General features: G+C 71.3%; 37 protein-coding genes and 1 pseudogene. 30 read left to right on the forward strand and 8 right to left on the reverse strand.

The annotated features are described in order from the left end of the window. Positions 1-176 precede the first annotated feature (176 nt). The 3 genes from HC031_RS30220 to HC031_RS30230 all read left to right on the forward strand — a co-directional run bounded on the left by HC031_RS30220 (position 177) and on the right by HC031_RS30230 (position 3,606). A complete protein-coding gene (locus HC031_RS30220) occupies positions 177-2,297 on the forward strand; it encodes an SseB family protein (RefSeq protein ID WP_167928864.1) in 2,121 nt (706 codons plus the stop codon). Beyond that, complete coding sequence (locus HC031_RS30225) at positions 2,294-2,659, forward strand: hypothetical protein (RefSeq protein WP_167928865.1); 366 nt, start codon at positions 2,294-2,296, stop codon at positions 2,657-2,659. Before HC031_RS30220 ends, HC031_RS30225 begins: the two co-directional genes overlap by 4 nt. An 80-nt stretch (positions 2,660-2,739) precedes the next feature. After that, positions 2,740-3,606, forward strand: a complete 867-nt coding sequence (locus HC031_RS30230) for an alpha/beta fold hydrolase (protein WP_167928866.1) — start codon at positions 2,740-2,742, stop codon at positions 3,604-3,606. A 19-nt stretch (positions 3,607-3,625) separates the two neighbouring features. On the opposite strand, the gene HC031_RS30235 is transcribed toward HC031_RS30230, so the two are convergent. Both HC031_RS30235 and acs read right to left on the reverse strand, forming a co-directional pair. Then, positions 3,626-4,546: an alpha/beta fold hydrolase gene (locus tag HC031_RS30235; RefSeq protein ID WP_167928867.1), complete on the reverse strand. Its 921-nt coding sequence runs from the start codon at positions 4,544-4,546 to the stop codon at positions 3,626-3,628. Between the two features lie 154 nt (positions 4,547-4,700). After that, positions 4,701-6,668 carry an acetate--CoA ligase gene (acs, locus tag HC031_RS30240; protein ID WP_167928868.1) on the reverse strand — a complete coding sequence of 656 codons (1,968 nt, stop codon included), beginning with the start codon at positions 6,666-6,668 and terminating at the stop codon, positions 4,701-4,703. A 299-nt stretch (positions 6,669-6,967) separates the two neighbouring features. Here acs and HC031_RS30245 point away from each other — a divergent pair, with 299 nt between their 5' ends. Then, on the forward strand, positions 6,968-7,720 hold the full coding sequence (locus HC031_RS30245) for a Fic family protein (RefSeq protein WP_167928869.1): 753 nt from the start codon (positions 6,968-6,970) through the stop codon (positions 7,718-7,720). Here HC031_RS30245 and HC031_RS30250 read toward each other — a convergent pair. The 3 genes from HC031_RS30250 to HC031_RS30260 all read right to left on the reverse strand — a co-directional run bounded on the left by HC031_RS30250 (position 7,689) and on the right by HC031_RS30260 (position 10,507). After that, positions 7,689-8,258 (reverse strand): hypothetical protein, encoded by a 570-nt coding sequence (locus HC031_RS30250; protein ID WP_167928870.1) that lies wholly within the window; start codon positions 8,256-8,258, stop codon positions 7,689-7,691. The genes HC031_RS30245 and HC031_RS30250 overlap by 32 nt on opposite strands. Before the next feature lie 402 nt (positions 8,259-8,660). Continuing rightward, positions 8,661-9,461, reverse strand: coding sequence for an HAD-IB family hydrolase (locus HC031_RS30255; RefSeq protein WP_167928871.1), 801 nt, complete (start codon positions 9,459-9,461; stop codon positions 8,661-8,663). Positions 9,462-9,934: 473 nt separating this feature from the next. Then, entirely contained in the window at positions 9,935-10,507 is a 573-nt protein-coding gene (locus HC031_RS30260) for a hypothetical protein (protein ID WP_167928872.1), read from the reverse strand. A gap of 425 nt (positions 10,508-10,932) precedes the next feature. On the opposite strand from HC031_RS30260, the gene HC031_RS30265 reads away from it, so the two are divergent. From HC031_RS30265 to HC031_RS30300, 8 genes and pseudogenes are all read left to right on the forward strand, one after another. After that, positions 10,933-11,451: a DinB family protein gene (locus HC031_RS30265; protein WP_167928873.1), complete on the forward strand. Its 519-nt coding sequence runs from the start codon at positions 10,933-10,935 to the stop codon at positions 11,449-11,451. 275 nt (positions 11,452-11,726) lie between these two features. Next, a complete protein-coding gene (ssd, locus tag HC031_RS30270; protein WP_167928893.1) occupies positions 11,727-12,773 on the forward strand; it encodes a septum site-determining protein Ssd in 1,047 nt (348 codons plus the stop codon). After that, a pseudogene (locus HC031_RS30275) lies at positions 12,698-13,831 on the forward strand (TadA family conjugal transfer-associated ATPase); the annotation flags it as partial. The gene ssd and the pseudogene HC031_RS30275, both read left to right, overlap by 76 nt. Further along, the gene (locus HC031_RS32725) at positions 13,828-14,547 is read left to right on the forward strand and encodes a type II secretion system F family protein (RefSeq protein ID WP_338090908.1); all 720 of its coding nucleotides are present in this window, start codon (positions 13,828-13,830) and stop codon (positions 14,545-14,547) included. The pseudogene HC031_RS30275 and the gene HC031_RS32725, both read left to right, overlap by 4 nt. A 194-nt stretch (positions 14,548-14,741) precedes the next feature. Then, the gene (locus HC031_RS30285; RefSeq protein ID WP_338090909.1) at positions 14,742-15,302 is read left to right on the forward strand and encodes a type II secretion system F family protein; all 561 of its coding nucleotides are present in this window, start codon (positions 14,742-14,744) and stop codon (positions 15,300-15,302) included. A gap of 21 nt (positions 15,303-15,323) precedes the next feature. After that, positions 15,324-15,506, forward strand: a complete 183-nt coding sequence (locus HC031_RS30290) for a DUF4244 domain-containing protein (protein ID WP_205863446.1) — start codon at positions 15,324-15,326, stop codon at positions 15,504-15,506. 203 nt (positions 15,507-15,709) lie between these two features. Beyond that, complete coding sequence (locus HC031_RS30295; protein ID WP_420813706.1) at positions 15,710-16,162, forward strand: TadE family type IV pilus minor pilin; 453 nt, start codon at positions 15,710-15,712, stop codon at positions 16,160-16,162. Continuing rightward, on the forward strand, positions 16,159-16,554 hold the full coding sequence (locus tag HC031_RS30300) for an Rv3654c family TadE-like protein (RefSeq protein WP_167928876.1): 396 nt from the start codon (positions 16,159-16,161) through the stop codon (positions 16,552-16,554). Before HC031_RS30295 ends, HC031_RS30300 begins: the two co-directional genes overlap by 4 nt. On the opposite strand, the gene HC031_RS30305 is transcribed toward HC031_RS30300, so the two are convergent. Continuing rightward, positions 16,555-18,900: a DEAD/DEAH box helicase gene (locus tag HC031_RS30305; RefSeq protein WP_420813707.1), complete on the reverse strand. Its 2,346-nt coding sequence runs from the start codon at positions 18,898-18,900 to the stop codon at positions 16,555-16,557. Between the two features lie 172 nt (positions 18,901-19,072). On the opposite strand from HC031_RS30305, the gene HC031_RS30310 reads away from it, so the two are divergent. The 6 genes from HC031_RS30310 (at position 19,073) to topA (ending at position 26,938) form a co-directional block, all read left to right on the forward strand. Then, a complete protein-coding gene (locus HC031_RS30310) occupies positions 19,073-19,435 on the forward strand; it encodes an STAS domain-containing protein (RefSeq protein WP_167928878.1) in 363 nt (120 codons plus the stop codon). A 2-nt stretch (positions 19,436-19,437) separates the two neighbouring features. Continuing rightward, the gene (locus HC031_RS30315; protein ID WP_167928879.1) at positions 19,438-19,914 is read left to right on the forward strand and encodes an ATP-binding protein; all 477 of its coding nucleotides are present in this window, start codon (positions 19,438-19,440) and stop codon (positions 19,912-19,914) included. A 487-nt stretch (positions 19,915-20,401) separates the two neighbouring features. Then, the gene (locus HC031_RS30320; RefSeq protein WP_167928880.1) at positions 20,402-22,741 is read left to right on the forward strand and encodes a sodium-translocating pyrophosphatase; all 2,340 of its coding nucleotides are present in this window, start codon (positions 20,402-20,404) and stop codon (positions 22,739-22,741) included. A 110-nt stretch (positions 22,742-22,851) separates the two neighbouring features. Continuing rightward, a complete protein-coding gene (locus HC031_RS30325) occupies positions 22,852-23,427 on the forward strand; it encodes a hypothetical protein (protein ID WP_420813710.1) in 576 nt (191 codons plus the stop codon). Further along, positions 23,418-24,005, forward strand: coding sequence for a hypothetical protein (locus HC031_RS30330; RefSeq protein WP_167928881.1), 588 nt, complete (start codon positions 23,418-23,420; stop codon positions 24,003-24,005). The genes HC031_RS30325 and HC031_RS30330 overlap by 10 nt, the downstream gene beginning before the upstream one ends. A 176-nt stretch (positions 24,006-24,181) precedes the next feature. After that, positions 24,182-26,938 (forward strand): type I DNA topoisomerase, encoded by a 2,757-nt coding sequence (gene topA, locus HC031_RS30335; protein WP_167928882.1) that lies wholly within the window; start codon positions 24,182-24,184, stop codon positions 26,936-26,938. 149 nt (positions 26,939-27,087) lie between these two features. Here topA and HC031_RS30340 read toward each other — a convergent pair whose 3' ends face one another. Next, positions 27,088-28,407 (reverse strand): D-arabinono-1,4-lactone oxidase, encoded by a 1,320-nt coding sequence (locus HC031_RS30340; protein WP_167928883.1) that lies wholly within the window; start codon positions 28,405-28,407, stop codon positions 27,088-27,090. Between the two features lie 227 nt (positions 28,408-28,634). Between HC031_RS30340 and HC031_RS30345 the strand changes: the two genes are divergently transcribed. The 9 genes from HC031_RS30345 (at position 28,635) to HC031_RS30385 (ending at position 36,590) form a co-directional block, all read left to right on the forward strand. Then, positions 28,635-29,183: a TetR/AcrR family transcriptional regulator gene (locus HC031_RS30345; protein WP_167928897.1), complete on the forward strand. Its 549-nt coding sequence runs from the start codon at positions 28,635-28,637 to the stop codon at positions 29,181-29,183. A gap of 91 nt (positions 29,184-29,274) precedes the next feature. Then, positions 29,275-30,168 (forward strand): Rossmann-like and DUF2520 domain-containing protein, encoded by an 894-nt coding sequence (locus HC031_RS30350; protein ID WP_167928884.1) that lies wholly within the window; start codon positions 29,275-29,277, stop codon positions 30,166-30,168. Continuing rightward, entirely contained in the window at positions 30,165-31,025 is an 861-nt protein-coding gene (panC, locus tag HC031_RS30355; RefSeq protein WP_420813708.1) for a pantoate--beta-alanine ligase, read from the forward strand. The genes HC031_RS30350 and panC overlap by 4 nt, the downstream gene beginning before the upstream one ends. Next, complete coding sequence (gene panD / locus HC031_RS30360; RefSeq protein ID WP_167928885.1) at positions 31,025-31,453, forward strand: aspartate 1-decarboxylase; 429 nt, start codon at positions 31,025-31,027, stop codon at positions 31,451-31,453. The genes panC and panD overlap by 1 nt, the downstream gene beginning before the upstream one ends. A 48-nt stretch (positions 31,454-31,501) precedes the next feature. Next, positions 31,502-32,407 carry a septum formation family protein gene (locus tag HC031_RS30365; RefSeq protein WP_167928886.1) on the forward strand — a complete coding sequence of 302 codons (906 nt, stop codon included), beginning with the start codon at positions 31,502-31,504 and terminating at the stop codon, positions 32,405-32,407. A gap of 37 nt (positions 32,408-32,444) precedes the next feature. Next, the gene (locus HC031_RS30370) at positions 32,445-33,308 is read left to right on the forward strand and encodes a septum formation family protein (RefSeq protein ID WP_167928887.1); all 864 of its coding nucleotides are present in this window, start codon (positions 32,445-32,447) and stop codon (positions 33,306-33,308) included. Between the two features lie 11 nt (positions 33,309-33,319). Further along, positions 33,320-34,972: an L-aspartate oxidase gene (locus HC031_RS30375; protein ID WP_167928899.1), complete on the forward strand. Its 1,653-nt coding sequence runs from the start codon at positions 33,320-33,322 to the stop codon at positions 34,970-34,972. Beyond that, positions 34,969-35,820 (forward strand): carboxylating nicotinate-nucleotide diphosphorylase, encoded by an 852-nt coding sequence (gene nadC / locus HC031_RS30380; RefSeq protein WP_167928888.1) that lies wholly within the window; start codon positions 34,969-34,971, stop codon positions 35,818-35,820. Before HC031_RS30375 ends, nadC begins: the two co-directional genes overlap by 4 nt. Positions 35,821-35,825: 5 nt before the next feature. Further along, positions 35,826-36,590, forward strand: coding sequence for a type III pantothenate kinase (locus tag HC031_RS30385; RefSeq protein ID WP_167928889.1), 765 nt, complete (start codon positions 35,826-35,828; stop codon positions 36,588-36,590). On the opposite strand, the gene HC031_RS30390 is transcribed toward HC031_RS30385, so the two are convergent. After that, positions 36,585-37,331, reverse strand: coding sequence for a methyltransferase domain-containing protein (locus HC031_RS30390; protein ID WP_167928890.1), 747 nt, complete (start codon positions 37,329-37,331; stop codon positions 36,585-36,587). The genes HC031_RS30385 and HC031_RS30390 overlap by 6 nt on opposite strands. Positions 37,332-37,401: 70 nt before the next feature. Between HC031_RS30390 and lysS the strand changes: the two genes are divergently transcribed. The 3 genes from lysS to HC031_RS30405 all read left to right on the forward strand — a co-directional run. Continuing rightward, positions 37,402-38,907: a lysine--tRNA ligase gene (lysS, locus tag HC031_RS30395; protein ID WP_167928891.1), complete on the forward strand. Its 1,506-nt coding sequence runs from the start codon at positions 37,402-37,404 to the stop codon at positions 38,905-38,907. 86 nt (positions 38,908-38,993) lie between these two features. Then, entirely contained in the window at positions 38,994-39,344 is a 351-nt protein-coding gene (locus HC031_RS30400; protein WP_167928892.1) for an Lsr2 dimerization domain-containing protein, read from the forward strand. Positions 39,345-39,870: 526 nt separating this feature from the next. Continuing rightward, positions 39,871-40,379, forward strand: a 509-nt coding sequence (locus HC031_RS30405) for a Clp protease N-terminal domain-containing protein (RefSeq protein WP_277349851.1), incomplete at its 3' end; no start/stop codon positions are given.

Raw genomic sequence — 40,379 nt, forward strand, 5'->3', positions numbered from 1 at the left:
GTCGCAGCCGCTCAGATGTGCCAGCGGTGGCGTCGACCCGATATAACGGTCCTCAATCCGGTTGCACAGCGATGCCGGTGTGCCGATCGGTTGTGCACGGAGTCGGCCCTCGGGTCGAAGTCCTTGTAGGTTAGGTCTCTCCAGCGTGACCGTCCGAGACCGAGAAGGGGGTGGCCGTGAGCGACTGGGAGCCGGCCACCGAGGCCGAGGCCGCGATGCGGGACACGCTCCGTGCCGGAGACCAGGAGAGCTACTTCCGCTTCCTGGCCCGCACCGAGTTGATCCTGCCGGTGGACGCCGATGCGTTCGCCGGCCGTGCGCCGATGGCGTGGGGCACCTGGATCACCGATTCCCGTACCCACGTCCTCGCCTTCACCTCGCCCGCGGCCCTCCGCATCTGCCTGGCAGAGCACGCCGGCACATACCGCACGCTGGCGTTCCAAGAGCTGGCTGACTCGTGGCCCGATCAGGAGTGGTGGCTCGCCGTCAATCCGGGCCTGCCGATCGAGGGCTATCTCCCGCCGTGGTTCGTGCTCCAGATCAGTCGCGGCGACGTCAGCCTGCCCGGTCGTACGTTGGGCGCCCGGGCCCGTATCGAACACGCGAACGCGCTGCGGTCACGCGCCGTGGACGCGACCGCGCTGCCCGGCCCGCCGACCCGTAACGGCGGGCTGCCGTCGGCAGAGGGCACCCTGCCGAACGGCGGTCGCGCGCTGTCGCGCCGAGCGGAACTGCTGAGCCGGCACGGCTTCGGCCCGCCCGGCCGTCAACCCGCGCCTCAGCCTGGCGGCCCGGTGACGGACAACGGCGGCCCGGCCCGGAGCGCTCCGGGCAATGACGCGAGGGAGTATTTCGACCCGTACCGAGACCTCGTCGGCCGGCACACGACCGACGAGGACCACGATCCGCTCGGGCTGGAGGGCGGAGCCGACGGCGGGTACGAGCCGCTGTACGAGCGCGCACACGAGCCGGCGACCGACCTCGTGGCGCCGGCGACGATCCCCGTAGCGCCGGAACCGCCCTCGACGGCGCATCCTGAGCCCGCTGCGCAGGCGCTCCTGCCGGAGGCCCCGGCGCCGTACGGGACCGCTGTGGATGTCCTGGGCGCGCCGCCGGGGGCCCTGCTGCCGGACGCCCTGACGCCACTGGACCCGCCGCTGCCGGACGCTCTGACGCCACTGGACCCGCCGCCGTCGCAGCAGCCGCCGGTGGCCCAGCCCGAACCGCCGCACCTCGAAGCGCCGCAGCCGGAGCCGGCGCACCTCGAAGCGTCGCAGCCGGAGCCGGCGCACGTCGAGGCGCCGCAGCCGGAGCCGGCGCACGTCGAACCGCCGCCGGACACCGCGCAGGCCGGCTTCACGCCGGCCAACGAGGTCGAATCGGCCCTGCTCGACGCCGCGAGCGAGGGCAGCACCGACAGCTTCCTGTCGACCCTGCTGCTGGCCAAGGTGCTGATGCCGGGCCCGGCCGGCGATCCCCTTGCCGCCACCGACCGGTGGTACACCGAGGAGGTGGACGGCCAGCGGTACGCCGTGGTCTTCACCTCCGACGAGCGGCTGCGCGAGCACCTCGGCGACGACTCACCGGCCAGTTGGGTCAGGTTCACGCAGTTGATCAGCTCCTGGCCCGGGGAGGGGTTGTGGTTCGCCGTCAACCCCGGCAGCCCCATCCAGGCGACCCTGCCCGGCGTCCAGATTCTCACCCTCGCCACCTGGGCTGCGGGGGAAGGCCTCACCGACGAGCGGCCGGAGCCTGAAGTGCCCGCGGCCGAGCCCGAGCCGCTCCACCACAGCATCACGCCACCCCCGGCGCCCGGCCCGGTCCTGATGCAGAAGACCATCTCCGCCCAGCAGGTGCCCTACTACCTCGACCGAGGCTACGACCGGGTCTCCGGCTTCGTGCACCGCGCGAGCGAGGTCGCGCATCTTCGCACGCCCCCGGAGCTTTACAACGCGCTGGGCCTGGGCTACTCGGAGTCGCGGTTCAGCCCCGACGACGCCGAGGTGTTCGTGCTGCGCTGGGCGGCATACCGCGGAAACCTCTACCGCATCCCCTACGGCGGGCAGAACGAGGCCGCGATGCAGGCGATGCAGGGGTGGGTCATCGAGCGCCCGCCGTTTCGCGGCAACGGCTTCGCCCCGAGTGAGAGCCGGGACGTGATCGCCGAGTTCAAGGTGGACAGCGTCCGGCTGCCGCACGGCGCGGAGCTGTGGCGCCTGGATAGCCAGGGCACCGAGACCCTCGTCGCCAGGTTCGACGCGGACGGGCCGCGCTGGCAGCGGGTGGACGAACAATGATCCGCGACGGCTACGCCGCCCGGTGGCAGGGGCGCGAGTACGAGGCGAGCCCGGACGGCGAGCAGGTGCGCCTCTACCGACCGGACCCGGAAGACGGCTTCGACGAGGTACGACCCGGGCGGTTCCGCCGCTGTGTGCCGGGCGACGAGGTCGACGAGCTCGTATACATCCGGACGATGTGCACGTGGCGCGGTGAGCCGTTCATCGTGCTGGCCGAGCACGACTCCTGGCTGCGGGTCGAGTACACGGGCGGGCTGGCTCCGGTCGCCCGGCAGCTGGGGCTCGAGGAGTTCGACTTCGGCGTCTACCAGGGCTGGGTGGCGCGCGACGAGGTGACCGAGCTGCGCGAGTACCGGGTCTAGTGCGCTGAGCCGGCGATGAGTTTCGCCGTCGTGACAGGTCTGCACCAGTGGAGATCGAGAATCCGCTGGAAGGGGCATCGATGACGGAGCCGAAGACCCACACCCTGGCCGTGCCGGGCGCTGTCCTGCACTACGACGTCCGGGGCAACGACACCAGCACCCTGCCGGTCCTGCTGCTCATCGGGTCGCCGATGGGCGCCGCCGGATTCGGCACCCTTGCCGGGCATTTCGACGACCGTACGGTCGTGACCTACGACCCGCGCGGTGCGGAGCGCAGCAAACGTACCGACAACGCCACGGAGTCCACGCCCGACGAGCACGCGGACGACCTGCACCGACTGATCTCCGCCCTGGACGCCGGACCGGTCGACATCTTCGCCAGCAGCGGTGGTGCGGTCAACGCCCTGGCCCTGGTCGCCCGGCACCCGGAACAGGTCCGGACCCTCGTGGCGCACGAGCCGCCGGTCGTACAGGAGCTACCCGACCGCGAGGCGGCGCTGGCCGCAGCCGCCGACATCCACCGGACGTACCAGCGCAGCGGCTTCGGCCCGGCGATGGCGAAGTTCATCGCGCTCGTCAGCCACGAAGGTCCGATCCCGGCCGGGTTCGCCGACCAGCCCGGGCCGGACCCCGCCGCGTTCGGGTTGCCGACCGAAGACGACGGCTCCCGCGACGACCCGCTGGTCGGGCAGAACATGATTTCGTGCACCCACTACGGGCACGACTTCGACGCGCTCCGCGAGGCGTCGACCCGCGTCGTCATCGGGGTGGGGGTCGAATCCGCCCACGTGATGACCGGACGCGCGGCCGTGGCCGTGGCCGAACGGCTCGGGACGACGCCCGCCACCTTCCCGGGCGGCCACGGCGGATTCCTCGGTGGGGAGTACGGCGAGACGGGCGAACCGGACGCCTTCGCCGCCACCCTGCGCAAGGTTCTCAGCGAGTAGTGCCGGGTCGGCGCGCCAGCTAATCCTTCGCCCAGCGGAGGATCTCACCCGCGACGAAGTCCGGTGCCTCCAGGTGGGGGAAGTGTCCGATCCCGTCCAGCAGTTGCCATTCGTACCGGGCGATCACGTACCGGCCGGAGCCCTGCGCGGTGCGCGGCAGCACGGCCGAGTCCAGCGCGCCGTGCAGGTGCAGCGTCGGGCTCGTGATCGGCTGCTGGAGCAGCTTGACGAAGCGGTACCCGTGTGGGCGCAGCACCGAACGTACCGCCCAGCGGTAGGTCTCCATGGCGCAGAACGCCGCCTGCGGAATCCGCATGGCGTCACGGCAGCACTGTTCATAGTCGTCGAAGTCGGCGGTGCGCTGCCAGGCCGGTCCGGCCCAGCGGCGCAGGTACTCACCGACCAGCGTGGCGTTGTCGCGGGTGAGGAGGTGCTCGAAGCGCGGCACCTGGAATCGCAGCAAGGGCAGCGACGCCGTGAGCTGTCCGCGGGGGTCGCTGGCGAGCGCGGCGCGCAGCCGCAGCGGGTGCGCCGCGCTCATGACGACCAGTCGGCGGACGAGCGTGGGGTGGAACGAGGCCGTCGTCCAGGCGATGGTGCCGCCGTACCCGGCGCCGACCAGGACGGCGCTGCGTTCCCCGAGAGCGCGGATCAGGCCGGCCACGTCACCGGCCATCGTGTATCCGTCGTACCCGCGCGGTGGCTTGTCGCTGGCGCCGTACCCGCGCAGGTCGACGGCGACGGCGCGGAAGCCGGCCTCGGACACCAGCCGTAACTGGTGATGCCAGGCCCACCAGAACTCGGGAAAGCCGTGCAGGAAGAGCACCAGCGGGCCGCTACCGGCCTCCACGACGTGGAAGCGGGTGCCGTTGGCGCTGACGAAGCGGTGTGTCCACGGGCCGTCGACCAGCACGCAGGACTCGTCGACCGGGGCAGTCATGACGCTCAGCGTACGGAAATCCCGCGACTTCGCATCCACAGCACGGATGTGAACGCATGAACGGTGTGGCGGATCGTGGTGTCCATCACTCTTGTCAATATCCATCCCGCCGACCGGGAAGGGCTGTCCCTCCCGGTCGGCGGGATGGTGCGGCTCAGTCCTCGTCCGTCTTCCCGGACTTCATGCCACCGGCGATGAGGTCCATCACCGTGGAGTCCTGCAGGGTGGTGACGTCGCCCAGCGACCGGTTCTCCGCCACGTCACGCAGCAGACGTCGCATGATCTTCCCGGAGCGGGTCTTCGGCAGTTCTGGCACGATCATGATCTGCCGTGGCTTCGCGATCGGGCCGAGGGTCTTCGCCACGTGCTCGCGCAGCTCCTTGAGCAGCGCCTCGCCGGTGGCCTCGTCCTCGGGCACGCTGCCCCGCAGGATCGTGAACGCCACGATGGCCTGGCCCGTCGTCGGGTCGGTCGCGCCGACCACCGCGGCTTCGGCGACCTTCGGGTGGCTGACGAGGGCGCTCTCCACCTCCGTCGTCGAGATGTTGTGGCCCGACACCAGCATGACGTCGTCGACCCGGCCGAGCAGCCAGATGCTGCCGTCGGCGTCGCGTTTGGCGCCGTCACCGGCGAAGTACATGTTGTCGAACCGGGACCAGTACGTGTCGATGAAGCGCTGGTCGTCGCCCCACACGGTGCGCAGCATGCTCGGCCACGGCTCGCGGATCACCAGGTACCCGCCACCGCCGTTGGGTACCGAGTTGCCCTGGTCGTCGACCACGTCGGCGCTGATGCCGGGCAGCGGGGTCATGGCCGAGCCGGGCTTGGCGGCGGTCACGCCGGGGAGCGGGCTGATCATTATCGAGCCGGTCTCGGTCTGCCACCAGGTGTCCACGACCGGGGTCTGGCCCCGACCGATGTTCTGCCGGTACCACATCCAGGCCTCGGGGTTGATCGGCTCGCCGACCGAGCCCAGGATCCGCAGCGACGACAGGTCGTATTGGGCGGGGACGTCGTCGCCCCACTTCATCATCGTGCGGATCAGGGTCGGCGCGGTGTACAGGATCGTGACCCCGTACTCCTGCACGATCTCCCAGAAACGGCCGCGGTGCGGGGTGTCCGGGGTGCCTTCGTACATCACCTGCGTCGCGCCGTTGGACAGCGGACCGTACACGATGTAGCTGTGCCCGGTCACCCAGCCGATGTCGGCGGTGCACCAGTACACGTCCGTGTCCGGCTTGTGGTCGAACACGGCGTGGAAGGTCCAGCTCGCCTGGGTCAGGTAGCCCCCGGAGGTGTGCAGGATCCCCTTGGGCTTCGCGGTGGTCCCGGACGTGTAGAGGATGTACAGCGGGTGCTCGGCGTCGAACGGCTGCGCGGTGTGGTCCGTGCTGGCCTGTTCGACGGTGTCGTGCCACCAGAGGTCGCGGCCCTCGCGCCAGTCCACGTCCTCGCCGGTACGGCGGACGACGAGGACGTGCTCGACACTGGCGCAGCGGTCGACCGCCTCGTCGACGGTGGGCTTGAGGGCGCTGGGCTTGCCCCGGCGGTAGCCGCCGTCGGCGGTGATGACGAGCTTCGCGTCGGCGTCGGTGATGCGGCTGGCGAGCGCGTCGACTGAGAACCCGCCGAAGACCACGCTGTGGGTGGCGCCGATCCGGGCGCACGCGAGCATCGCGACCACGGCCTCGGGGATCATCGGCAGGTAGATGGCGACCCGGTCACCCGCCCGTACGCCGAGTTCGAGCAGCGTGTTCGCGGCCTGGCAGGTGAGGCGGTGCAGGTCGGCGTAGGTCAGGCAGCGGGTGTCACCCGGCTCGCCGATCCAGTGGATCGCCGCCTTGCTGCCCCGGCCCTCGTCGATGTGGCGATCGAGGCAGTTGTACGCGACGTTGAGCTGACCCCCGACGAACCACTTGGCGAACGGGGGGTTGGACCAGTCGAGCGCCTGGTCCCACTCCTTGGCCCAGTGCAGCCGTCGGGCCTGGGTCTCCCAGAAGGCGAGCCGGTCCGCCTTGGCCGCCCCGTACGCGTCCTCCTTGACGTTGGCGTTCGCCGCCAGTTCGGCAGGCGGTGGGAACTGCCGGGTCTCGTTGAGCAGGTTTGCCAACGTTTCACTCATCGCGTCTCCTCGCTGTGCTCGCAAGCGGCGAGAAGCGCACTGGTCCGCTCGCTGCGCTCGCTCATTACGCGGTGCTCCCCTGATGTGGCTCCGGGTCCTTTGCCTAGCAGGCTAATCGCGGTGTGACGGTCGATGCGAGGGTCATGGACGCGCAGCGTCGAATGCGCGTAACGGCGCGCCGGCCGGCACATCACTGCTCATATGTTGCCGTTTCGCGCGGCTTTCGAACAGTACTGAGCAGAAATTGGTTGCGGGTACGGGCTGAGGGCGCCCCGGACCGGGATGGAATCATCGCCACCGTGACCAATCCGCTCGCACCGCTTCTCGAGCTCGCCGACGTGCCAGCCGTGCTCGACAATGCCCGCCGGGCCGCCGACGCGGCCATGCGACACCGCGCGCTGCGGCGCTCGGGTGGCCAGGTCGCCGTCGAGGTGGGCCTGCGGTCCGCGGTGGCCAGCGCCGCGCTCGAGGGGCACGGGTACGACCTGGAGCAGGTACGCGCCGGTCTGGTGACCGACCCGACGCTGCAGGGGGCGCTCCGGGTCAGCACGGCGCTCGACGGGCTGACCGCCGCCTGGGTGCGCTCGCCGCGGCAGGCGCTCGCCCGCCTGCACGTTCTCGCCGCCCGTGGCGTGGTGGACGAGGCGGAGCTGGGCCGGCCGGTGGGCGAGCCGGCCGTGGCCGCCCGGCTGGACGCGTTGGCCGGGGTGGTCGTCGGGCAGGCGGAGGGTCAGGGCGGCAGCGTTCCGGCGCTGCTGCAGGCCGCCGTGGTCCACGGCGAGCTTCTCGCGCTGCGCGCGTTCGCCGGTCCGAACGGAGTGGTCGCCCGCGCCGCCGCACGGCTCACGCTCATGGCGGCCGGGCTCGACCCGCGGGGCCTGCTCGCGGTGGAGGTGGGGCACCAGGCGCGCGAGCCCGAATACGTGGGATCCGCCGGCGCCTTCGCCACGGGTACGCCTGACGGGCTCCGGTCCTGGTTTCGGCACTACGCGGCGGCCGTCGAGGTCGCCGCGGCCGAACTCAGCGATATCTGCAGCGGGATATCCGGGTGAGGGAACGCGGCGTTCCGCGGCGGTCGTGGCGGCGTCGCATGGGCGGGGCCGCCTCCTCCGATCTCTGGTCGCTCGCGGTGCGGTGCGAGACCTGGGTGACCGCACGCGCGCGGCCGACCTGAATTGATCGGCTCACCGGTGTGAGCTGCGTCACCGGGTCGGGGTAATGCGGGCCGTCGGAGTCGGTGAGACTCGGCAGGGTCGCGTGGTGGCGGGACGCCTTACGGTCGAGATCCCACCCCTTGGCCGTCCTCGCGGACCGCACCTGGTCGGACGCCCGCCTCCTCGGTGTGGCCGGCCGCGCGGGCCGTTGTGGTGCGATCATGATTGCGCCGAGCAGCAGCAGGGACGGGATGCCGACCGCGTACGCGGGCGCCGGATTGGCCGACATCAGCAGTTGACCAGTGCCGACGGCGAGGGCCAGAGTCAGGGCGCAGGCGGTAGCCCTGCGCCAGAACGGCAGACCTGCCTCGCAGGCGTATCCGACGGCCAGCGCCGCGCCGACCACATAGGTGATCAAGGTCAGCAGTGGTGCCACTCCGTCTCCTCGCCTCGAACCGTCAACGGCTGTCACGTTAAGCCGAGGGCGCGACAGTTTCTGTCCCCCGGTTGAGTTGGTTTCCGACACGGCACGGCCAGGTCGTGTGGTACTCGTTCGCACATTCCGCCGGTGTCAGCGGCGGCGAGAGGCGCCTCAAGGGTCAGGCGAACCGCTCACGGCGTCGACGCATCGACGGCGGGTGTGGGAGGTGGCTGGCCGTACCCGTTCCCCGATGGTCTCGTCCGAACCCGTCGCCGGGCCGCACGTCACTTTCTACGCTGGTCAGGGGCCGGATTCCAGTAACCTGTCGGTAGCGGTTTCGGTGCCGTGTCCGCAGTCGACGCGGGCGCCGCCCCCGCCCGGGGTCGCCGGGGCGCGCGCCGCGCCTTCGCGGGGGTCTCAGGTCAGGGGGACGCGAGCGCGCCGGTGGCGGCCGTACACCGCCAGCCCGATCGCGACCGCGGCGCCGAGGCCGACGGCCGCGGCGGCCATCGGAACCGCGGGACGTTGCCGCAGCCGGCGCATCAGCGGAATGGGGTGGCGGAACTCCAGTACCGGCCAGCCCCGCTCGACCGCCACCTTGCGCAGCGCCCGGTCCGGGTTGACCGCCGTCGGGTGGCCCACCGTCTCGAGCAGCGGCGTGTCGCTGATCGAATCCGAGTACGCGTAGGAGTCGGCGAGGTCGTAGGAGCGCTCGGCGGCGAGCTCGCGGATGGCGGTGGCCTTGTTCGGACCGGCTGCGTAGAACTCCACTTCGCCGGTGTAGCAGCCGTCCTCGATGACCATCCGGGTGGCGATGACGTCGGTGATGCCGAGCAGTTCGCCGATGGGGCGCACCATCTCCTCGCCGGACGAGGAGACCAGTACGACGTCCCGTCCCGCCGCCCGGTGTTCGAGGATGAGGGAAGCGGCTTCCGCGTACACGTAGGGGTCTATCAGCTCGTGCAACGTCTCGTTGATGATCTGGCGGACCTGTTCGGCCCGCCAGCCCTTGCACAGTTGCGCGACCGCGTCGCGGATCCGGGCCATCTGCTGGTCGTCCGCGCCCCCGAGGCGGTAGAGGAGCTGTGCGTACGCGGCTTTGATCATCTCTCGGCGCCCGATGAGGCCGTCGCGGTAGAGCGGCCGGCCGAACGCGAGCGCGCTGGACTTCGCGATGACCGTCTTATCGAGGTCAAAAAATGCGGCGCTGCGACCCACGGGCGGCAGTCTAGCCGGCTGTGTTCGCCGCTCGTGGTTGATATGTGTCAACATTGTTCCGAGAAATCCGAGTGCATCGATACCGAGTTGCGGATAGTCGAACGTCGCGCTACTCGACGTACGGCGATACCTCGGGCATGCTTAGTATTTGCGGTAAGCTTGCGCTTCCTGCCCTGTATGTCTGCTCTGTGGCGCATAATCCTGTTTCCGTGGCTACACCCTGGTTTCTCGGCGTTCACACCCCCCGTGATTGCCGAGCGGGTTCGGCTCGACCCCCCGGAGTCGGACCCACGACGACCCCCGCCTCCCCCCGGCGGGGGTCGTCCCTTGTACGGTCCCCGGCGACGGCCCAGCTCACGGGTGCATGTCCGCGAGACGATGTGCGGCAGGTTCAAGTGGCCTACGGGCTGGCGGGCATCCCCGGCGAAACGTCCTGTCACGCCGACGTGAGAGCGCGGCCCTGGACGCGAGTGTCAGCCGCAGCGCTCCTTGACGAACGAGCTGCGTGACACCACCTTGGAGCGCTTATGGTCAATCGGGGCTAGCACCTGGCCCGCTCCGATCCTGGGCAGGTCATCAGTGGTGAAGGTGACCGCTGGCGCGCTCGCGCCTTCAGGGCCACCGGTCGACGAATCGAGGGTGTAATGGTGCCCGGTTTCGATCGACGTCAACGGTACGACTTTGAAGCTGCCGGGGCTCGCGCCGATGATCTTCTCCTCGTTGGAGGTGATCTCCCAGCCGGGTCGTGCTGTCCCAAGCAGCTCCACCTCGACGTCTTGAACCCGGTTCGGCGGCGTGACCGTGACGGACCACAGGTGCAGCTCACCGTCCCTGCTGTGGTCATTGAGGTACAGCTCGACCCTGACTGTTGAGCGTTCACACACGGCGACGACCGCCGTCGGCCGCCCAGCGATCACGGACAAGGCCGCATATTGCACCGGATCCGGACCAAGGTAACAGGCGCCCAGCGATATCCATGCCATGACCGCGGCCACCGCCACGGCGAGCGACCGCCTCATGAAGGAACTATCGATGATCACTATCACGTGCCGATCACAGGTGGGCGTCAATGCCGCCAACCAGCGGCCTCGATCCGGAAGGCGATCGACATCGCCGGGATTCCGTGTCACCTGAGCTGGTGATCGCTCCCCGGACGAGTGCGACGCGAATGACGTGCGGAGTGCCATGAGATCGATTAGCGCTGATCTGATGGCCGGCAGGGTGGCTAGCGGACGGTGGCCGTACGAGGCGCCCGCGCCTGACGACAACCCGCCCGACAGCGGCGTTCGGGAGCCCTGCCGACCTGTAGCGCCTGAAGGTGCGGGTAGCGGGACCGCTCCCGTTCTCGACCTCGACTGACATCGACCGTCAGCAGAGCGGCCAGCCCAGCTTCCAGTGTCGTCAGGCGAATCGCCGGTCAACGGCCGGTTTTCGGTTGTTCGTAGAAGACTGCCTTTGGGATGCTTCGTACATGTCCTCCCTCCCGGCGACGTCCGCTGAAGACGCCATCAACCAATCGGCCCGAGCACAGTTCGATGCGTTCCTCAACGAACACCGGGAAGCGCTCAACGGCTGCCTCGACGGGCTGACCGAGGAGCAAGCGCGCCGGTCGCTGGTACCCTCCCGGACCACGCTGTTAGGGCTGGTGAAGCACGCAACCTTCGTCGAGAAGGTTTGGTTCGACGAAGCCATCACATGCCGGTCGCGCGCTGAAATCGGCATCCCGGCGACACCGGACGAGTCGTTCATCCTCGATGACGACGACACCATCGCCACCGTCCGGCGAGCACACCGCGAAGCATGCGAGGCATCACGCCGTGCGACGTCCTCGCTGGGGCTGGACGACATGGTCCACGGCAACCGGCGCGGTCCCCTCCCGCTGCGCTGGGTATACCTCCACGTGCTGCGCGAGCTCGCGCAGCACTGCGGCCACGCAGACATCCTGCGCGAGCAGCTTGTCAACGAGCAGCGCCCAGACGTCCGCCCATAGCCGCCTGTCGCAGTCAAACGCCTTCGTGCCCCGGTAACGGCCCGCCCACTCCGCGCGGTCGTGTCGGTTTGTCTCAGCGCGGAGACATAGCAGATCAACGACTGTCGCCTTGGACTGTCCACAGGCACCCTCGCTGTCCACAGATCAACCGAGCTGGGCGGCGCCGACCCCACCGCTTGCCCCACGGTGGGGCGGTCCGTTCCGCCCCTCGATCCGTGGAGACCGCCGTGGCCTCTCGCCGAACCGCAGTCTGTGAGCCGCTCCGCCCTCTCCTGATCACCGATGACCCGTACCTGCTCGACGAAGCCGTGCGGATCGCCTCGGACGCGCGCGTGGAGCTGGACGTCGCGCCCGATCCGGTCGCGGCACGCACCCGTTTCGCCGCGGCTCCGCTCGTACTGGTGGGGGTACGGGCGGCCGAGGCCTGCGCGCGGGCCCGGCTACCCCGACGCCCCGGGGTCGTGCTCGTCGTCGTCGAGCCGCTCGAACAGCCGCCGTGGGACGTGGCTGAGAACCTCGGCGCCGAACACATCGCCGTGCTGCCTGCCGCCGAGCCTTGGCTGGTGGACCGGCTGGCCGCCGCGGTCGGAGCGCCCCGACCGGCGGCGGTCGTCGCGGTGCTCGGTGGGCGGGGCGGTGCCGGCACGAGCGTACTGGCGGCCGGGCTGGCCGTGACCGCGGCGCGCGCCGGCCTGCGGGCCCTGCTGGTCGATGCCGATCCGATCGGCGGTGGGGCCGACCTGGTCCTCGGTTGGGAGGACCTGGACGGGCTGCGGTGGCCCGCGCTTTCGCACGGCTCCTCGGGCGTGGCGCCGCCGGCGCTCGTGGACGCGCTGCCCAACCGGGGCGAGCTCGCGGTGCTCTCCTGGGACCGTGGCGAGCTGGTATCGGTACCACCGGACGCGATGGAGGCCGCCCTGGACGCCGGCCGCGCCAGCCGTGACCTCGTGGTCGTCGATCTGCCCCGGCGCCTCGACGACGCGGCCGTGGTCGCGTTGACGGCCGCGGACCGCGCCCTGCTGCTCGTGCCGGCCGAGCTTCGCGCCTGTGCGGCCGCGGCCCGCGTAGCCGCTGTCGCGGCGGTCCATACCGGTGCGCTCCGGGTGGTCGTACGCGGTCCGGCTCCCGGACGGCTCAAGGCTCGCGAGATCGCCCGGGCGCTGGGCCTTCCCCTTGCCGGGACGCTTCGCAGCGAGCCCGAACTCGCCCGAGCCATCGAACGCGGCCAGCCGCCGGCGGGCACCGGTCGGGGCCGGCTGGCGCTGCTCTGCCAGCGGATTCTGCGCGAGCTGAACCTCGAGGCACGGGAGCCGGTGGCATGACCACCGAAACGGCCGATCCGTCCGGCCCGGCTCACGGCGCCAGCGGTGTAGGCGGGCTGATGGCGCTGCTCGCCCAGGCCGACGTGACCGACGTGCTGGTCAACGGGGCAGACGTCTGGGTCGACCGGGGAGCCGGCCTGCAGCGGGCGGGCGTCTGGCTCGGGCCTCCGGCTGACGTACGTCGCCTCGCGCAGCGGCTCGCGGCTGCCGCCGGGCGTCGCCTCGACGAGGGCAGCCCCTTCGTCGACGCGCGGTTGCCCGACGGCACCCGGTTGCACGCGGTACTGCCGCCCATAGCCCGCGACGGCCCGTACCTGTCGCTGCGGACCCTTCGCCGACGCGCGTTCACCCTGCCCGAACTCGTAGCCGCCGGCAGCCTCGACGTCGAAGCGGCCGCGCTGCTCGCCGCGATCGTGGCCGCACGGTTGGCCTACCTTGTGGCCGGCGGGACGGGGGCGGGCAAGACGACGCTCCTGGCGACCCTCCTGTCGCTCGTACCCCCGACCGAACGGATCGTCGTCGTCGAGGACGCGGCTGAGCTGCGGCCGGCGCATCCACACGTCGTGGCGTTGGAAGGCCGGCCACCCAACATCGAGGGCGCGGGTGCGGTGACACTGCGCGACCTCGTACGGCAGGCGCTCCGGATGAGGCCGGACCGGCTCATCGTGGGCGAGTGCCGCGGCGCCGAAGTCATCGATCTCCTCGGGGCGCTGAACACCGGCCACGAGGGTGGTGCGGGCACGCTCCACGCCAACAGTTCGGCGGACGTACCCGCTCGGTTGGAGGCGTTGGGGCTTCTCGGCGGAGTGCCCAGGGAAGCGCTGCACGCCCAGATCGTCGCCGCTCTCCAGGTCGTGCTCCAGGTACGTGCGACGGCGACCGGTCGCGTCCTGGACGAGATCTGCCTGCTGCTGCCTGCGGCCGGGTCGCGGCTCGTGCGGGCCGTACCCGCCTGGCGGCGCGGCACCGGAGCCGGCCCGGCTGCCCGGGAGCTCGCGGACCTGCTGGCGGCGCGCGGCGTCGCGCCTCCACCGGTACTACACAGGGGGTCGTCGTGATCCGGGGAAGGGGCGCACGGCGGCGGCTGTCACGGCTCACCGGTTCGCGGGCGTCCCGGCAGGTACGGCTCGCCGCAGTGGTCGCGCGACCGCGCACCACCCTGGCGATGGCGGGCGTTGCCACCCTCGCCGCCGGCGTGGCGGGAGCCTTCGGCGGCGGGGTCGCCGCCGCCCTCGTGCTGGGGTACGCGCTCCTCGCGCTGCGGGCGCTGCGCCGGGCTGTGACGGATCGGGGGCTCGCCGACGGCCGCGACGCCGCGCTGGACCGGATCGGAGGCCTCGCAGCGGACCTGCGTGCCGGCGTCACCACTTCGACGGCCGTGGAAGCGGTCCGGGCAGCCCTACAGGCAGGCAAGGCGGATCCGGCGGTACGGCGGGCCCTGGCACTGCTGTCCGTCGCGTACGAGGTGAGCGAACAGCTGGGCTCGCCGCTGGCTGACCTGCTCGACCGCGTTGAGCACGACCTGCGCGCCGTCGAGCGGGCGCGGCTCGCCGTGGCGGCGCAGACCACCGGCGCCCGGTCCAGCGCGGTGCTGCTCGCGTTGCTGCCCGTCGCCGGCGTGGGCCTGGGGTACGCGATGGGGGCCCGGCCGGTCTACACACTGCTGCACACACCGTCGGGGGCGGTCTGTGCGCTTGCTGCGCTGGCTCTCCAGTACGGCGGTCTGAGCTGGACCGGCAGGCTGTGCCGGAGCGCCGTGGAGCGGGCGTCGTGACGGCCGGCCGACGCCGAGCCCCCGGTGCGCGGGGCCCGTGGCGCCGCGCCTCCGCCACGCCGGTCCGCCAGCGAAGCGCGGCGGAAAGTTGGCGAGCAGGCGCGACGCCGAACTGGCGAGCAGGCGCGACGCCGCGCCCGCGAGAAGGTGCGACGCCGAACTGGCGAGCCGGCGCGGCGGTGGCCCTGGCGGGCGTGGCCACGGCGGGCCTGGTGGGTGGCTGGTTCGGCCCGGCGGCCGGTGGGGTTGTCGCCGTCACGGGCTGGTGGGCGTTACGGCGCTGGCCGGTGGGTAGCGGGGGCGAGCGCCGAGCGGCCGCCGCTGATCTGCCGGTCGCGGTCGATCTGCTGGCCGCCGCTCTCCGAGCAGGTGCTCCCCAGGCCAGGGCCGCCGAGGTCGTCGGCGAAGCGTTCGGCGGTCCGCTCGGCCGGCGTCTGGTACGCGTCGCAACCGCGCTACGCCTCGGCGCGAGGCCGGTGGAGGCGTGGGCGCCGTTGACTGACGTTCCGGGCGTCGAGCGGGTGTGCCGCGCCGCCGTACGCAGTGCCGACAGCGGCGGGGCGATGGCCGGGGCGCTCGACCGGGTCGCCGGTGACCTGAGAGCGATCAGGGCAGCGCGGGCCGAGGCTGCGGCCCAGCGCCTGGGCGTACTGGTCGTACTACCGCTCGGCCTGTGTTTTCTACCCGCCTTTCTGCTCACCGGTGTGGTGCCGGTGGTCGTCGCCGTGCTCGGCGACGTTCTTCGATCCGGATGAGCTCGATCAGGAGGAACCGAGATGACCCGAACGAAGATCCGGAAGCTGTTGGATCGGCTGCGCGGTGACGCCGGCATGAATACCGCCGAGTACGCGGTCGGGACCCTCGCCGCGGTCGCGTTCGCCGGCCTGCTGCTCAAGGTCGTCACGTCCGATACGGTCCGCGCGGCGCTCGCCGCCATCATCCAGCGGGCCCTCAATTGAGTCGGCGTCGAGGCCGGGATCGGGCTGCCGCAAACCGGCGCATCGGCCCGCCGTGGGCGCGGTGCGGCCGCAGCAGCAATCCACTGGCCGGTCACGCGCACCCGCCGTCCAGCACCGGGGATCCGCCAGCCGGGGGCGACGGCGATCGGTCGTCCCGCAACCGCGCCGGGTCGGCCCGTCAGTGTGACCCGGAGATCGCGGTCGTGAACCGCCAGTGTGACCCGGAGATCGCGGTCGTGAACCGCCAGTGTGACCCGGAGATCGCGGTCGTGAACCGCCCGGGCGGCGGCTACCGGCGGTGGGCGGTGCGGGACCGGGACGGCGAGCGCGGGTCGGTGACGGCCGAACTGGCGGTCGCCATGCCGGTGCTCGTCTTGCTGCTGGTCGCGGGGCTGGCCTCGGTGAACGCTGTCGCCACGAAGTTGCGCTGCGTCGATGCGGCGCGGGAAGCGGCGCGGACACAGGCGCGGGGCGATGGGGGTGTCGCGGCCGGCCGCCGTGCCGCACCCGCCGGCTCCGACGTCACCGTCGACGGGGACGGGGAGCTGGTCCGGGCGACGGTACGCGCAATCGTGCACCCGCTTGGCGGCCGGCTGCCGGGCCTCGGCATCGAAGCGTACGCCGTGGCCGCGCGCGAGCCGGAGCCGGTGTCGTGAGCGCGAAACCGGATGACGAGCGCGGATCGGCTTCGCTGTGGCTGCTCGGGGTCGGGCTCGCGGTGTTGACCTTCGCGGGCGCGGTAGCCGGGGCAGGTTCGGCGCTCATCGCCAGACACCGCGCTCAGGCAGCCGCGGACCTGGGCGCGCTCGCGGGCGCGGTGCGGGCCGGGGAAGGTGACGACGTGGCGTGCGACCGGGCCGGGCGTGTGGCCGCCGCCAACGACGCCCGGCTGGTGGAGTGTCGGCTGGACGGGCTCGACGTGGTGGTCGGCGTGGAGTCGGATGCGGCGGGTCTCGGTCGGGCGGCCGGTCCGGTACGGGCGTGGGCCCGTGCCGGACCGGCCCGCTCCCCAGCCGCGATCATTGGGCGCGACCCGGACTCTCCATGATCACGGGGTACGGGCGGCGCCGGCCAGCTCCTCCAGGACCAGGTCGAGTACGCGTACGGCGTCATCCTTGGCCAGCGGGGAGTTGCCGTTGCCGCACTTGGGCGACTGCACGCACGACGGGCAGCCGCTCTCGCATCCGCACGACGCGATCGCCGACCTGGTGGCGCCCAGCCACTCGGCCGCGACGGCGAAGGCCCGTTCCGCGAAGCCGGCGCCGCCCGGGTGGCCGTCGTAGACGAAGACGGTGGGCGCGTCCGTGTCGGGGTGGGCGGCCGTGGACAGGCCGCCGATGTCCCACCGGTCACACGTCGCCACCAGCGGCAGCAATCCGATCGACGCGTGTTCGGCGGCGTGCAGGGCACCCGGCACGTCCGCGGCCCGCACCCCGGCGTCGGCCAGCGCGCCGGGCGACACCGTCCACCAGACGGCGACGGTACGCAGGCAGCGCTCCGGCAGGTCGAGCGGGCGGGTGTCCATCACCTCGCCGGTGCTGATGCGTCGACGCTGGTAGGCGACGACCTGGTTGGTCACCTCGACGTCGCCGAGGAACAACCCCACCGGGCCGGCGTCGACGTACGAGCGCACCGACAGCACCGACAGGTCGGTCACCTCGCGGGCGTGCGTGGTGAAGTCGGGCTCCTCGGCGTGCACCAGCGCGACCGCGTCGTCGAGGTCGAGGTCGTCGACGACGTACGACACGCCCTGGTGCAGGTAGACGGCACCGGGGTGGACCTGGACATGCGCCGAGGCGCCGTCGACCGTGCCGAGCAGCCGGCCGGTCTTCGACTCGACCACGACCACCTGGGCGCCGCCGGAGCCGCGCAGATCGACCTCGGGCCGACCCCGTTGGGTCCAGTACCAGCCGGTGGGGCGCTTGCGCAGCACGCCCTGCTCAACCAGCGCCGCCACCGCGTCCGAGGCCGCCTGTCCGCCGAAGAGCTCCAGGTCGGCGGGCGTCAGGGGCAGTTCCGAGGCGGCGCACGCCAGTTGCGGACCGAGCACGTACGGGTTGGTCGGGTCGAGCACCGTCGCCTCGACGGGGCGGGAGAACAACGCCGCCGGGTGGTGGATGAGGTAGGTGTCGAGCGGGTCGTCGCGGGCCACGAGGACGCACAGCGACTCCCGGCCCGACCGGCCCGCCCGTCCGGCCTGCTGCCACAGCGAGGCGAGCGTTCCCGGATAGCCGGCGAGAATGACGGCGTCCAGGCCCGACAGGTCGACGCCGAGTTCGAGCGCGTTCGTGGCGGCCAGGCCGAGCAGGTCACCGTCGAGCAGCGCCCGCTCGAGTACCCGGCGCTCCTCGCGCAGGTAACCGGCGCGGTACGCGGCGACGTACTCCCCGAGGCCGGGCGCCGCGTCGTCGAGCGAACGCCGGGCCATCGCGGCGACCACCTCGGCGCCCCGCCGGGACCGTACGAACGCCAGGGTGCGTACCCCGTGCGCCACCGTGTCGGCGAGCAGGTCGGCGGTCTCCCGCAGCGCTGACTTCCGCACCGGCGCGGCGTCCTCGACCGCCTCGCTGACGTCGGCGGCCAGGCCGGTCACCGGGTTGAGCAGCGGCGGCTCCCACAGCGCGAACGTCGTCGCGCCGCGCGGCGAGCCGTCCGCGGTCACCTCGGTCACGGGTACCCCGGCCAGGCGCTCCGCGGTGCCACCGGGGTCACCGACGGTCGCCGAGGCGAACGCGAAGACCGGCTCGCGGCCGTACCGGGCGGCGATCCGCCGCAGGCGGCGCAGGACGTGCGCCACGTGGGATCCGAAGACCCCCCGGTAGGCGTGGCACTCGTCGACCACGACGTACGCCAGCCGCCGGAGGAAGGTCGTCCACGCCCCGTGGCCCGGCAGGATGCCGTGGTGGAGCATGTCAGGGTTCGTCAGGACGAAGCGGGCGTGCTGGCGTACCCATTCGCGCTCTTCGCGCGGGGTGTCTCCGTCGTACCCGGCCGGCCGGACGCCGGGTAGGTCCAGCGCGGCCAGGGTGCGCAGCTGGTCGGCGGCGAGCGCCTTGGTCGGGGCCAGGTACAGCACCGTGGCGCGCGGGTCGTCGAGCAGGTGCGCGAGCGTGGGCAGCTGGTACGCCAGCGACTTCCCGGAGGCGGTGCCTGTGGCGACGACCACGTGCCGCCCGCTGTGCAGCAGATCGGCGGCCCTGGCCTGGTGCTCCCACGGTGAGGTGACGCCGCGACCGGCGAACGCCCGGCGCAGGTCCGGCGTCACCCACTCCGGCCAGGGGACCCGTTCGCCGGGCCGCGCCGGTACGCGCTCGACGTGTGTGAGCGGTGTCGCCTGCCGTCCCCGCAGCAGCCGATCCAACAACTCTGCCGGCTCGGGCAATACGCTCGTCACGATCTGCACTTTGACACCACGGAGGCGTTACCGTCCACGCTCGGATGGGCCGAACGGACGTGTTCACGGTGCCGAATGACCAGGGACGCGTCGCCCGCCCGTAGGGTCGATGGTTAGATTCCCGCAGGGGACTTGCGGTGCCGCCAGCGGCACCACGGTTGAGGAGGTCCGCATGGAGTTGTCGCTGTCGACCCGCACCGTCGACGATCACACGGTGCTCGAGGTCGGTGGCGAGGTCGACGTCTACACCGCTCCGCGGTTGCGTGAGCGCCTCGTCGAACTGGTCGAGGCCGGCGCGCGTAGCGTGATCGTCGACCTGAGCCGCGTCGAGTTCCTGGACTCGACCGGACTGGGCGTTCTGGTGGGAGCACTCAAGCGGCTGCGGGCCGCTGGAGGCACGCTGGCGCTGGTCTGCGGCCACGAACGGTTGCTGAAGATCTTCCGGATCACCGCACTTGACCGGGTCTTCGCGCTGTACGACTCGGTGGAGGCCGCCACCGCGGCTACGGACGCTGACCCGGGCCAGTCGGCGTAACGATGCCGACGGTCCGCCTGTCGTTCTCGCCGGCACCGGCACACGTTCGCACCGCGCGTCTCGTCGCGGTCGCCGTGGCTCGCCGTGCCGGCGTGGCCGATGCGCTGCTGGAGGAGATCCGGCTGGCCATCGGCGAGGCCTGCTCGCGTGCGGTTGCGCTGCACCGTTCGCAGGGCACGGACAGCCTCATCGACATGGCGATGGACAACGGGGACCGGTTCACCGTGCGGGTGGTGGACCGGGCGGTCGAGGGGCCCGCGACGACCGCGGCGACGTCCGATCCTGCCGCGTTCCTGGTCGATGACGCGCCGGCGGTCGAGGTGCCCGAGACGCTTGCCGAGGAGGCGGTGGCCGCCCGGATGGGGCTCGCCCTGCTCGCCGGCCTCGTCGACGATCTGAGGGTCAGCGCCGTGCCCGGCGGCTCGGGCACCGAGGTCAGCATGTCCTGGCCGGTCACCCGCCGGCCCGCCGACGCCTGACCCGCCGACGCCCGACCCGCCGACGCCCGACCCGCCGGCGCCTGACCCGCCGGCACCCGACCCACCGGCGCCCGACCCGCCGGCCCCACGGGCCCACTCACGCGAGGCCCGCCGACTCCAGACCCGCCCGGCGCCGACCGGCGACCCCGCGTCACCCGAAAGGGGGGCGGTACCGCACCAAGTTGGTGCGGTACCGCCCCCCTTTTTCGTTCCGGCGGTTCGCGTGTGGAAGCGGACTTCGTGGGCACCTGCTGGGAGCGTTTCCAATACGAAGCCGGCTAACACGTCGGCGTACGCCGATACGACACAACGGTCGCCGGTGTGACCGCGCACACGTTCGGCGGTTACAGTACGCGGGTCATATATGACATCCCGGATGCCCGTACCCCGGGTGAACTGGATGTCGGGGCGCCCCGCGTGAAGACTGGACCGTTGGCGTGTCGTCTGCGGTGCCCGTCATGCGTGCTTGGTATCAGGAGGACGACGAATGTCCGGGCAACTTCACTTCGCCAAAGGGGGCGAGGTGACCCTCACTGGTGGCAACCTGACCTACATCATCGTCGCCGCGGTCATCGCTCTAGTAGCGCTTGGATTCGCGGCGGCCCTGGTCAAGGCGGTTCTTGCCACCAACAGGGGCACAGAGAAAATGCAGGAGATCGCCGGGGCGGTACAGGAGGGCGCTACGGCGTACCTGTTCCGTCAGTTCAAGACCCTCGGCATCTTCGTCGTGATCGCGGTCGTGCTGCTGTTCGTGCTCCCGGTGAACGACGCGGGGACGCACGAGACGGCGGTCAAGATCGGCCGTGCGCTCTTCTTCATCATCGGCGCGGTCTTCTCCGCGTTCATCGGTGGTGCCGGGATGGCGATGGCCACCCGGGCCAACCTGAGGGTCGCCGCGGCCGCCCGGGAGGCAGAGGGCGGACGTGAGAAGGCGATGCAGATCGCGTTCCGTACGGGTGGCGTCGTCGGGTTCCTCACCGTCGGCCTGGGCCTGCTCGGCGCGTCGATCGTCGTACTGATCTACAAGGGCAACGCTCCGACGGTCCTGGAGGGCTTCGGTTTCGGGGCCGCGCTGCTCGCGATGTTCATGCGGGTCGGCGGCGGCATCTTCACGAAGGCCGCCGACGTCGGCGCCGACCTGGTCGGCAAGGTCGAGAAGAACATCCCCGAGGACGACCCGCGCAACGCGGCCACCATCGCCGACAACGTCGGCGACAACGTCGGCGACTGCGCCGGCATGGCGGCCGACCTGTTCGAGTCGTACGCGGTGACCCTGGTCGCGGCGCTGATCCTCGGCAAGGCCGCGTTCGGCAGCCACGGTCTCATCTTCCCGCTGATCGTCCCCACGATCGGCGTGCTGACGGCGATCGTCGGTGTGTTCATCACCCGGCTGCGGAAGTCCGACCGCTCCGGCCTCACCGCGATCAACCGGTCCTTCTACCTGTCCGCGCTGATCTCGGCCGTCCTCGTGGCCATCGCCGCGTTCTTCTACCTGCCGGCCACGTTCGGCGACCTGGACGGCACGTCGCTGACCAGCAGCCGCAACCCCCGGGTCATCGCCATCGTCGCGGTGGTCATCGGCATCGTGCTCGCCGCGATCATCCAGGCCCTGACCGGGTACTTCACGGAGACGGGCCGCCGTCCCGTGCGGGACATCGGCAAGACCGCGCTGACCGGCCCGGCCACCGTGGTGCTCTCCGGCGTGAGCGTCGGTTTCGAGTCCGCGGTGTACTCGGCGATCGTGATCGCGGCCGGCGTGTACGGCGCGTTCCTGCTCGGCGGTGGATCGATCACGCTGTCGCTGTTCGCCGTGGCGCTCGCCGGCACCGGCCTGCTCACCACCGTCGGTGTGATCGTCGCCATGGACACCTTCGGCCCGATCAGCGACAACGCGCAGGGTATCGCCGAGATGTCCGGCGACATCGACGAGCACGGCGCCCGTACCCTCACCGAGCTCGACGCGGTCGGCAACACGACCAAGGCGATCACCAAGGGCATCGCGATCGCGACGGCGGTCCTCGCCGCGACCGCGCTGTTCGGGTCGTACACCGACACCGTCAGCACCGCCCTGCGCAACGCCAACGTGGGCACGGCGCTCGACCAGATCCTCAACGTGGCCAACCCGAGCAACCTGGTCGGGCTGGTACTCGGCGCGGCGGTCGTGTTCCTGTTCTCCGGCCTCGCGATCAACGCGGTCTCGCGGTCGGCGGGCGCGGTCGTGTTCGAGGTGCGCCGCCAGTTCCGCGACTTCCCGGGGATCATGGACGGCACCCAGCGGCCCGAGTACGGCAAGGTCGTCGACATCTGCACCCGGGACGCCCAGCGCGAGCTGATGACTCCCGGCCTGCTCGCGGTCATGGCTCCCGTCGCGGTCGGCTTCGGCCTCGGCATCGGCCCGCTGGCCGCCTACCTGGCCGGCGTGGTCGGGACGGGCACGCTGATGGCGCTGTTCCTGGCCAACTCCGGTGGCGCCTGGGACAACGCGAAGAAGCTGGTCGAGGACGGCCACTTCGGCGGTAAGGGGTCCGACGCGCACGCCGCGACGGTCATCGGCGACACCGTCGGTGACCCGTTCAAGGACACCGCCGGCCCGGCGATCAACCCGCTGATGAAGGTGATGAACCTGGTCGCGCTGCTCATCGCGCCGGCCGTGGTCACCTACAGCACGGGCGACAACAAGAACACGCCGCTGCGTATCACCATCGCGGTCGTGGCCGCGCTGATGGTAGTCGCCGCGGTGACGTTCAGCAAGCGCAAGCCGATCGCCATGTCCGAAGGCGGCGATGCGGACGTGCCCGCCGAGAAGCAGGCGAAGGTCACCGCCTGAGCCCGGATGACAGCAGGGTGCCCCCGTACGACGAGATCGTCGTGCGGGGGCACCCTGCGTTGAGGGCTCTGCGCTCTACGCTGACGGCCATGACGATCACGCTGACGACGATGCCCCTCGTACGCCGCCTCGTGCCGTCATTAACGGTGATCATGATGGTGCCCGCCGTCCTGAGCGCCGGCTGCGGCTCCGGCAGCGTGAAGAGCGGCGCGGCGGGCACTGGATCGGGTGTGCCGCCGACGGCCTGGGCGAAGTCGGTGTGCACGGCGCTGTCGCCCTGGCGGGCCCGGCTCGCCAGCCTCACCGGCTCGACGCAGGCGCAGCTGACCAGCACCACCACTCCGGCGCAGGCCAAGCAGAACCTGGTCGACCTGCTCGGCGGTGCGGAGAGCGCGAGCGAGGCCGCCCGCCAGAAGATCGCCGACGCGGGTACGCCCGCGGTCGACAAGGGCGGCGAGATCGCGGCGCGGTTCGTGGCTTCGCTGCAGGCGGCCCGCGACGCGTACGCGCACGCCAGGAGCACCGTCGCCGGCCTCGACACAGGCAACGCGTCCACGTTCTACACGGCCGTGGCGTCGGCGTTCGACAAGCTTCAGCACGAGTACGCGGCGAGCGCGCTCGACACCGACAAGCTCTCCTCCGCGCCGCTGCGTCAGGCCTTCAACGAGGTACCCGAGTGTCGTTAGACAGGCAGCTGTCCCTGTTCGGGGTCGAGGCGCGACCGGCGTCGCCGCTCGACTTCGAGGGGCTGCTCGCCGGGGCCGGCCAGGTGGTCCGGATGGGCGGTACGGCCCGGGTCTCGGTCGTCGTCGACGCCCCGTGGCGGGCCCGGGCGCTGCTGGCCGAGGCGACCGCCCGGGGCATCCCCGCGACCGGCGAGCGGACGGAGGTCGAGGGGCAGATCCGCTTCCGCACCGCGTACTCGTCGGCCCTCGCCGTCCTGGGCGCGACCTGGCTGCGCGGCGCGGTGAAGTACCCGCCGCCGGGGTTCGCGCTGGACGGCCGGCGGCTGCGGTTGTGGGCGATCGCCGCCGGCGGGCGCGACGGTTCGGCGGCCTTCACGCTGGGGCTCGGGATCTCCGACGAGCAGTGCTGGGAGGTCGTCGGTAGCGCGCTCGCGACCGTGGGCCTGCCGGCGACACTGGTCGGGCCGGAGGCCGAAGGCGGCCCGGCGTACCGGATCGCCGGCCGTCGCCGGCTGGCCCGGCTCGCGGAACTGGTCGGTGATCCACCGGCCGGGGTACCCGGGGAATTTTGGGTCTGAAAACCGGACATGGAAGCGGTAAAACGGGTATGACACCGCTTCTGACTGGCTCCTCGGTGTACGGTGGCGCCGTCCGGACTGTGACGTGCCCCCTAAACCGGTCGTCGGTCGGCGCGTTACGTTTGACAGTCGTTCAGCCGACCGGCTGATATCCGCATAGTCTCACGGGGAGAGCCGTGCCCAAGTCGTCCGCCAAGACAACACGTCTTGTCATCGTCGAGTCACCGGCGAAGGCCAAGACGATCTCGGGCTATCTCGGTCCCGGGTACGTCGTGGAGGCCAGCCTGGGCCACGTTCGCGATCTCCCGCGCAACGCCGCCGACGTGCCGGCCAAGTACAAGAAGGAGCCGTGGGCGCGGCTCGGCGTCGACGTCGACAACGACTTCCAGGCGCTGTACGTGGTGTCTCCCGACCGCAAGCAGCAGATCGCCAAGCTGACCAAGCTGGCCAAGGAGGTCGACGAGGTCTTCCTCGCCACGGATGAGGACCGCGAGGGCGAGGCCATCGCCTGGCACCTGCTCGAGACGATCAAGCCCAAGGTGCCGGTCAAGCGGATGGTCTTCCACGAGATCACCCGGCCGGCGATCCAGGCCGCGGTGGCCAACCCGCGCGAGATCGACCGGGCCCTGGTCGACGCCCAGGAGGCACGGCGCATCCTCGACCGGCTGTACGGGTACGAGGTGTCGCCGGTCCTGTGGAAGAAGGTCATGCCGAAGCTGTCGGCGGGCCGGGTGCAGTCGGTGGCCACGCGCATCGTGGTCGAGCGCGAGCGGGAGCGGATGCGGTTCCGCTCCGCCGAGTACTGGGACATCCGGGCCCTGCTCGGCGTCGACGGCGTGACCGAGGGGCCACGCTCTTTTTCTGCCACGCTGGTCGCCCTGGGCGGCGACCGGATCGCGTCGGGCAAGGACTTCGAGCCCACGACCGGCCGGGTACGGCCCGGCGCGGGCGTGGTGCACCTCGACGAGCAGGGCGCCCGCGGCCTCGCGGCGCGCCTGCAGGGCCGTCCGTTCACGGTCACCCGGGTCGACGAGAAGCCCTACCGGCGTCGGCCGTACGCCCCGTTCATCACCTCGACGCTCCAGCAGGAGGCGTCGCGCAAGCTGCGCTTCTCGTCGCAGCAGACGATGCGCACGGCCCAGCGGCTGTACGAGAACGGTTACATCACCTATATGCGTACCGACTCGGTGAACCTGTCCGAGTCGGCGATCGCGGCCGCCCGTACCCAGATCCGCGAACTGTACGGTGACGCCGCCGTGCCGCCGGAGCCCCGCCGGTACACCGGCAAGGTCAAGAACGCCCAGGAGGCGCACGAGGCGATCCGCCCCGCCGGCGATGTGTTCCGCACGCCGGGCGAGGTGGCCAAGGAGCTGGCGCCCGAGGAGTTCCGGCTGTACGAGTTGATCTGGCGGCGCACTATCGCGTCCCAGATGACCGACGCGGTGGGTTCGTCCGTCACGGTCCGCATCAACGCGACGACGCTGGCCGACGAGTCGGCGGACTTCGCCGCCACCGGTAAGACGATCACCGACCCCGGCTTCCTGCGCGCGTACGTGGAGTCGTCCGACGACGAGGACGCCGAGGCCGAGGACGCTGAGCGCCGGCTGCCGACGCTCGCCAAGGGCCAGCCGCTCACGGCCGAGGAGCTGGCCGCGATCGGGCACACCACGCAGCCGCCGGCCCGGTACACGGAGGCGTCGCTGGTGAAGGCGCTCGAGGAGCTGGGCATCGGCCGGCCCTCCACGTACGCCTCGATCATGCAGACGATCCAGGACCGCGGGTACGTGTTCAAGCGCGGCCAAGCGCTGATCCCGTCGTTCCTGGCGTTCGCCGTGGTCGGGCTGCTGGAGCGGTACTTCCCGCGGCTGGTCGACTACAGCTTCACCGCCACGATGGAGGACGAGCTGGACGAGATCGCCGGCGGCGACGCGGCGGCGATCGACTTCCTGCGCACCTTCTACTTCGGCGGTGAGATCGGCGCCGAGGACTCGGTCAGCCGCGCCGGTGGCCTCAAGCGGATGGTCACCGAGCAGCTCGGCGAGATCGACGCGCGCGGGGTCAACTCCATCCCGCTGTTCGACGGCGTGGTCGCCCGGGTCGGCCGGTACGGGCCGTACCTGCAGCGCGGCAGCGAGGAGGACGGCGACCGGGTGTCGCTGCCCGACGGCATCGCGCCCGACGAGTTGACCCCGGAGAAGGTCAACGAGCTGTTCCTCGGCGGCGGTGGCGAGCGCAAGCTGGGTGAGCACCCGGAGACCGGCGAGCCGATCGTGATCAAGTCGGGCCGTTACGGGCCGTACGTGTCCAGCGGCGACCGCAACGCATCGTTGCTGAGCACCCAGGCCCCCGAATCGCTGAGCCTGGAGCAGGCGCTGCAACTGCTGACGCTGCCCCGGGTGGTGGGGACCGACCCCGAGGGCGCGGAGATCACCGCGCACGCCGGGCGGTACGGGCCCTACATCAAGCGGGGCGAGGACACGCGGTCGCTGGAGTCCGAGGCGCAGCTGTTCACGATCACCCTCGACGAGGCGCTCGCGCTGCTCGCCGCGCCGAAGACGCGGGGCCGGCGGGTGGCCGCCGCGCCGCTTCGGGAGCTGGGGGTCGACCCGCAGACCCAGAAGCCGCTTGTGATCAAGGACGGCAGGTTCGGGCCGTACGTCACCGACGGGGAGACGAACGCGTCGCTTCGCCGCGGGCAGGCCGTGGACACGATGACGGTCGAGCAGGCCAGCGAGATGCTCGCCGAGAAGCGGGCGAAGGGTCCGGCGCCGCGCAAGGCGGCGAAGAAGGCCCCGGCCAAGAAGGCGGCGGCCGCCAAGGCCACGAAGGCGACGACGGACACGAAGGCGAAGGCGACGACGGCCAAGGCCACCGCGACGAAGGCCGCCAAGGCGCCGAAGAAGGCGTCGGCCAAGAAGGCGTCGTCCGACTGAGACCGACCCGATCTTGGGGAGTTCGACATCGGGTCAAACTCCCCAAGATCCCGATTGCGGCGTACCTCAGGTCCGATATGTCCCCACAGAGTGGCTGTGGATAACTCTGTGAATTGTGGATAACCCTCGTACGAACGGCTGTGGATAACTCACCCGAGGATCCGGTCGAGGTATCCGTTCGTGAAGACGCGATCGGGATCCAGCGCGTCCCGGACGGCCTGGAAGTCTCCGAACCGCGGGTACGCCGACGCGAAGTAGGACGCGTCGCGGAAATGCAGCTTGCCCCAGTGCGGCCGGCCTCCCAGCGCGGTCGCCGCGGCCTCGAACCGCCGGAAGTACTCCTCGTAGGGCATCCCCACGTACTGGTGGATGGCGATGTAGGCGGAGTCGCGGCCGTAGCCGTGCGACAGCCACAGGTCGTCGGCGGCCGTGAAGCGCACCTCGACGGGGAACACCACGTGCGACGGCAGCGCCGCCACGATGCGCCGCAGCGCCGCGAACGCCTCGGGTAGGGCCTCGCGCGGCAGCCCGTACTCCATCTCCACGAAGCGCACCCGGCGCGGCGTGCAGAACACCTCGTACGAGGGCGCGGTGTACGTACGCGCCGACAGCGCCCGGGCGGCCACCCCGTTGATGGCCGGAACCAGCCCCGGCACCGCGCGCCCGAGCCGGCAGGCACCGGCGAAGACCCGGTTGGACAGGAGATCGTCGTCGAGCCAGCCGCGCCACCGCGAAAGCGGCGCGTCGTTCACGGGTACCCGGTTGTTGCGCTTGACCTGTACCCGGTCGGTGTAGGGGAACCAGTAGAACTCGACGTGATCGTTGGCCGCGACGAGCGAGTCGAGATCGGCGAGGACGGACGACAGCGGCGCCGGCTCCTCCTCGGCCCGCAGCGTGAACGCGTCGACGCAGCGCAGCGTCAGCTCGGTGACGATGCCGAGCGCGCCGACGTTGACGGCGGCGGCGTGGAAGACGTCGGGCGACGAGGAGGTGGAACAGCGCAGCACCTCGCCCTTACCCGTGACGAGCTCCAGGCTGTCGACGAACGTGGACAGGCACCCGAAGCCCGCCCCGGTGCCGTGGGTACCGGTGGCCAGTGCGCCGGAAATCGTCTGGGTGTCGATGTCGCCCAAATTGGGTAGCGCCAGCCCGTGTGCCGCGAGTACGGCGTTCAGTCGGCGCAGCGTCATGCCGGCCTGTACGGTCGCGAGGCGGGCCGTCGGGTCGATCGAGACGAGCCCGTCGAGTTTGCCGAGCTCCACCCGTACGCCCGAGGTGGCTGCGGCGGCGGTGAAGGAGTGTCCACTGCCCACGGCCTTGACCGGCAGCCCGTCGGCCGCCGCCGCGGCGACCGCGGCGACGACCTCGTCGCGACTCGCCGGGGCAACAATTCGGGTGGCGGTGCTCGACGTGGTGCCCGCCCAGTTGGACCATGAGATGTGCGTCACAGCTATGTGAATACTCTTCATGTATAGCCTGCGTCAATGGAGCGCCGGGCGCTCCCGCACAGTTCGAATACCAGGGGGACGCCCTGCTGCGGCACGTCCGCGCGGGGCGGGTAGGGCCAAGACGAACGAGGGGGGTGCACGCAGTGGCAACACCGACGACGGCCAGGTCTGCGAACGAGCGGGCCCGCACCGACGGCCCACTGCGCCGGGTGCCGGTGCAGGGGCGGAGCGTGGCGCGGGTGGCCCGCATGCTGGACGCCTGCGCCGAGCTGGTGGATGAGCTCGGCTACGACGGGCTGACGACCACGCTGCTGGCCGAGCGCGCCGGGGTGGCGATCGGCTCGGTGTACCAGTTCTTCCCGGACAAGCGCGCCGTCGTACAGGCGCTCACCATGCGCAACCTGGAGGCCTACCTGCAGCAGCTGGGCGCCCGGATCGCCGACGAGCGCTTCGCGTACTGGTGGGACGCGGTCGACGCGGCGATCGACGAGTACATCGCGATGCACCGCACCACCCCGGGGTTCCGCACCCTGCACTTCGGTGACGTGGTCGACATCCACCTGCTCGACGACGAGCGCGACAACAACTCCGTCATCGTCGAGCACCTCGCCGCGCTGCTGGTCGAGCGGTTCGGCATCGTCTCGGGTGCGCGCCTGGAGTTCGCGCTCGGCATCGCGGTGGAGACGGCCGACGCGCTGATCAAGATGGCGTTCCGCCGCGATCCCACCGGGGACCCGATGGTGATCGACGAGGCCAAGGCCCTGATTCGGGAGTATCTGCACCGCCACGTCCGGTGAGTGGTGAGCACCACAGACGCTGTCGGTGGTCTCCGGCGGCGGCGCATACTTGCGACGACCGGTACCCCGTTGTTGAGGACTGGATCGTCACATGAGTACATCGCCGCTGAGTGTCGGCATTGTCGGCGCCGGACGGGTCGGCGCGGTCCTCGGGGCCGCCCTCGCCGCCGCCGGCCACGAGATCGTCGCAGCCTCGGGCGAGTCCGCCGCGTCGCGACGCCGGATCGCCGAGCTGCTGCCCACCACCCCGGTGCTGCCGGCGGCCGAGGTCGCCGCCCGTGCGCGGTTGGTCATCGTCTCCGTACCGGACGACGCGCTCACCGCGCTCGTCACCCACCTGAGCCGGGCGGGCGCGCTGGGGCCCGAGCAGGTCGTCGCCCACACCTCCGGCGCCCACGGCCTCGGCGCTCTCGCCCCGGCCGTCGTCGCCGGGGCCACGCCGCTCGCGCTCCACCCCGCCATGACCTTCACCGGCACAGCGGTCGACCTGGAGCGGCTGCGCGCGGGCGTGAGCTTCGGCGTCACCGCCCCGACGGGGCTGCGTGCCTTCGCCACCCGGATCGTCGCCGACCTGGGCGGCGCGGTCGAGTGGATCGCCGAGGAGCACCGGGTCCTGTACCACGCCGCGCTCGCCCACGGCTCGAACCACCTGGTGACCCTCGCCAACGAGGCGATGGACCGGCTCCGCGACGCGGGCGTCACCGACCCGGCCCGCGTGCTCGCCCCGCTGCTGCGCGCGGCGCTCGACAACGCGCTGCGACTGCACGACGCGGCGCTGACCGGACCGGTGTCGCGCGGCGACGCCGGCACGGTCACCCGGCACCTGGTGACGCTCGGCGCGACCGCGCCCGAGTCGGTACCCGCCTACCTGGCGCTCGCCCGCCGTACCGCCGACCGTGCCATCGCCGCCGGCCGGCTGCGCCCGGCTGCCGCCGCGCCGCTGCTGGACGTGCTGGCCGGCAACCGGCAGGAGGCGACCGCGTGAGCGCGACCGAAACGGCCAGCCTGGTGGTGGCCCGCAGCCGCGCCGAACTCGCCGCCGCCCGGGCCGCCCTGACCGGCACCGTCGGCGTCGTCATGACCATGGGCGCCCTGCACGCCGGCCACGCGAGCCTGCTGCGTACCGCCCGCGCCGCCTGCGACCACGTCGTCCTGACCGTGTTCGTCAACCCGCTGCAGTTCGGCCCGAGCGAGGACTTCGACCGGTACCCGCGGACCTTCGACAACGACCTCGAGATCGCCGCGGCGGAGGGAGCCGACATCGTCTTCGCGCCCACGGTCGACGAGATGTACCCGGGCGGCCAGCCCGCCGTCCTGGTCACCCCCGGCCCGCTGGGCGAGGTGCTCGAAGGCGCCACCCGTCCCGGCCACTTCGCCGGCGCGCTGACCGTCGTCTGCAAGCTGCTGCACCTGACCCGCCCCGACGTCGCGTACTTCGGTGAGAAGGACTACCAGCAGCTCGTCCTCATCCGGGCCATGGCGCGCGACCTCGACCTCGGCGTCGAGATCCGTGGCGTGCCGACCGTACGCGAGCCCGACGGCCTGGCCCTGTCCAGCCGCAACCGGTACCTCTCGCCGGCCGACCGGGAGCGCGCGCTCGTGCTGTCGCGGGCGCTGCGCGTCGGCGCCGAAGCCGGAGCGGGACTCGGCGAGAGTCCGGACGGCATACTCGCCGCCGCCCGTTCCGTGATCGCGCAGACGCCCGGCGTCGAGCTGGACTACCTGGTGCTCACCGACCCCGACCTGGGGCCGGCCCCACAGCACGGCCCGGCGCGGCTGCTGGTCGCGGCGCGGGTAAGCGCCACCCGCCTCATCGACAACATTCCGGTGGAGATTCCTTGATGTTCAGTCGGACCATGCTCAAGTCGAAGATCCACCGCGCCACGGTGACGCAGGCGGACCTGCACTACGTGGGTTCGGTGACGGTGGACGAGGACCTGATGGACGCGGCCGACCTGCTCGCCGGCGAGCAGGTCGCGATCGTCGACGTCACCAACGGGGCCCGGCTGGAGACCTACGTGATCCCCGGAGCGCGGGGGAGCGGCGTGATCGGGATCAACGGCGCGGCGGCCCACCTCGTACACCCGGGCGATCTGGTCATTCTCATCTCGTACGCGCAGATGGACGACGCCACCGCGCGCGCCTACCGCCCCCGCGTCGTACACGTCGACGCCGACAACCGCGTCATCGAGCTGGGCAGCGACCCGGCCGCGGCGGCGGCCGGAATGGTCGGCGATCTCCGCCGTGGTGATCTCACAGCAACAGGCTGAACTCGCGTATGCTCCGCCCGGGCAGATGCCCGAAGGGGAGTTGTACAGGTGCGAGCAAGGGTTGTCGGCGCGGTGCTCGGAGCGGCTGCGGTGCTGCTGCTCGCGGGCTGCGGCGGGCTGCCGCCCGGGGTGGACGGCAACCTGACCGACAACTGGCCGCCGATGCCGCCGGCGACGATCTCGGTTCCGCCCGCCCCCGCGTGCTACGACGTCACCGACCCGCAGCCCGGGATGACGAAGCTGCCACCGGTGGTGGACTGCGGCGCCAGCCACACCCTGGAGACCGTTCACGTCGGCGGCTTCAGCGGCGCCGACGCCGCCACCGACGTGCCGCCGCCGGACGGCGGGCCGGTGCAGCAGCGGGCGTACGCCGACTGCACCAAGACCGTCGACGCACTCGTCGGCGGCGACTGGCGCACCGGCCGGATCGGGCTGGACCTGACCCTGCCGTCCCCCGCGCAGTGGGAGGCCGGCGCCCGGTGGTACCGCTGCGACGTGGTCGAGTTCGCCGATCTCGACTCGTACGCCGTGGTCGGCCGTACCGGCAGCATGCAGGGCGCGCTGACCGGGCCGCGCCCGCTCGCCCTGGGCTGCTTCAAGGTCGCCATCAAGGGCGAGGACATCGACACGATGGTCGCGACCGACTGCGCGGCGCCGCACAACAGCGAGTTCGCCGGCGTCTGGGACGCCCCGCCGGGCGTCTACCCGGCCGACGCCGGCCAGCGCCAGTCGACGCAGCTCAACGGCTGCCGGGGCGTCATCGCGTCGTACACGGGCGTGCCCAATGACGGCATGGTGCGCTACCGGACCGGTCAGATCACCTTCGGCTTCGGCAAGGCCGACTGGGATCTGGGCAACCGGGGCGCGCGCTGCTACCTCTGGCTGGACAACAAGAGCCTCACCAGGTCGCTCAAGGGAGCCGGGACCAGGGGACTGCCCGTCAATACGGCATGACTACCCGCGGGTAGCTTTCGTCGCGTACCCTCCCGGGGTGCGTAAGCGCTGGATCGGGCTGGCCGTGTTCGTCGTCGTGGCCGCCCTGGTGGCAGGCGGGGCCTACTGGCTGACCCGCCCGAAGACCGTGAGCGCGGAGCGCCCCAAGGGTGCGCCGGCGGTCGGGTCGTGCTGGAACGTCTCCGAGGAGGCCGTCGCCGCCGCTTTCCCGTGGCCCGGCGCGCCGGTCGGCTGCACCGCCTCGCACACCGCCGAGGTCTTCCTGGTCGGGCAGGTCGACCGGGAGCTGGCCGCCAAGGCGGCCGCGGCCAAGGGCGACGAGGCCAAGGTCGGCCAGAGCCTGATGTACGCGCAGGCCCGCCACGCCTGCCTCACGGTGGCGCCGAAGTACCTCGGCGGCGACTGGCACGCCAGCCGGGTACAGGTGGTGGCGAGCTGGATCAAACCGGCCTGGGTCGGCTTCTTCGGCTGCGCCGTGGTCGAGGCGGCGGCACCGGGCGGCAAGCGGTTCGTCCCCCGTACGGCGAGCCTGCGCGGCGCGCTCGGCGGCGGCGGCCTCGACATCGCGTGCGTGGCGCGCGACACGACCAGCGAGATGCGGTACGTGCCGTGCGACCAGCCGCACGACGGCGAGTTCACCGGCACGTACACGATCACCCCGCCGGGCGCCCCGTTCGTGGCGGACAAGGTGAGTGCGGCGGTGACCGCCGGCTGCGGCGAGGCGGCCAAGAGCTACATCGGCGCGCCCCGCACCGACCTCAGCGCCCGCTTCGTCGGCCCGACCAGCACCGGTGACTGGCTCGGCAGCGACCAGACGTACGCCTGCTACGCGCTGGTGACCGACGGGCAGCGGCTGCGCGGCTCGGTCAAGGGCCTCGGGCCGGGACCGCTGCCGCACTGATCCACTGAGTGATGTTCACTGTCGGGGTGGATCTGCCGAGACTTCCAGAGCTCCCGAGCCGACTCCGCGCCCCGCAGCCCGGCTGGGCGGAGACGACCGATGTCGTGGTCGTCGGCTCCGGTGTCGCGGGCCTCACCGCCGCGCTGCACCTGCGCGAGGCCGGGCTGCACGTCACCGTCGTCACCAAGGTGAACATCGATGACGGGTCCACCCGCTGGGCGCAGGGTGGCATCGCGGCCGTGTTCGACCCGTACGACACCCCGGCCGCCCACGCCGAGGACACGCTGGTCGCGGGCGTGGGGCTGTGCGATCCGGCCGCCGTCGACGTGCTCGTCAACGAGGGGCCCGCGCGGGTACGGGAGCTGATGCGCTGGGGTGCGGAGTTCGACCGCAACGCCGACGGTTCCCTCATGCTCACCCGCGAGGGCGGCCACCACGCCAACCGGATCGTGCACGCCGGGGGCGACGCCACCGGCGCGGAGGTGCAGCGGGCGCTGCACGCGGCGGTCCGCCGCGACCCGTGGATCCGGCTGTTCGAGCACGCCCTGGTCCTCGACCTGCTCCGGGACGCCGCCGGGCGGGCCTGTGGAGTGACGCTGCACGTGCTCGGGGAGGGCTCCGAAGACGGCGTGGGCGCGGTGCTCGGCCGGGCGGTCGTGCTGGCCACCGGGGGCATGGGGCAGGTGTACGCGGTGACGACCAACCCGGTCGTCTCCACCGGCGACGGCGTGGCCCTCGCGCTGCGGGCCGGTGCCGCGGTTACTGACCTGGAGTTCGTCCAGTTCCACCCGACGGCGCTGGTGACAGGGGCGGCGAGCGCCCAGCAGCCGCTGGTCAGCGAGGCGCTGCGCGGCGAGGGCGCGTACCTGCGCGACGGCGACGGCAAGCGCTTCATGGTGGGCCAGCACGACCTGGCCGAGCTCGCCCCGCGGGACGTCGTGGCCAAGGGCATCCACCGGGTGATGCTGGCGGAGGGCAGCGCGAACGTGTGGCTGGACGCGCGGCATCTCGGGGCGGAGTTCCTCGAGGCCCGCTTCCCGACGATCATGACGAGCTGCCGCGCCGCCGGGATCGAGCCCACCACCGACCTGATCCCGGTCGCCCCGGCGGCGCACTACGCCAGCGGCGGCGTGCGGACCGATCTACGCGGGCGTACCTCCATCCCCGGCCTGTACGCGTGCGGCGAGGTGGCCTGCACCGGGGTGCACGGCGCCAACCGGCTCGCCTCCAACTCCCTGCTGGAAGGGCTCGTGTTCGCCCGCCGGATCGCCACCGACATCGCGGCCGACCTCCCGCCGCAGACCGAACCGGTGACCGGTGACGCGCCGCAGTGGGCGGTCGATCCGGCGGTCCGCCAGCCGCTCCAGCAGGCCATGAGCCGCGGCGCGGGCGTCCTGCGGAGCGCGACCTCGCTCGACGAGGTAGCGGCCACGCTCACCCGGCTCGGCACCGAGCGCGCGCCCTCCGACACCGCCAGTTGGGAGGCGGCCAACCTGGTCACGATCGCCGCCGCGCTCGTGGCGGCCGCCGCCTGCCGGCAGGAGACCCGCGGCTGCCACTGGCGCGACGACTTCCCCATCACCGACGAGGCATGGTGCGGCCACCTGCTGGCCACGGTGACGGACACCGGTGTACTGACCGAGACGTGGGAGCCCTTGACATGAACCTGGACCAGACCGCCGTACGCGAGATCGTCCGGCGCGCCCTCGCCGAGGACCTCGGGCCGGACCGTCTCGACGTGACGAGCGTGGCGACGATCCCGGCCGACCAGACCGACACCGGCGACCTGGTCGCCCGCGCCGACGGAGTGGTGGCCGGGCTGGACGTGGCCGCCGCCGTCTTCGACGAGGCTTCCGGCGGTACGGTCGGGTTCGCGAAGAAGGTGTCCGACGGCGCGCGGGTGGCCCGCGGGGATGTCCTGGCCACGGTGGCCGGGCCGACCCGGGCGATCCTCACCGCCGAGCGCACCGCCCTCAACCTGCTGTCCCGCATGTCCGGGGTCGCGACGCACACCCGGGCCTGGGCCGACGCCCTGGCCGGCACGAAGGCGTTGGTGCTCGACACCCGCAAGACCACACCCGGCCTGCGGGCGCTCGAGAAGTACGCGGTGCGCGCGGGTGGCGGCACGAACAAGCGCATGGGCCTCTACGACGTGGCCATGATCAAGGACAACCACACGGTGGCGGCCGGTGGCATCGCGCCGGCGTTCCGCCTGGTCCGGGAGGCCTTCCCGGACGTGACCATCCAGGTCGAGGTCGACACGGTCGCCGAGGCCGTCGAGGCGGTGGAGGCCGGGTCCACTTTCCTGCTTCTCGACAACATGGAGCCCCACCAGCTGCGCGAGGTGGTCGCCGCCGTGGACGGTCGGGCCGAACTCGAGGCAACGGGTGGCCTGACCCTGGACCGGGCTCGTGAGTTCGCCGAAACGGGCGTGGACTACCTTTCGGTAGGGGCGTTGACGCACTCCTCGCCCATCCTCGACATCGCGTTGGACCTGCGCCCTCGGAGTTGACATCCGTGCTGCTCTGCATCGACATCGGTAACACCAACACCGTTCTCGCCACCTTCGAGGGCGAGAAGCTGGTGCACTCCTGGCGCACCAAGACCGACGCCCGGGACACCGCCGACGAGCTGGGGCTGCTCTTCCGGGGCCTGCTGGCCGGCGACGCGGTGCAGGTCACCGGGATCGCCGCCTGTTCGACCGTGCCGGCGTCGCTGCGGTCGCTGCGGACGATGCTCGGCCGCTACTACGCCGACGTACCCACGGTGATCCTGGAGCCGGGCATCCGCACCGGCGTCTCGCTGGTGTTCGACAACCCCAAGGAGATCGGGGCCGACCGGATCGCCAACTCGCTCGCGGCCTACACCCTGTACGGTGGGCCGGCGATCGTCGTGGACTTCGGTACCTCCACCAACTTCGACGTGGTGAGCGCCAAGGGCGAGTTCCTCGGCGGGGTGCTCGCGCCCGGGGTCGAGATCTCTGTGGACGCGCTCGCCGCCCGCGCAGCCCAGCTGCGCAAGGTGGAGCTGGTCAAGCCCCCCCGCGTCATCGGCAAGAACACGGTCGAGGCGCTCCAGTCCGGCGTGGTGTACGGCTTCGCCGGTCAGGTCGACGGCATCGTCCGCAATATCATGTCCGAGCTGGGCCCAGCGCAGGCCGTGGTAGCCACCGGCGGGCTCGCCCCGATCGTGATCGGCGAGTGCGAGACGATCACCCACCACGAGCCGATGCTCACTCTGATCGGCCTGCGGATGATCTTCGAGCGCAACATCGGGTCATGAGATCCGGTACGTCCGGTACGCCTCGGTGACGTAGGGCAGTTCGAACTCGGCGCGCCCGGCCAGGTCGGGGTGGCTGGCGCACAGACCCTGGACGGCGGCCTCCACGGCGGCTCGCTTCACCGGCTCCGCGACCAGGTAGAACGACCGGGAGCGCACCAGGTCGAGCAGCGTGTCCGGGGTGTGGGTCACCGAGTGCCGGAAGTCGGCCCGCTCCACCGGGGTGAACTGCGGCCCGAGGGGCGTGACCTGCGTGCCTCCACCCTGTCCTCCACCCTGTTCATCGATGATCTTGCTCAATGCGGCTACCCACGCCACGCCTTCGTCGCGCTCGTTCCACAGCGGCCCGAACACTCCGCCCGGCTTCAGGACCCGGGCGATCTCCGGGTGCGCCTTGTCCGGGTCGAACCAGTGGTACGCCTGCCCCGCGACGACGGCGTCCACGGACGCGTCGGGTAGCGGGATCGCCTCGGCGGACCCTTCGACGGCCGCCGGCGCGCCGCCGGCTTCGTCCATCTTTGCTCGCATTCCGGCGTCCGGTTCGACCGGAATGACCTCGTACCCGAGCCCCGCCAACTGCCGGGACAGGATGCCGGTGCCGGCACCCAGGTCCACGACCCTCGCGGGCGCGTCGCCGAGGATCCACCGGATCGCCTCGACGGGATAACGGGGGCGGACGCGGTCGTACAGATCGGCCGCCGGTCCGAAGGAGCGGGCGTGTGCCTGCCAACGTTGAGAGTCCACGGCTGAAAAATACCGGGTGACGGTGAGTAGGCTCAGTGGCGACGAATGCCCCGAGCTTTGAGGAAAAACGGTGACCGATCAGTCCGTGCCCATCGATGCCCCCGACGACCTGCCGGAGCAGATGCGGGTACGTCGGGAAAAGCGCGCCCGAATTCTGGAGTCCGGCCAGGAGCCGTACCCGGTGGGTTTTCCCCGGACGGCGACGCTCGCCGAGATCCGGGAGCGCTTCGGCGACCTGCCGACCGACACGGCCACGGGCGAGAAGGTCGCGGTCACCGGACGGGTGATCTTCATTCGCAACACCGGGAAGCTGAGCTTCGCGACTCTGCGCGAGGGTGACGGCACCGAACTGCAGGCGATGCTCTCCCTCGACCGGGTGGGGCAGGAGGCGCTCGACGAATGGAAGCGGCTGGTCGACATCGGCGACCACGTCGGAATCACCGGCGAGGTCATCACCAGCCGCCGCGGTGAGCTGTCCGTGCTCGCCGACGGCTGGCAAATGACCGCGAAGTCACTTCGCCCGCTACCGGTCGCGCACAAGCCGATGAGTGAGGAATCGCGGGTCCGGCAGCGTTATGTCGATCTGATCATGCGGCCGCAGGCGCGGGAAACGGTCCGGACAAGGGCCACCGTTGTGCGCAGTCTGCGTGAGTCATTGCACAACCGTGATTACCTCGAGGTCGAAACCCCGATGCTGCAGCTGTTGCACGGCGGTGCCGCGGCTCGACCCTTTGTCACTCGTAGCAACGCACTGGACACGGAGTTGTATCTCCGGATCGCTCCGGAACTTTTCCTGAAGCGATGCGTGGTCGGGGGTATCGAGCGGGTCTTCGAGATCAACCGGAACTTCCGCAACGAGGGTGTGGACTCCTCGCATTCGCCGGAGTTTGCCATGCTCGAGGCCTACCAGGCGTACGCCGACTACAACACGATGGCGACCCTCACCCGCGAGATCGTGCAGGAGGCCGCGATGCGGCTGAGCGGTTCGCACGTCGTGCACCACCACGACGGCAGGGAGTTCGACCTCGGCGGCCAGTGGCGGGAGGTGACGCTGTACGGCGCCCTTTCCGGCGCCCTGGGCGAGGAGGTCACCGTGGAAACCCCGATGGCCCGCCTGATGGAATTCGCGGCCAAGCACGACGTCGCCGTCGACCCCAAGTGGGGGCCCGGAAAGCTGGCCGAAGAGCTCTTCGAAGCGCTGGTGGTGCACACGCTGCAGGCGCCGACCTTCGTGCGTGACTACCCGGAGGAGACCAGCCCGCTGACCCGGGCGCACCGCGAGGTGCCGGGGCTGACCGAGAAGTGGGACCTGTACGTGCTCGGCTTCGAGCTCGCGACGGCCTACTCCGAGCTGGTCGACCCGGTGGTGCAGCGGGACCGGCTGGTTGCGCAGTCGCTGCAGGCGGCAAAGGGCGACCCCGAAGCCATGCAACTCGACGAGGACTTTCTGCGTGCGATGGAGTACGGAATGCCGCCCGCTGGCGGTATGGGCATGGGAATCGACCGGTTGCTGATGGCGCTCACCGGCCTGGGGATTCGCGAGACAATCCTCTTTCCGCTCGTACGTCCTGAGTGATTTCCCGTACCCGTTGACGTTGCGCCCGCGCGTTGGGTTATTGTTTTTGGCTAACAGGCGGGTGCGGACTTTCGGAGGGAATACTCGTGGCCAAGCGAACTATCCACGTGCTGGTCGACGACCTGGACGGCGGCGAGGCCGATGAGACCGTCAAGTTTGCGATCGACGGCATTCAGTACGAGATCGACCTGTCGACGAAAAACGCGAACAAGATGCGTGAAGCTCTCGCGCCCTATGTTTCCGCGGGCACCAAGGTAGGCCGGGGCGGCGTGCTGGCCGGCGGTCGCTCGGCGAGCCGTATCCGCGGTGCCGGTGGCGACCGTGACCAGAACCGGGCGATCCGCGAGTGGGCCCAGAGCAAGGGCATCAAGGTCTCCGACCGCGGTCGGATCAAGCAGGAGATCGTCGACCGGTACAACGCCGAGGCCGGTCAGTAGCGGCTTCTGGCTGGTCGGCAGCGGCCTCGCGCCGGTCAGTACGCGCGCCGGCCCGGCTGGTGGGACCAGCCGGGCTCAGTGCGGACCGGTGAGCGCCGTGGCCGGGCTCAGTGCGGACCGGTGAGCGTCGTGGCCGGGCTCAGTGCGACCGGTGTGCGTCGTAGCCGGGCTCGGCGTCGACCGGTGAGCGCCGCGGCCGGCTGACCCGGCCGAACTCGCTGGTCACCCAGCACCATGATCTATTTCGGGCCCCCCCGGCTTTGCCGGGCGGGCCCGATTTCGCTCTGCGCGTAGCGCCGAGACCGACGGGAACACCTGAGGGGCCCTGTCTGTTGGCCTCAAATGTCGCGTAACCAGCCATTTCCCGGGGTACGAGTCCGGTAGCCGACGCGTTTGTCAGGGCTTCTGTGCGGGCGCACCGGCTGGAACCGTCGTCCCACGGCGATAGAGTAAGTGCACGGTCACGTCGGATCTCGTCTGGTAGTCAGCCAGGTGCGACGGCGGCACGGCACATGAGGGAGCAGGAATGTTCGAGCGGTTTACCGACCGAGCACGTCGGGTGGTCGTCCTGGCTCAAGAAGAGGCCAGGATGCTCAACCACAACTACATCGGCACGGAGCACATCCTGCTCGGTCTCATCCACGAGGGTGAGGGCGTGGCGGCCAAGGCTCTGGAGAGCCTGGGCATCTCGCTGGAGGGTGTGCGCCAGCAGGTCGAGGAGATCATCGGCCAGGGGCAGCAGGCACCCAGCGGGCACATCCCGTTCACGCCGCGTGCCAAGAAGGTCCTGGAGCTGTCGCTTCGCGAGGCGCTCCAGCTCGGCCACAACTACATCGGCACCGAGCACATCCTGCTCGGTCTGATCCGTGAGGGCGAGGGTGTTGCGGCTCAGGTGCTGGTCAAGCTCGGCGCCGACCTCAACCGTGTTCGCCAGCAGGTGATCCAGCTGCTCTCCGGCTACCAGGGCAAGGAGCCCGCCGCGGCGGGCACCGGCTCGACCGGCGAGGCGGCACCGTCCACGTCGCTCGTGCTCGA

This window comes from Planosporangium thailandense (genome assembly GCF_011947195.1).
GTDB classification, from domain to species: domain Bacteria; phylum Actinomycetota; class Actinomycetes; order Mycobacteriales; family Micromonosporaceae; genus Planosporangium; species Planosporangium thailandense.

Excerpts from the sequence above, each read along its gene's own strand:
- HC031_RS30320 (WP_167928880.1), top strand. The coding sequence starts at position 20,402 with ATGTCCGGGCAACTTCACTTCGCCAAAGGGGGCGAGGTGACCCTCACT.
- HC031_RS30315 (WP_167928879.1), top strand. The coding sequence starts at position 19,438 with ATGCCGACGGTCCGCCTGTCGTTCTCGCCGGCACCGGCACACGTTCGC.
- HC031_RS30345 (WP_167928897.1), top strand. The coding sequence starts at position 28,635 with ATGCTGGACGCCTGCGCCGAGCTGGTGGATGAGCTCGGCTACGACGGG.
- HC031_RS30235 (WP_167928867.1), bottom strand. The coding sequence starts at position 4,546 with ATGACTGCCCCGGTCGACGAGTCCTGCGTGCTGGTCGACGGCCCGTGG.
- HC031_RS30375 (WP_167928899.1), top strand. The coding sequence starts at position 33,320 with ATGTTCACTGTCGGGGTGGATCTGCCGAGACTTCCAGAGCTCCCGAGC.
- HC031_RS30340 (WP_167928883.1), bottom strand. The coding sequence starts at position 28,407 with ATGAAGAGTATTCACATAGCTGTGACGCACATCTCATGGTCCAACTGG.
- HC031_RS30265 (WP_167928873.1), top strand. The coding sequence starts at position 10,933 with ATGTCCTCCCTCCCGGCGACGTCCGCTGAAGACGCCATCAACCAATCG.
- HC031_RS30290 (WP_205863446.1), top strand. The coding sequence starts at position 15,324 with ATGACCCGAACGAAGATCCGGAAGCTGTTGGATCGGCTGCGCGGTGAC.
- panD (WP_167928885.1), top strand. The coding sequence starts at position 31,025 with ATGTTCAGTCGGACCATGCTCAAGTCGAAGATCCACCGCGCCACGGTG.
- HC031_RS30350 (WP_167928884.1), top strand. The coding sequence starts at position 29,275 with ATGAGTACATCGCCGCTGAGTGTCGGCATTGTCGGCGCCGGACGGGTC.
- HC031_RS30230 (WP_167928866.1), top strand. The coding sequence starts at position 2,740 with ATGACGGAGCCGAAGACCCACACCCTGGCCGTGCCGGGCGCTGTCCTG.
- HC031_RS30225 (WP_167928865.1), top strand. The coding sequence starts at position 2,294 with ATGATCCGCGACGGCTACGCCGCCCGGTGGCAGGGGCGCGAGTACGAG.
- acs (WP_167928868.1), bottom strand. The coding sequence starts at position 6,668 with ATGAGTGAAACGTTGGCAAACCTGCTCAACGAGACCCGGCAGTTCCCA.
- HC031_RS30325 (WP_420813710.1), top strand. The coding sequence starts at position 22,852 with ATGCCCCTCGTACGCCGCCTCGTGCCGTCATTAACGGTGATCATGATG.
- HC031_RS30310 (WP_167928878.1), top strand. The coding sequence starts at position 19,073 with ATGGAGTTGTCGCTGTCGACCCGCACCGTCGACGATCACACGGTGCTC.
- nadC (WP_167928888.1), top strand. The coding sequence starts at position 34,969 with ATGAACCTGGACCAGACCGCCGTACGCGAGATCGTCCGGCGCGCCCTC.